This window comes from Salinigranum halophilum, from assembly GCF_007004735.1.
Classification (GTDB): domain Archaea; phylum Halobacteriota; class Halobacteria; order Halobacteriales; family Haloferacaceae; genus Salinigranum; species Salinigranum halophilum.
The window spans coordinates 572,845-629,281 of record NZ_SSNL01000006.1; the positions used below are offsets into that span (position 1 = coordinate 572,845).

At 63.7% G+C, this 56,437-nt stretch carries 51 protein-coding genes and 5 pseudogenes (2 of these 56 running past the window's edge); 12 read left to right on the top strand and 44 right to left on the bottom strand.

The annotated features are described in order from the left end of the window. From E6N53_RS17840 to E6N53_RS17915, 17 genes and pseudogenes are all read right to left on the bottom strand, one after another. Positions 1–1,015: the 5' end (the start) of a putative baseplate assembly protein gene (locus E6N53_RS17840; RefSeq protein ID WP_142860827.1), read on the bottom strand. 1,055 nt of this gene lie to the left of the window's left edge; only the first 1,015 of its 2,070 coding nucleotides appear in the window; the start codon lies at positions 1,013–1,015; its stop codon lies off the left edge, out of view. Further along, entirely contained in the window at positions 1,016–4,939 is a 3,924-nt protein-coding gene (locus tag E6N53_RS17845; protein ID WP_142860828.1) for a putative baseplate assembly protein, read from the bottom strand. A gap of 2 nt (positions 4,940–4,941) precedes the next feature. Next, complete coding sequence (locus E6N53_RS17850) at positions 4,942–5,343, bottom strand: GPW/gp25 family protein (RefSeq protein ID WP_142860829.1); 402 nt, start codon at positions 5,341–5,343, stop codon at positions 4,942–4,944. A 12-nt stretch (positions 5,344–5,355) separates the two neighbouring features. Beyond that, the gene (locus E6N53_RS17855; RefSeq protein WP_136591235.1) at positions 5,356–5,646 is read right to left on the bottom strand and encodes a PAAR domain-containing protein; all 291 of its coding nucleotides are present in this window, start codon (positions 5,644–5,646) and stop codon (positions 5,356–5,358) included. A gap of 9 nt (positions 5,647–5,655) precedes the next feature. Then, positions 5,656–6,306, bottom strand: a complete 651-nt coding sequence (locus E6N53_RS17860) for a phage baseplate assembly protein V (RefSeq protein ID WP_142860830.1) — start codon at positions 6,304–6,306, stop codon at positions 5,656–5,658. 2 nt (positions 6,307–6,308) lie between these two features. Further along, positions 6,309–7,361 (bottom strand): phage late control D family protein, encoded by a 1,053-nt coding sequence (locus tag E6N53_RS17865; RefSeq protein ID WP_142860831.1) that lies wholly within the window; start codon positions 7,359–7,361, stop codon positions 6,309–6,311. Further along, the gene (locus tag E6N53_RS17870) at positions 7,358–8,026 is read right to left on the bottom strand and encodes a CIS tube protein (protein ID WP_142860832.1); all 669 of its coding nucleotides are present in this window, start codon (positions 8,024–8,026) and stop codon (positions 7,358–7,360) included. The genes E6N53_RS17865 and E6N53_RS17870 overlap by 4 nt, the downstream gene beginning before the upstream one ends. A gap of 1 nt (position 8,027) precedes the next feature. Next, positions 8,028–9,332: a hypothetical protein gene (locus tag E6N53_RS17875; protein ID WP_142860833.1), complete on the bottom strand. Its 1,305-nt coding sequence runs from the start codon at positions 9,330–9,332 to the stop codon at positions 8,028–8,030. A gap of 140 nt (positions 9,333–9,472) precedes the next feature. Then, positions 9,473–11,908, bottom strand: a complete 2,436-nt coding sequence (locus tag E6N53_RS17880; RefSeq protein ID WP_142860834.1) for an eCIS core domain-containing protein — start codon at positions 11,906–11,908, stop codon at positions 9,473–9,475. After that, on the bottom strand, positions 11,905–14,040 hold the full coding sequence (locus tag E6N53_RS17885) for an ATP-binding protein (RefSeq protein ID WP_142860835.1): 2,136 nt from the start codon (positions 14,038–14,040) through the stop codon (positions 11,905–11,907). The genes E6N53_RS17880 and E6N53_RS17885 overlap by 4 nt, the downstream gene beginning before the upstream one ends. Positions 14,041–14,046: 6 nt before the next feature. Next, a complete protein-coding gene (locus E6N53_RS17890) occupies positions 14,047–14,490 on the bottom strand; it encodes a phage tail protein (protein ID WP_136601484.1) in 444 nt (147 codons plus the stop codon). Positions 14,491–14,504: 14 nt separating this feature from the next. Then, positions 14,505–14,657: pseudogene (locus E6N53_RS20835) on the bottom strand (DUF6760 family protein); the annotation flags it as partial. Continuing rightward, positions 14,654–15,127 (bottom strand): hypothetical protein, encoded by a 474-nt coding sequence (locus E6N53_RS17895; RefSeq protein WP_201741188.1) that lies wholly within the window; start codon positions 15,125–15,127, stop codon positions 14,654–14,656. The pseudogene E6N53_RS20835 and the gene E6N53_RS17895, both read right to left, overlap by 4 nt. Beyond that, complete coding sequence (locus tag E6N53_RS17900; RefSeq protein WP_136591227.1) at positions 15,124–15,564, bottom strand: phage tail protein; 441 nt, start codon at positions 15,562–15,564, stop codon at positions 15,124–15,126. Before E6N53_RS17900 ends, E6N53_RS17895 begins: the two co-directional genes overlap by 4 nt. An 18-nt stretch (positions 15,565–15,582) precedes the next feature. Then, entirely contained in the window at positions 15,583–18,204 is a 2,622-nt protein-coding gene (locus E6N53_RS17905) for a phage tail sheath C-terminal domain-containing protein (RefSeq protein WP_142860836.1), read from the bottom strand. A gap of 196 nt (positions 18,205–18,400) precedes the next feature. Beyond that, on the bottom strand, positions 18,401–19,267 hold the full coding sequence (locus E6N53_RS21155; protein ID WP_201741189.1) for a hypothetical protein: 867 nt from the start codon (positions 19,265–19,267) through the stop codon (positions 18,401–18,403). Further along, positions 19,264–19,905, bottom strand: coding sequence for a Pvc16 family protein (locus E6N53_RS17915; RefSeq protein WP_142860837.1), 642 nt, complete (start codon positions 19,903–19,905; stop codon positions 19,264–19,266). Before E6N53_RS17915 ends, E6N53_RS21155 begins: the two co-directional genes overlap by 4 nt. A gap of 135 nt (positions 19,906–20,040) precedes the next feature. On the opposite strand from E6N53_RS17915, the gene E6N53_RS17920 reads away from it, so the two are divergent. From E6N53_RS17920 to E6N53_RS17925, 3 genes and pseudogenes are all read left to right on the top strand, one after another. Continuing rightward, a complete protein-coding gene (locus tag E6N53_RS17920) occupies positions 20,041–20,934 on the top strand; it encodes a hypothetical protein (RefSeq protein WP_142860838.1) in 894 nt (297 codons plus the stop codon). A gap of 1,031 nt (positions 20,935–21,965) precedes the next feature. Beyond that, positions 21,966–22,832 (top strand): annotated as a pseudogene (locus tag E6N53_RS21715) (PKD domain-containing protein); the annotation flags it as partial. A gap of 3 nt (positions 22,833–22,835) precedes the next feature. After that, the gene (locus tag E6N53_RS17925; RefSeq protein WP_236642408.1) at positions 22,836–25,100 is read left to right on the top strand and encodes a PKD domain-containing protein; all 2,265 of its coding nucleotides are present in this window, start codon (positions 22,836–22,838) and stop codon (positions 25,098–25,100) included. Positions 25,101–25,433: 333 nt separating this feature from the next. Here E6N53_RS17925 and E6N53_RS17930 read toward each other — a convergent pair whose 3' ends face one another. Continuing rightward, positions 25,434–26,381 carry a DUF7351 domain-containing protein gene (locus E6N53_RS17930; RefSeq protein ID WP_136591222.1) on the bottom strand — a complete coding sequence of 316 codons (948 nt, stop codon included), beginning with the start codon at positions 26,379–26,381 and terminating at the stop codon, positions 25,434–25,436. Between the two features lie 168 nt (positions 26,382–26,549). Continuing rightward, complete coding sequence (locus E6N53_RS17935) at positions 26,550–27,446, bottom strand: Ig-like domain-containing protein (RefSeq protein ID WP_142860840.1); 897 nt, start codon at positions 27,444–27,446, stop codon at positions 26,550–26,552. Between the two features lie 360 nt (positions 27,447–27,806). Here E6N53_RS17935 and E6N53_RS17940 point away from each other — a divergent pair, with 360 nt between their 5' ends. Further along, positions 27,807–28,124 (top strand): hypothetical protein, encoded by a 318-nt coding sequence (locus E6N53_RS17940; RefSeq protein ID WP_142860841.1) that lies wholly within the window; start codon positions 27,807–27,809, stop codon positions 28,122–28,124. 22 nt (positions 28,125–28,146) lie between these two features. Here E6N53_RS17940 and E6N53_RS17945 read toward each other — a convergent pair whose 3' ends face one another. The 4 genes and pseudogenes from E6N53_RS17945 to E6N53_RS17960 all read right to left on the bottom strand — a co-directional run bounded on the left by E6N53_RS17945 (position 28,147) and on the right by E6N53_RS17960 (position 33,190). Continuing rightward, a complete protein-coding gene (locus E6N53_RS17945; protein WP_142860842.1) occupies positions 28,147–28,587 on the bottom strand; it encodes a DUF7970 domain-containing protein in 441 nt (146 codons plus the stop codon). After that, positions 28,584–29,459, bottom strand: coding sequence for a ParA family protein (locus tag E6N53_RS17950; protein ID WP_136591218.1), 876 nt, complete (start codon positions 29,457–29,459; stop codon positions 28,584–28,586). The genes E6N53_RS17945 and E6N53_RS17950 overlap by 4 nt, the downstream gene beginning before the upstream one ends. 393 nt (positions 29,460–29,852) lie before the next feature. Further along, positions 29,853–31,163: a site-specific integrase gene (locus E6N53_RS17955; protein ID WP_142860843.1), complete on the bottom strand. Its 1,311-nt coding sequence runs from the start codon at positions 31,161–31,163 to the stop codon at positions 29,853–29,855. Positions 31,164–31,585: 422 nt separating this feature from the next. Then, positions 31,586–33,190 (bottom strand): annotated as a pseudogene (locus tag E6N53_RS17960) (transposase). A gap of 198 nt (positions 33,191–33,388) precedes the next feature. On the opposite strand from E6N53_RS17960, the gene E6N53_RS17965 reads away from it, so the two are divergent. Continuing rightward, on the top strand, positions 33,389–33,766 hold the full coding sequence (locus tag E6N53_RS17965; RefSeq protein ID WP_142860844.1) for a cupin domain-containing protein: 378 nt from the start codon (positions 33,389–33,391) through the stop codon (positions 33,764–33,766). Between the two features lie 72 nt (positions 33,767–33,838). Here E6N53_RS17965 and E6N53_RS17970 read toward each other — a convergent pair whose 3' ends face one another. The 4 genes and pseudogenes from E6N53_RS17970 to E6N53_RS17985 all read right to left on the bottom strand — a co-directional run bounded on the left by E6N53_RS17970 (position 33,839) and on the right by E6N53_RS17985 (position 37,285). Continuing rightward, the gene (locus E6N53_RS17970) at positions 33,839–34,243 is read right to left on the bottom strand and encodes a DUF7124 domain-containing protein (protein ID WP_142860845.1); all 405 of its coding nucleotides are present in this window, start codon (positions 34,241–34,243) and stop codon (positions 33,839–33,841) included. Between the two features lie 3 nt (positions 34,244–34,246). Next, positions 34,247–35,956, bottom strand: a pseudogene (locus tag E6N53_RS21720) (nucleoside recognition domain-containing protein). Further along, complete coding sequence (locus E6N53_RS17980; RefSeq protein WP_142860846.1) at positions 35,949–36,134, bottom strand: 30S ribosomal protein S14; 186 nt, start codon at positions 36,132–36,134, stop codon at positions 35,949–35,951. The pseudogene E6N53_RS21720 and the gene E6N53_RS17980 overlap by 8 nt, the downstream one beginning before the upstream one ends. Positions 36,135–36,136: 2 nt before the next feature. Beyond that, positions 36,137–37,285: an NAD(P)/FAD-dependent oxidoreductase gene (locus tag E6N53_RS17985; protein WP_142860847.1), complete on the bottom strand. Its 1,149-nt coding sequence runs from the start codon at positions 37,283–37,285 to the stop codon at positions 36,137–36,139. Positions 37,286–37,349: 64 nt separating this feature from the next. Between E6N53_RS17985 and E6N53_RS17990 the strand changes: the two genes are divergently transcribed. Together E6N53_RS17990 and E6N53_RS20840 are read left to right on the top strand one after the other, a co-directional pair. Continuing rightward, complete coding sequence (locus tag E6N53_RS17990; RefSeq protein ID WP_142860848.1) at positions 37,350–38,624, top strand: GTP-binding protein; 1,275 nt, start codon at positions 37,350–37,352, stop codon at positions 38,622–38,624. A gap of 409 nt (positions 38,625–39,033) precedes the next feature. Beyond that, a complete protein-coding gene (locus E6N53_RS20840; RefSeq protein ID WP_161596605.1) occupies positions 39,034–39,186 on the top strand; it encodes a C2H2-type zinc finger protein in 153 nt (50 codons plus the stop codon). A gap of 45 nt (positions 39,187–39,231) precedes the next feature. Here the strand turns inward: E6N53_RS20840 and E6N53_RS18000 are convergent, their stop codons facing one another. The 6 genes from E6N53_RS18000 to E6N53_RS18025 form a co-directional block, all read right to left on the bottom strand. Continuing rightward, the gene (locus E6N53_RS18000; protein WP_142860849.1) at positions 39,232–39,615 is read right to left on the bottom strand and encodes a DUF7124 domain-containing protein; all 384 of its coding nucleotides are present in this window, start codon (positions 39,613–39,615) and stop codon (positions 39,232–39,234) included. Between the two features lies 1 nt (position 39,616). Further along, positions 39,617–40,876, bottom strand: coding sequence for an FAD/NAD(P)-binding protein (locus E6N53_RS18005; protein ID WP_142860850.1), 1,260 nt, complete (start codon positions 40,874–40,876; stop codon positions 39,617–39,619). Positions 40,877–40,905: 29 nt separating this feature from the next. Further along, a complete protein-coding gene (locus E6N53_RS18010) occupies positions 40,906–41,838 on the bottom strand; it encodes a metal ABC transporter permease (protein ID WP_142860917.1) in 933 nt (310 codons plus the stop codon). 116 nt (positions 41,839–41,954) lie between these two features. Then, entirely contained in the window at positions 41,955–42,728 is a 774-nt protein-coding gene (locus E6N53_RS18015) for a metal ABC transporter ATP-binding protein (protein ID WP_142860851.1), read from the bottom strand. Further along, the gene (locus tag E6N53_RS18020; RefSeq protein ID WP_142860852.1) at positions 42,725–42,946 is read right to left on the bottom strand and encodes a DUF7511 domain-containing protein; all 222 of its coding nucleotides are present in this window, start codon (positions 42,944–42,946) and stop codon (positions 42,725–42,727) included. The genes E6N53_RS18015 and E6N53_RS18020 overlap by 4 nt, the downstream gene beginning before the upstream one ends. Beyond that, on the bottom strand, positions 42,943–44,538 hold the full coding sequence (locus tag E6N53_RS18025) for a metal ABC transporter solute-binding protein, Zn/Mn family (protein WP_142860853.1): 1,596 nt from the start codon (positions 44,536–44,538) through the stop codon (positions 42,943–42,945). Before E6N53_RS18025 ends, E6N53_RS18020 begins: the two co-directional genes overlap by 4 nt. Positions 44,539–44,758: 220 nt before the next feature. Here E6N53_RS18025 and E6N53_RS21500 point away from each other — a divergent pair, with 220 nt between their 5' ends. Then, positions 44,759–44,893 carry a hypothetical protein gene (locus E6N53_RS21500; protein WP_269090103.1) on the top strand — a complete coding sequence of 45 codons (135 nt, stop codon included), beginning with the start codon at positions 44,759–44,761 and terminating at the stop codon, positions 44,891–44,893. A 45-nt stretch (positions 44,894–44,938) separates the two neighbouring features. Here the strand turns inward: E6N53_RS21500 and E6N53_RS18030 are convergent, their stop codons facing one another. Genes E6N53_RS18030 through E6N53_RS18045 form a run of 4 tightly spaced genes read right to left on the bottom strand, consistent with a single transcriptional unit; the run spans position 44,939 to position 48,771 of the window. Beyond that, a complete protein-coding gene (locus tag E6N53_RS18030) occupies positions 44,939–45,604 on the bottom strand; it encodes a cobalt-factor II C(20)-methyltransferase (RefSeq protein ID WP_142860854.1) in 666 nt (221 codons plus the stop codon). A 43-nt stretch (positions 45,605–45,647) separates the two neighbouring features. Continuing rightward, positions 45,648–46,232: a molybdenum cofactor synthesis domain-containing protein gene (locus E6N53_RS18035; protein WP_142860855.1), complete on the bottom strand. Its 585-nt coding sequence runs from the start codon at positions 46,230–46,232 to the stop codon at positions 45,648–45,650. Continuing rightward, the gene (locus E6N53_RS18040) at positions 46,229–47,554 is read right to left on the bottom strand and encodes a GTP-binding protein (protein ID WP_142860856.1); all 1,326 of its coding nucleotides are present in this window, start codon (positions 47,552–47,554) and stop codon (positions 46,229–46,231) included. Before E6N53_RS18040 ends, E6N53_RS18035 begins: the two co-directional genes overlap by 4 nt. Further along, a complete protein-coding gene (locus E6N53_RS18045; protein ID WP_142860857.1) occupies positions 47,554–48,771 on the bottom strand; it encodes a GTP-binding protein in 1,218 nt (405 codons plus the stop codon). Before E6N53_RS18045 ends, E6N53_RS18040 begins: the two co-directional genes overlap by 1 nt. Before the next feature lie 98 nt (positions 48,772–48,869). Between E6N53_RS18045 and E6N53_RS18050 the strand changes: the two genes are divergently transcribed. Then, positions 48,870–49,301 (top strand): CopG family ribbon-helix-helix protein, encoded by a 432-nt coding sequence (locus E6N53_RS18050; protein WP_142860858.1) that lies wholly within the window; start codon positions 48,870–48,872, stop codon positions 49,299–49,301. 61 nt (positions 49,302–49,362) lie between these two features. Here the strand turns inward: E6N53_RS18050 and E6N53_RS18055 are convergent. Next, a pseudogene (locus tag E6N53_RS18055) lies at positions 49,363–49,626 on the bottom strand (zinc ribbon domain-containing protein); the annotation flags it as partial. 642 nt (positions 49,627–50,268) lie between these two features. Further along, positions 50,269–50,658, bottom strand: coding sequence for a CopG family ribbon-helix-helix protein (locus E6N53_RS18060; protein WP_142860859.1), 390 nt, complete (start codon positions 50,656–50,658; stop codon positions 50,269–50,271). Positions 50,659–50,797: 139 nt separating this feature from the next. Here E6N53_RS18060 and E6N53_RS18065 point away from each other — a divergent pair, with 139 nt between their 5' ends. The 3 genes from E6N53_RS18065 to E6N53_RS18070 all read left to right on the top strand — a co-directional run bounded on the left by E6N53_RS18065 (position 50,798) and on the right by E6N53_RS18070 (position 51,939). Continuing rightward, positions 50,798–51,217, top strand: a complete 420-nt coding sequence (locus E6N53_RS18065; protein ID WP_269090104.1) for an energy-coupling factor ABC transporter permease — start codon at positions 50,798–50,800, stop codon at positions 51,215–51,217. Further along, positions 51,127–51,381 carry an energy-coupling factor ABC transporter permease gene (locus E6N53_RS21505; protein ID WP_269090105.1) on the top strand — a complete coding sequence of 85 codons (255 nt, stop codon included), beginning with the start codon at positions 51,127–51,129 and terminating at the stop codon, positions 51,379–51,381. The genes E6N53_RS18065 and E6N53_RS21505 overlap by 91 nt, the downstream gene beginning before the upstream one ends. Before the next feature lie 102 nt (positions 51,382–51,483). After that, the gene (locus tag E6N53_RS18070; RefSeq protein ID WP_201741190.1) at positions 51,484–51,939 is read left to right on the top strand and encodes a DoxX family protein; all 456 of its coding nucleotides are present in this window, start codon (positions 51,484–51,486) and stop codon (positions 51,937–51,939) included. Positions 51,940–51,973: 34 nt separating this feature from the next. Here the strand turns inward: E6N53_RS18070 and E6N53_RS18075 are convergent, their stop codons facing one another. The 5 genes from E6N53_RS18075 to E6N53_RS18095 all read right to left on the bottom strand — a co-directional run. Then, positions 51,974–53,278 carry a DUF7405 family protein gene (locus E6N53_RS18075; RefSeq protein ID WP_142860861.1) on the bottom strand — a complete coding sequence of 435 codons (1,305 nt, stop codon included), beginning with the start codon at positions 53,276–53,278 and terminating at the stop codon, positions 51,974–51,976. Positions 53,279–53,337: 59 nt separating this feature from the next. Then, positions 53,338–54,015, bottom strand: coding sequence for an SCO family protein (locus tag E6N53_RS18080; protein WP_142860862.1), 678 nt, complete (start codon positions 54,013–54,015; stop codon positions 53,338–53,340). Beyond that, positions 54,012–54,629: a hypothetical protein gene (locus tag E6N53_RS18085; protein WP_142860863.1), complete on the bottom strand. Its 618-nt coding sequence runs from the start codon at positions 54,627–54,629 to the stop codon at positions 54,012–54,014. Before E6N53_RS18085 ends, E6N53_RS18080 begins: the two co-directional genes overlap by 4 nt. Positions 54,630–54,633: 4 nt before the next feature. Beyond that, positions 54,634–55,926, bottom strand: a complete 1,293-nt coding sequence (locus E6N53_RS18090; protein WP_161596606.1) for an iron transporter — start codon at positions 55,924–55,926, stop codon at positions 54,634–54,636. 233 nt (positions 55,927–56,159) lie between these two features. After that, on the bottom strand, positions 56,160–56,437 hold the 3' portion of the coding sequence (locus E6N53_RS18095) for a winged helix-turn-helix transcriptional regulator (RefSeq protein WP_142860865.1). It continues 265 nt past the right edge of the window; only the last 278 of its 543 coding nucleotides appear in the window; the start codon falls outside the window, past its right edge — the gene reads right to left on this strand; the stop codon is at positions 56,160–56,162.

Genomic DNA, 56,437 nt, shown 5'->3' on the forward strand with positions numbered 1-56,437 from the left:
CCTCGAGGACGTTCACGCGCACGGCGTCGAACTGCGGGGGAACCTCGTACCGGGGTGTCGGCGGTGACGACGGCGACGCCTCACACGCCGGCACCGGCGGTTCCGGCTCCGGTTCGCGTCGAGCCAGTCGACACCGGAGCCAGAACGACTCCCGCTCCAGCCCCAGAATCGACCCCGCTCGGGCGGTCCAGGTGGGTCCGTCGTCGGCAGCGACGTCGGCCTGGGCCAGCAACGACACCGTCCCGCCCTCGTAGAACGCCGACGTCCCGTCGCGACGCACGGTGAACTCGGCCCACCGGTCGTCGTCGTACCACTGCTCGTACGGCCGGTCGTCCGTTCCGTCGGGGTCCGTGTAGAACTCCCACGCTACCCGGTGCGACGGGACGAACTCGACGGGTTCGTCGCCGTGCGTCGCCGGTGCCGGCAGGTTCGCCTCGTGGAAGTCGACCGCCAAGTCGAGTCGGTCGGCGTCGGCGAACGGGTCTGTGTCGAAGCCGAGGTACAGCGCGTCGCCCGCCGTCGGGTCGTCGCCGAACGGGAGGTAGAACATCCCCTCGGTGTCGTTCGCGTCGGTGTTGTCGGTCCGACCGTCGCGGTGCTGTGAGACGACTGCGTCGATGTCGGCCCGCGTGAGGGTGACCCCTGCCGTCGTCCGGAACGGCTCCTGCTCGCTCGGCCCCCGCGTCACGCCCGCACGTAGCGGCGTCCCCGCTTCGATTCGTTCTCCCGAGACGGTGGGTGGGGGGTCGAGTTCGAGTCGGACGGTCGCCGGTTGCGGCGGCGTCCGACGGATACCGACGAGTCGAAGATACTGTTCGACGTGTGCGTCGGTGATCCGGTCGAGCCGGTAGCTGTCCGTCTCGGCGACCCACGCGAGTAGTTCCAGGATGGTAATCCCCGGATCGTGGACGTTGTGGTCCGTCCACTCGTCGGAGTGGACCGGAATCCGCTTGCGGGCGTCCTCGACGAGCGCTTCGAACTCGCGGTCGTCGAGGTCAGGAAGCTCGAGTCCCATTCAGCTCCCCCCCGAGACGTCGTCGCGTCCGGTGTCGGCTCCGAGTGTGACCGTGACGTCGTGCGTGCCGCTGTGGACCAGGACGTCCGGTGAGACGCTCGGCGGCTCCTCGCCCTCCGTCGCCGTGGCCGTCGTTCCGTTCACGTCGTACTCGGCCGTGAGGCGCTCGACGTAGTCGACGCCGTCGACCCCTTCGAGGAGCGCGTACAGGTCCGAGAGCGTGGGCAACTCGCCGAAGGGCCATCCCGGTTCTTCGCGGTCGATGGGCCCACCCGAGAGCGGGTGGAGGAACGACGCGAGCGCGTCGGTCACCCGCTCTTCGAGCGTCGTGACGTTCTCGCTCCCGACGGCAGTCAGCGTCGTCTCGACGGACACCGCGACGTAGCTCGGCCCCCGAACCACGAGGCGGTCGGCGGCGACCAGCGTCGCGGGGGCCCGGTCGCTGACGGCCGCCTCGACCTGTTGTTTCAGTCCCGCCGAGGGAACCGGCTTCGCCCGTGGGGCGTTCGGGACGACGAGGAGTGTCACCCACCCGGGCTCGGGTTCTCCGTCGCGGTTCAGCTCCGGGAGACAGCTGACGCGTGCGAGCTTCCGGGCGGCGTCCAGCGCGACGCGCTCGAAGTCTGCCTCGGTGACCGCGCGTCCGCGGTCGCGGAGTTCGCGTGGTGCCCGCGTGAGCACCCTGTCGGTCGACTCCGCGTCGGCCCCACCGGTCCCCGGTGCCGGGTTGCTGACGCTGTCGACGAACGGGAGCGAACTCTTCAGCCCCGTGACTGTGCCGGGGTCGACGTTCCCGTCCGTCCCGCCGCCGGTCCGGTAGTCGGCCCGCACGTTGTTCTCCCCGCGTGGCGGGATACGCCCGGCCACGCCGTCGCCGAACGTGATCCGTCCCGTCACGCAGTCGACGGTGTAGTGTCGCTCGTCCTCGCCGGAGTCGAGGAAGTCCGACACGCGACGCCACGCCACCCAGAACGACTGGAGGCTCCCGTCCGGCGCGGTGACTTCCTCGGTCGCCGGCGTCTCGGCCCCGGCCAGCGACTGCCGACGACCTGCCGACAGTGTCGACGCCTCGTCGACCCAGACCGTCTCGTCGACGACGGGCGGCGACGTGACGACGAACGTCTGCGACTGCGAGCCGTCACTCGACCCGAGCGTCTCGTCGTCGACGCTCCGAACGTTGTCCAGCCACGTGGTGTTGGGTGCGAGCGTCTCGACTGTCGGCGGCCGGGCTGTCGGGTCGCCCGTCGGGGGCTCGGTCGGGAGCGTCCGCTCACAGGGGCCGACGTCGGCCGGCGGCGCGGGCACGGCCGGTACTCGTGGAATCGTCGGCAGCCGGAAGCCGGCATCGTCGGGCACGAGCGGTACCCAGGGGTCGTCGAATTCCATGTCGAATCCGCCGGTGACGATGTCGACTGGGCGCGCGGCGGAAATATCGACGGTCTCGACGGTGTTGGCGGCGACGCCGAGGACGTGTCCGGTTGCGACGTCGGCCGTGTCGGTGGTGGAGACGTCGACAGTCGCTTCGGAACCGACGTCGGTGCCGAACCAGCGCGTTCGCGTTCGGCCGGCGGCGACGACGCGACGCCGGGCGTCGGTGACTCCCGAGCCGTCGGAGCGGAGAGACGCCACTCCGCGGACGGCGTCGCCGGTGGGGAAGCCGCGAGCGCCCGTCGGCGTGACGTCGTCCACGGAGCTCAGCCAGGACCGGGCGTCGCCGACTTCGAACTGCTCGGGCCCGACGACCCCACTACCGGGGTCGATGAACGAGCCTGGGCGGGAGAACAGCCCCGGTTCGGGGAGAACCGGCAGGTCGAGCCCGTCGTCGATTCCGTCGAACCACCGTCCGAGGTCGACCTCACCCGTATCGGCCGACGCACCTCCCTCGGGGATGAACGGGGTGCCGGTCACCCGGGCCCGGATCCAGTGGCGTGCCGCCCCGAACCGGGGACAGGCGTCGGTTTCGCCCGGGAACACCAGTCTGACGATACCCTGCTCGGTCAGGCCCCCGGTCCCATCCTGGATGTCGAGTCGGGCCCACTCGTCGGTCGCCGGGTCCGCACAGTACTCCCACCGCAGCCGCGAGTGGAAGAACTCGGGGTAAGCGCGGTCGGTGATGTCGAAAAAGAGCGTGAGCGGGCCGCCACGAAGCCGTGCGTCGAAGCCGAGGTACAGCGTCTGGTCGTCGTCGGGGAGTCGTTCGAACGGCGTGACGCGCGTCGCGTCGGCGTTCGCCAGGTTGTCGCCGAACGTGAGGGCGTTCTCGGCGAACAGGTGCGTCGCCGGTGCGCTCGGGAGGGCTAGCTCGCCGTCCCCACCGTTGTCGCCGCCCGCCCCGTTCTCTGCGCCGTTTCCCGCGTCGTCCGGGGCCACATATGCGATGGCGAACGAGTCGAACGCTGGCGGGTCCACATCGTGTTTCGTCTCCCAGCTGCTCCACGACCCCGACGTCGTCGCCGTCCGTTTCCCGTACGTCCCGCCGACCACCCGGACGCGAATCCAGTGGTGTTCGTGTCCGGCGACGGTCGTCTTCGAGAGGTCGTCGGGGACGGTCAACACGGCCCTGCCCCTGTCTTGCCCGTTCGCGCCGCCGGTGAGTTTGCCCGTGTTGTCGGTGAGCGACGGGAGCTTCGCCCAGCCGTTCCCGTCGTAGTACTCCCAGGAGAGCTCCGGTTTCGTATCCGTCGACGTGACCGCCCCATCGAGCCCGGTGAACGACAGTGCCACCCGCGTACCCGACTTGGTAAACGCCTCGTCGGAGGCGACGTAGAAGGTATCCTGCGCCTGCGGGGCGGTCCCGAGCGGGTAGTAGCGGTCCTGATCCGTCCCCTCCGCCGTCACGATGGCGAACGGTAGCGGCACGTCGTTGTAGAGGAGTCGGTCGGGGGCGACCGTTCGTGTGGTGCTCCCGGAACCCGTGCCCCCGTCTCCGTCGTCGCCGGTTCGGTCGTCACCTCCGCCGGTCTCGTCCGCCTCCGAGTGCGGACCCGGCCCGACCTCCACCGACGGTCCGATGTCGACGTCGAGCAGGTCCGACGGCGACGCCTGAGTGGGCACCACCGCTCGAATCCAGCGGCTCTCGACGCCGTTCACTGTCGTCTCGGTGAGCGTCCCGTCGAGCGTGAGGTCGACAGTCACGACGTCGGCCTCCGTCCCCCGAGCGCGCGTCGACGAGTTCCGGAGCCGCGCGACCCGGAGCGAGGGGGTCCGGCCGGGGAACGTGTGCCACCCTTCCCGCTTCTTCCCGTCTTCTGTCTCCCGCTCCCCGTAGTACTGCCACCCGAGTTCGTGTCTGATAGCCGACGCCGACTCGTCGGTCTCGACCCGGACACGAATCGTCGATGCTCCGTCCCCACCGTCGGAGTTGACGGTGAGCTGACTCGCGTGACCGATGTAGAGACGGTGTGCCTGCACGTTCGTGCCGGCGAACAGCGTGGTTTCGGTCCCCGCTTCGAGGCCGTCGCCGTCCGGAGGGCTCCAGTGATCGTAGACGGCGTCGACGGCGGGGTCGACGCTGTAGACGGCCGTGAGGTTCGCCGGTGTGGCCTCGAACTGGTCGTCGGGAGCCACCTCGAACACCTGTTCGGACCGACTGTTCGTCGCCTTCGCAACCGCCTGGGTCCCCGCGGCGACGACGACGTTCCTCCCGGCACCGTCGGCGACCCGGAACGAGAGCGGCACCCGGGCGGGCTGGGGCGGTCGTCGGCCGAAACCCAGCCTGTCGAAGAACGCGGTCCGGTGTTTCGCCGGCACACGATCGAGGCGTTCGACCACGTCCTCGGCTAACTCTGCGAACAGGGCGACCAGGGTCGTTCCCGGGCCCGGTGACGTCGGGTCCCACTCGTCGGTGTACCCGGGAGCGATCCGCTGGACGTGACTGCGGAGTGCATCGCGCCGACGTCCGTCGACGTCGGGAGGGTCGGGCATCGTCACCCGCCCTCCAGGTAGAAGGGGTAGACGAGATTGAACTCGTTGTATGTCTCTCTGACGCGGTACGTCACCTCGATGAGGAGGCGGCCCACGTCGAGTTCTGCGGTCGAGACGTCGACCGACAGCACCTCGATTCGAGGTTCCCACTCGCGCAGCGCGTCGTGGACGCTCGTCTCGACCATCGTCAGCGTCGACTGGTCGACCGTCGTGAACGCGTAGTCGTGGATGCCACAGCCGAAATCCGGACGCATCACGCGCTCGCCCTTCGCAGTTGCGAGGATGAGCCGGATGGACGCTTCGATGTCCGCCACGCCCGTCGTGGATTCGACCTGTCCACTCCGGTCGGTCGTCACCGGGAACTGCCACCCGCGGCCGAGGAAGTCACCGGGTTCGTCGGTCATACATCTCCCCCCTCAGCCGATGATGACAGTCGGGCAGCCGGTGGCGATGCTGTTCGGCGGCCCGCTCTCGATGATGCTGTCACCCTGTCTGGCGGCCGGGAACCCGTTGATGAGGACGCTCGAACTCCCGGGCACGGCCGTCCCGCCGACGTGCGGGACGACGCCGGTGACGAGCGGACAGGGGTGGAAGTCGACCGTCGCCCGCCAGGCGGGCTGGCCGCCGATCATCACGTTCGGACTCCCCGGTCCCGACAGTGGTGTCCCGTGTGCGGTCTGGTCGAGTACGCGTGCGGCTGGTGGCATCGTGTATCTTTAATTAATTTTTACCAACGAACCCTTAATGGTTAGGATGCCGTTGGATTCGAGTTTCAGGCTGCCGTCGCCGGCGATTTCGACGGTGGGTGCTTCGATGCTGAGTTTCGCGCCCGCCTCGATGGAGAGGGAGTTCGTCGTGGTGTCGAACTCGATCCGGTTCTGTCCCGTCTTGTCCTCGATGGTGATCGTCTCCGAACCGCTCGAATCGTCGAGCGTGACCGTGTGGCCGCTACTGCTCGTGAGTTCGAGCTTCCCCGACTGGTCGGCGTCGTCGAAGACGAGTTCGTGACCGCTGCGGGAGCGCACCTGCCGGACGTCGTTGTTCCCGTCACTGTTCGTCTCCGGAGGGGAGTCCTGGCCGTTCCAGAGCGCGCCCAGCACGTACGGATGGCGGATGTCGCCGCCGGCGAAGCCGACCAGCACCTCGTCGTCGACCTCCGGCAGGAAGTACGTCCCCCGGTCGGGCCCTGCCATCGGGACCGCCATGCGGGCCCAGTAACTCTCGTCGTCGGCGCTCCGCCACGGGAACGACAGCTTCACCCGACCCATCCCCTCGGGGTCTTCGTTGTCCGTGACGATGCCGATGGCGACACCTGGAACCGATGCGCCTCGCCCGCCCGTCGTGTCTGTATCGTTCGATCGACTCATGCTCAGAGGACCCCCTCGAAGACGGTCGCGTCGCGCGCCTCGAACGACGTCGTGTAGCCGGAGTCGTCCATCCGGTGCGTCGTTCGCTCGACGTAGTACGGCCCGTCGAACGGCTGGCTCAGACCGTTGAGACGAACCACTTTCCCCTCCCGTATCTCCGGGAGGCCGATGGTCTCACACTGCCCGCCCACGCCCGCCGCCAGTTCGTTCGCGACCGCCGTCGCGATGCGGTCGGCCTCCGCCTGTGATTCGACGGCGATGCTCCGGCTGCTCGTCTCGCCCGTGCCGCCGGGGACGGTCGCCGTCGCGGTGATCTCGCTCTTGCCCGATGCGTCCCAGTCGCGCACTTCGACCTCGCCGACCCCCACGTCAGTGTCCTCGCGGTTCGGCCGGAACGACCGAAGAGACCGACCGTACGTGAGCGTCAGCACCGGCGTCGCCAGCGGGTCGGGGCCCCGGCAGTGGAACGTGCCGTTTCGGACGAACAGTTCGAGTCCGAACCGGCGGGCGATCCGTTCGTCGAGGAACGCGTAGTCGGTCTGCTCCTGCTGGACGCGCTTCGCGAACTGGATGTCGGCCGACGACGGAACGTCGACCGCCGTGCCCTCGAAGTCGTAGTCGGAGACGACGTCGGTCACGATGGAGCTGAGCGTCGTGTCGTCCCACGACTGTGACCGCTTGCTCTTGGTCATCGCGTACGAACTGTCCCGCCCGCTCACCTCGACGGTCGGCCCGCCCGACGCCGGGAAGTTCGGCTGGACGGATTCGACCGTCCCCGAGAACAGCCGCCGGAGTGTGGTGCCGTAGCCCATCCTGACGACGACGGACGTCCCCTTCGTCACCGGCCGGTCGACGAACGCCGGGAAGCCGCCCTGCTCGTGGTCGTACGGCTCGTTCAGCGCGAACGAGACGCGGTTCGTCCGGTCGAGCGCCGTCTCGACCGACAGCCCCGTGATCGTTCCATCGGCCTCGCGGACCGTCCGCCCGCCGAGTTCCAACTCGAAGCGGGGGTTGTAGAAGTGGTCGTAGTCGTCTTCGAGGTGTGTGAGGCTCATCGGGAGTCTGGCTCCAGTTTCGGGACGACGAGCTCTGTTCCAGGACGTAGCTCACGGGGGTTCGCGATGTCGTTCGCGTCCGCGATGGGTCGCCACCGCGTCGGGTCGCCGTACTCCGCGTCGGCGATGAGCGGGAGCGTATCGCTCGCCGTCACCTCCCAGACGGTGCGCCGGTCGGCCGACTGCTTCGGCGTCTCCTGTGCCTGCTCCTCGGGGGTGCGGTACCGCCGGAAACTCACGTCCGCTCGGGCGCGAATCGGCGTGCCGTCGCGACGGAACATAGTGAACCGCTTGTTCGCGCTCGTCAGGACGGCCTTGAACTCGAAGGTACCCCAGACGAACCGGCATTTCGGGGGCGCGTGGAGCTGTCCGTCGATGTCGAGCAGCCAGTCGAGACGGTTCGTCTTCTCCCGCACGTCGGTCGTCTCCGGGTCTTCGGTCGTGTCGAAGAACAGCTCCATCGACAGCGTCTCAGACTCGCCACTGACGAACTGGGTGAGCGGCGTCGTCACGCCCGCGACCGTCTGCTCGCCGTAGTTCATCCCCCGGTCGACGCTGTACTCCGACGGGTTGAACCGGAAGCGGATTTCGTCGCCCTGGTGCTCGCCCTCGAGGACGACGACCTTCGCCTTCGGCAGGTCCCGGTCCGTCGCGCGACCGGCCATCTCAGCGGCCCTCCCGGTCCCGCTCGATGCGCTCCTTCCGCCGGAGTTCCGCGTACAGCCGGTCAAGGACGCGGTCGTTCACGCTCCCGTCGTTGGCGATGACGGTCGGTGGTGTAGACATAGATTCGGCTCCCGACCGCGGCTCGGTTCTCCCTGCTGGCCTCCCATCGTGCAGGTCGCTCGGTTCGGCCGCGGACCGCTGTCCGGTCGCCTGTGGCTGTCGAACCGTGAGCCCTGGACGCCGGGGCGACTCCGCGGACCAAGCCCCTGCGGACTGCTCCCGCGCCGGCGATCCCTCGCCGGTCGACGCAGTTCGTCGACGGGGCTGCTGTTCGCCCTCGCCGGCGGGATCATGCTGGTGGACGACGGTCATCCGCGGCTGCCCTGCGGGCGACTCAGTCGTGTTGTCGACCGTTTCACGCGTTCCTGTATCGAACGCATCGCGCGTTCTCAGGCCAATCGTCTCGCCCGCGTCGCTCTCCGCGGTGCCGCGTCCGTAGGGGAACACGGCCCGGTCGACGACTGTCCCGACCGGCTCAGTGCCCCCGACACGGTCGGCTGTCGTCGTTGACGGCTCAGGGGCGGCGTCCCGCAGTCGGTCCCGGACTGTCGGTTCGTCGCTGCCGGTCGGCTCACTGTCGCCCGTGTCGCTCCCGGTCGTCTCGACCCCATCAGGGCTGCGGTCTGACCGATCGACGACCGTCCGGCTCGGCTGCCCGGAGTCGACGCCGCCGACTCCCGTTTCACCCGTCCACCCGGGCGCATCGACTGGCCCCGACGTCTCATCCGGTGCGTCGCGTTCGTTCAGCGGCCGGACGGTTCGGCTGAGTGTGGATGCCGTCGAAACGTCCCGGGAGACGCCGTCGAGACCCGCCCGCTCTGACGTCTCGGACGCCTCGTCCGCCGATTCCGGGCCTGTCGTTCGCAGCAGTTCCCAGACGGTCGGCTCCTCGGCAGTGTCGTCGCTGTCCCGCTCGACCGACTCCACTTCTTTGCTCTCGTCCCCGGGCCGGCGCACGACCGTGCCGGTCGCCGCCGACCGACCGAACCCGTCGTGTTGGCCGGCTTCGGCTCGCCGATCACGCAGCCCGTGGTCGACGAGCGACGCGAGAGTGAGATACGCGAGCTGCGGGCTCGTCCCTCCGACCCGCCGCTGGCTGACACCGCCAGCGAGAACGCCTCTGAACGGGCGCAACACGCCGACTGGCCGTGGCCCTGCGTCACCGCTCCCGACCTGGCCGAGGCCAGTGACGCCGATCTGCCGGCTGAATCGCGGAAGGTCGATGTCGGTGAGTGCGTCTGTCACGGCTGATTCCATCCTGAATACCGACGGTCGGCCCCGGCCTGTCGGGTGTTAACACATCTTTACGCCGACAGTTAACTGTTTTCCCGGTCGGTCTGCCGACGCCGGTCCGTCTCCGTGACACCCGAGCGAGGACAGCGGCGTCACTCCCAGGGGGCGGGCGCATCTGTCGCTGTCTCCCGGACGAACACCATGATTTTCCGATCGAATTCCCCCTGTGCCTGTGCGGCGAGACGACGTAGTTGGTCGGCCGCTTCGTCCGACAGCTGTGGCACCGTCAACTGCACTCGCCCGTGGTCACGCATGTCGAGCCATAGCTGGTCCAGTTTCCCCGTCGAGAAGGGGCCATCACGCCCCTCGAGCGTGACCTCGTGTTCGGTGCCGACGTCCATGCGTCGACCCGCTCCACCGTCTGTCGCCCGTCGCACCTCCTGCAGGTCCGGTGCGCCGAGGTTTTCGGCGACCAGTTCCTGATACTCCTTGCCGGCGTCTCTGGCTTTCTGTTCGCCGGTTTCGATGCGTCTGAGGAGGCGTCGCTGTGCCGTCGCCGCGTCGCCGCTCAGTGGCATCTCGAAATGTCGGAACTGCGAGTCGGGGAGCCGTGCAACCTTCTTGCCGTACCGCAACCGGGGGCGCGAGACCGTTCTCGAACTCGAGGAACTCGCCCTCTTGAATGTCCCCTCGTCGGGGTCGTACTCGTACCGGTCACCCCCGTACCCGGGGTTCCGATGGAGACGTGGGTCGCCGCCCCGGTTGCCGTGCCAGTGGTGCCCTTTCGGTAACGCCTCCTCGGCGATCGGCCAGCCGCGTTCTCTTGCCTGCCGCTCGCCGAGCGTGAGATCGCGCGGTGTCGGCTGTTCCTCGCTGTCCCCGTCCTCTGGGCTTTCGTCCTCGTCTCGGTCCCGTCGGTTCCGAAGTCGCTTCGCTGCTTGGTCGGGGTCATCGAACAGGTCGGGTACGCTGTTCGCCTTCGGGAACTTCTCGGCGAGCTTCCCGAAGACTTTCGCCGCCTTGAGACCGGCACCGACGCCGCTGCTCGCGAGGGAGACGAGGAGTTCGAGAATCAGCGGAGCCAGCACCTCTCCGAGTTGGCGCATGAAGTCGGCACCGGAACTGTTGAGGAGCTTCTCGACTCGCTTTCCGACGCCCTGCCCCACCTGACGGCCGGCTTGACGCATCGTCGGGGGTGTCGCCTCGGTCGCCACGTACTCGAACATCTCGATGGCCGTCGTCAGAAGTTCGTCGATGTTGACGACCATCTCGTAGATCCCCTTCAGCTCGTTCACGACGCCGTTCTTGATGCCGCTCAGATAGGCGTCCCAATGCTGGAACTGCCACTGGGTGACTGCCCTGAGATACTTCTCGTCGAGTTTGGCGAGTGTCTCCAACGACACCTCGGACTTCGCGCCGATCACAACCCCCGCGAAGAACCACAGGACGTTCGAGAGGGTCCGCATTTCCTGTACGATCATCTGGATGTCAGCGAGGAACTCACTCTGAACCCATCCCGTGTGGCCCCCTCCAGACCGGGCGTCACGACGAGTTCCCTCTGTGTCCCCGTCCGTTCCCGACTGCTGTCGCTCCGTTCGGTCCGTGTCGGCGGGTGTGGGCTCTGACGTTTCTGCGGCGACCCAGACCTGGAACGTCGAGGCGAACACGAGGTCGCCGAGGACGGGATTCCGCTCGTTCGGGACGATACGCCCGAACTGCTCCGCTTCGAAGTTTTCGATGACGATGTTCTTGCCGACTCTTTCTCCCCGGTGGGTTCCTTCGGGTGTCCCCTCTCCGACGTACGCGTCCACAACCGATCCCGTGTACTCGTACTGGAACGTCACACCGGACTGTGTCCGGAACTCGATTCGCTGTGACTCGGGGCGGACGATCATCGCGACGATGGAGTCGTCGGACGCCTGTTGCTGTCGGCCCTCCGACTGGAGCGCCCACCGCGTTGGCGTCGAAACGGTCGTCGTCGCCGAGCGGCCAGCAGACACGTCCCGCGCGAACGACGCCGCATCCGACTCGGCAGCGTCGACACCTGCCGAGTTCGCTTCCGACGACGTCTGCTGGAGCACGTGTGCGACCTCGTGGGCGAGGTGCTCGACACCCTGCTCACCATCGAAGGCACCCGGTCGCGCGATTATCCGAGTTCCCCGTGCAGCGGCAATCCCGTCTGCGCGGTCCAGCGCCCGCTGTGCGCTCGGCCCACGGTCGATACTGATCGGCGGCAGCGAGTCGACGCTCCGTTCCAGTCGTCGCCTGGCCAGCGGCGGCGCATGTTCGATCGCCGGCTCTCCAGAGTGCCTTGCAGTCGTGTCGGCACGTGTCGCCCCGTCGCTGTCGGAGACGTCCCGGTCGAAGCGGCTTCCGGACGTTTCTCCGGCCGCCAACTGCTGGGCAGCCTGGTTCCCGCGCTGGCGGTGGAGTTCGGTGACGGCCGTCGCTCGCCGGGCCGAGCCGTCCACGTCGTTCCCACGCGCGAAGTCGTGCGTCGTATCTCGCGTCGACTCGGGTCCGCTCGATTCGACGTCGTTCGTCTGACCCGCTCGGTCGTCTGTCCGCTGGTGACGGGGTCGGGTCATCCTCTCTCGATCACCTCCCGATACTCCCCGAACGCCTCCGGATTCACCAGCCGACCCGTCTTCTGGAGTTCCCGACGCAACGCCCGGACCACGTGTCGCATCTCCACCGTCGACTCCTCGTCGGCCGCGAGGAACGCCGCGGTCAGCGCGACGTTCTCGATGTTGCCACCGGTGAGGTCGAACGATGCGAGGAATCGGTAGTCGAGGTCACCGACGGGCGTCTCCGCCGGGAAGGCCGACCGCCAGATGGCGTACCGGGAGTCGAACTCCGGTCTGGGGAACTCGACGGTGAGGGTGATCCGCCGGCGGAAGGCGTCGTCGATGTTCTCGGCGAAGTTCGTCGTCAGGATGACCACGCCGTCGTGCTCCTCCATGCGCTGGAGCAGGTAGCTCACCTCGATGTTGGCGTAGCGGTCGTGTGAATCCGACACCTCGGAGCGCTCGCCGAACAGCGCGTCCGCCTCGTCGAAAAAGAGGATGGCGTCGCTGTGTTCGGCCTCGTCGAAGATACGTTTGAGGTGCTCTTCGGTCTCGCCGATATACTTGCTCACGACGCTGGCGAGGTCGATCTTGAACAGGTCGAGGCCTGCCCCGTTGGCGATGATGCCGGCGGCCATCGTCTTGCCCGTCCCCGAGGGACCGCTGAAGAGAACGTTCAGCCCAGTGCCGAGGCTGAACCGGTCGTCGAACCCCCAGTCCGTGTACACCGTGCCGCGGTGGGCGACGTGTGCGGCCACCTCGCGGAGTTGCCGGCGTTCGTCGGCCGGCAGGACGATGTCGTCCCAGGTGTCGGTCGGCTGGGTCCGCCGGGCGAGCGAGCCGAGCGTCTCCCGCGACTGGGCCCGACACCCCCGGTAGAGAGCGTCGGTGGTGACGCGACCGTCCCGCGCCGCGTCGGCGAGAGCGTCGTCGATCTGTCCCGCGGTCAGCGCGAACGTGGCGGCGAGGTCTGCCGTGTCGAGCGCCGACGGGAGGGCGTCGGCCCGGCGGTCCCACAGCTCCTTCCGGCGTGTGTACCCCGGGCGGGGGAGAGAGAGCGACCTGACGTCGTGGGTCTCGACGTCCTTCGGCGGTCGCCACTCCGTCTCGCCGCTGAGGAAGACGTGCTCCGAGAGCTCACACAGGTCGCGTGCGAGAGCGGTTGCGTCCCCGTCGTCGGGCGGGTCGAGGGTCGTCAGATGGAGGAGTCCGCCGCGGAGCCGCGCCTCCCTGACGACCCGGTCGACGGCGTCGTCGCCACAGTCACGGAGCCGCGCCCCGTCGACACGGACCAGCGGTCGGTCGAGTTCGGCACACAGCGCTTCGACGGCGGCGTCCCTCCCGACACCGTAGGGACCGGAGACGTACTGCACGACCGGCGTCGAGTCGGGCGACGGCGCGAGGCTGGCCACGTCTTGCCGAACCGCCTCGTCGAGCGGGAGCGCTGCGGCGGTCGTCTCCGGCATCACGACCTCGATGGAGTCGGCGACGGCCGGGTCCGGGTCGTCGCCCCCGAGCAGAAACGAGACGACGCGGTGGTCGACGGTCACCTGATGCGCCAACAGCGGCGCGCCGCGCTCCGGCGGTCGCAGCCGAACTAACCCGGCACGGACGAGCGGCGAGCCGTCCGCCAGGAGGTGTCTGGCGTCGAGGCGCTCCCACCGGGTCGAGCCTAGCACCCGGAGCACCAGCCCCACCGTCGGCCGTTTCCTCGTGAGGTCGTCCTGGAGGTAGGCGTACACCTTCTCGTAGTCGAGGTCGAACTCCGGCGCGACGGCCACCAGCAGAGCGTCGACGTGTCGTCTCGTCAGTCCGAACCGCTCCACGAGCGTCCGCAGCCGCAGGTCGGTGTCGGCCTCGGGCGTCGCCGCGACCCGTTCGTCGATCGTTCGGCGAAGCTCCGCCGCTCGGGCCGTCTCCTCGTCCTCCCCGGTCGTCGGGCACGTCCGACCCCGACTCGCGGCGAGGATCCGATCGACCTCCGCGTCGGAGACGTACAACCCGCCGCCGTCGGTGGTCCGGTCGGTCGCCCGCCACTGGCGGAGGTAGCGACGCAGGAGACAGTCGATGCGGGTCAGTTCGTCGAGGAGATGTGCCGTGGAGTCCGCGTACGGGTCCCGCCGGTCGCGCTCCGCGTCGGATGCCGTCGTCATATCATATCATACCCCGTCGACCGTGCTGACGCCCGTGTGCGTCAGTTCGAGCGTCTCGATGGCGACGTCCCCGCTCTCGGCTGCGAACGCTGGCCCGGCCCACCTGACCGGGTACGCCTCCCTGAACGCCCAGCCGCGCGCTGCTTCTCCCGTGGCGTCCTGCAGGAACACGAGGACGGTCTTGCGTTCGACGTCGCCGTCGGCGACCCGCTGGAGCCAGTTCCAGAGCGTGTCCGCGTCCGTCAGTCCACGGCGGAGGACGAGGTTCGGTGACGTCACCCCGGACCGGAGCGTGTGGGTGTGGTCGTTGACGCCCCCCTCGTCGTACGCTTCGGTTTCGACCTCGCGTTCCAGCCCGGATACCTCGGTGAACCCGCCCGCGACCAGCGAGTCGACCTCGACGACGAATCGGAAGTTCAGGTATGGTCGAGCCCCGTCACCGGCACTCATCGGCGGCCCCCGTCCTCGTTCATTCGTTCGTTGATGCGGCTGACCTCCTCACACCAGCGCCGCCGCTCCCAGTGGGGGAGCGACAGCACCTCCTCGTGTGCCCAGTTGAAGTGGTAGGCGACGAACGCCACCTCCTCGAACAGCTGGTCGGGCGGGGTTCGCGTCATCGGTCCTCCGGCGGCGACGCTCCCTCCGGTGGTTCCACCTCCATCTCCGGTGAGGCCCCTGTCGCGCCCGACGCGTGGCCGTTTCCCTCCCCACCGCCTGGAGTGCTGTCGCCGCTCACCTCGACGGTGAACGACTCGCCACACTCGGGACAGACCGCGTCGACCGCGTCCAATCCGCGTTCGTTCACCCGCTCGTAGAGGTCCTGGAGGTACGCGAGGTCCGAGACGAAGAGGTTCTCGATCACGCGCGGGGTGACGTCGTCGACCGTCCCGAGCTCTGTGACGACCCGGGAGAGGATGATGACCGTCATGTACGAGGGGTTCGACTCCACCCGCGGGTCCGTCGCGGGCTTGATTTCGTCGGCCGCGGTGGCGAGTCGCATCACCCCGTCGCGGTGGAGTTCCCCGTCGTCGTCGGCGTATCCCTGCGGAAGCGTGAACTCGAACTCCGTCTGCAGGACCCCGCTCATGCCGTGCGCTCCATCCCTTCGTGGACGATTTCGATCGATTCGATGGCGACCTCACTCCCGCTGGCGTCGAGGTCAGGGGCGTCGTACTGCCGGACCCAGGCGTTCTTGCATTCGAACCGTGGACCGGCGTTGCCCTCCTCGTCGAGGACCACGATGGCGATGGACCGACGCGCCTCGCTCAGTTTGCCTTGCTCGACGAGTTTGCGCCACTCGAACAGCGCGACGGAGTCGTCAGTCGTCCCCTTCTCGAGGGTGAGGTTCCCGAAGCTGTTGAGACTCCAGAGTTTCTGTGGTGTCGGCGGGTCGTTCCCCTCGCGGTACTCGATTACCTCCGTCGAGTTCTCGGGGATGTTGGCCGTGCTGAAGCCGGCGATGGCGATGCCGTCGATCTCGAGTAAGAACCGCTGGTTCCGGTACGGGCCGTGTCTGTCTGGCATACGTGTTTCCTCCGAATGTCACTCCGCGCTGGCCGTCTTCTGTGAGATGCGGAAGATGACGAACTCCGCGGGCTTCACCGGGGCGATCCCGATCTCACAGATCAGTCGGCCGTTGTCGATGTCGTTCTGGGTCATCGTCGACCGGTCGCACTTGACGTAGAACGCCTGCTCCGGCGTCGTCCCCATCAGCGCCCCGTCCTGCCAGACGCTCGTGAGGAAGTTGCGGATGGTCTGTCTGACCCGTGCCCACAGCTGTTCGTCGTTCGGCTCGAAGACGACCCACTGGGTCCCCTCGTCGATGGACTCCTCGACGAAGAGGAACAGTCGGCGGACGTTGACGTACTTCCACGCCGGATCGCTGGACGTGGTCCGAGCGCCCCAGACGCGAGTACCCCGCCCGCGGAACGTACGGATACAGTTGACGCCGCGGGGGTTGAGTGTCTCCTGGTCGCCCGTGGAGACGGTCTTCTGGAGCCCGCGGATGCCACGGACCTGCTCGTTGGCCGGTGCCTTGTGAACTCCCTGTTGCTGGTCGGAGCGGGCGTAGATGCCGGCGACGTGACCGCCCGGCGGGACGTCCTGGTCGCGGCCCGTCTCCGGGTGGCCGATGGTCAGCCACGGGTAGTAAAACGCCGCGAAGTCCGAGCGCTCGGTCGGCTGTAAGGCACCCGGCGGGTCCGGCGACGGTGGCGAGTTCAGGATGGCAAAGCGGTCGCCCATCCCCGTGCAGTGGGTGACGACTTTCCCCGAGAGCCCGCTGTCGTACTCGTGCTCGTCGGGGACACAGACCATCGTGATCTCGTCGACCTGCTCGAAGGCGGCGAACCCGGTGCGGTCGTCGGGATCGACGGCGTCGCCATCGTAGTCGCCGGCTTCGACAGCCTCGTCCGGGAAGTCGGCGTCGAGCCAGACGGTCCCGTTGGCCGGCCGCGGTCCGTCGTCCCGGCTGTTCTCGTCGACGACGTCGACCAGCGTCGAGTTCCCACTCAGGGTCGTCCCGTAGTGGTCGCTGGAGGCTGCCTTCGGCGAGAGGTTGTCATACAGTTCTTCGACGTCGGGGTCCGGTGCCTCGTCGAGCGCCCGGCCGGGGTCCGCCAGCACTGCCCGCGCGACCGCACGGTCGGCCGGGTCGCGCCAGTACCTGACCGCGACCTGGAACAGGTCGTTGGTAGACTGCTCGTACAGCGAAGCGTCTGAGACGGTGACGGCGACGCCCGCGCCCCAGTCCCCGGGGCCGACGGCCGCGAGTTCGATGAGCGACTCGACGACGTCGGCCTCGACGGTGATCGACACGCTGTCTGTCTGGGGGGTCCCACCCGACTGGTACGAGAAGTTCAGCGTCAGTGTCGCCGTGGTCTCGCCGGCGGCCTGTGCAGCCTGGACCGTCAGTTCGACCGACGACCCGCCGGGAATCGTCAGGCCGCCGTCGTCGATCTCGTCGGTCTCGTGCAAGCGGAACGCGTCACCGTCGCCGCTCCACGTACTGTCGGTCACCGTGACAGCGGCTTCCCCGCGATTGTGGAGCCTGAACGTCCGGGTGTTTCCCTCGACGAACGTCCCGAACGCCTGGGTATCGGCTGCGGTCGTGAGGGCCCCGTCGTTGCTCTGTGTGCCCGCCTCCTCGGCGAGTACCTCGTCCGTGACCACGCCGGTGACCGCCAGATCAACGGTCGTGGCGTTGCCGCTCTCGTCTTCGAGGGTCAGCGTGTCCGTCGATTCGCCCGCCGACCCGGGCGTCGCCGTGACGAGCACCTCGACCGCTTCGGTCGACTCGACCGTCTGGTCCGCGTACGCATCGGGCCGGGCTAGCTCGAAAGGGGAACTGCTGTCGCTCACGCTCGTTCCGGGGTCACCCAGCGTGACGGCGGTCGAACCCAGGTTCTGGAACGTGACGGTGTGAGCCGTGGTCGCACCGACGGGCACCGACCCGAAATCGAGCGTGCCGGTCGAGTAGCCGAACGTACCGTCGTTGTTCGCGCTCCCGAGCGGGTCTCCGAGCGCCTCACCGGCGAGGGTCACGCTGTCGGCGGTCGCTTCCCCAGCGACCGTCACCTCGAGGGTGGGGTTGTTGCCGCTGGAGGCGCCACTCTGGTGGGTGAACGTGACCGCGATTGGGTGGGGGTCGCCGGCTTCGACCGGGAGTCCCTCCGACGGCACCTCGGTGGCGACCTCGAAGTCGGCTCTCCGGTCACCGGTGATCGCGAGGTTCGTGATCGTCACCGTCTCGTCGCCCACCTCCGCGACCGGTTCGACGTCGACTTCTCTCGTCGGGGTCTGGTCGTCGGCGACGAGACCGAAATCGAGCGTGTCCCGTTCCGCGCGGAGGTGGCCGATGGTCGCGCCCAGTGCCGGGAGGTTCCCGGTCGCGGTCTCGACGGTCTCCGAGGTCACCCGGCCGACATAGCAGCGACTCCCACCGTTCTGGAAGAAGCCCTGGACGGCCTGTGCGAGGTATCTCCCCTCGACGACGCCTCCGAACAGCCGCTGGTAATCGGCGTAGCTCGTGACGAGCCGCGGGGCTGTCGGTCCGCGCTCTGTCTCTCCCAAGAACCCAGCCGTGCTCGTCCCGACGCCTTCGATCGGTTTCGCGCCGCGTTCGACCTCCTCGACGTACACGCCTGGCGCTTTGTACTGGGGCATCTACACACCCTCCGGGCTCTGTCGAGACAGTTGCATGCCACCAAGTACCAACGAGGCATCGTCTAATGAACCTTGTCCCGTGTTCACACCCTACACCTAGCGCGGTGTCCACACTCGCGGTCCCTCCCGACCTGTGACGAGCGAGGCCTACAGAACAGACGCGCAGACGGTAGACACGTCCCCTGAGCCGGACTCGTCAGTAGACGCCGAGGCGGTCGACCGCGAGACGCTCCCCGTCGACCTGGACCCACAGGGCGGTGCGCCGTCCGGCCACGACGGACAGTTCCGTGTCGGCTGTCGACCCGTCCGGGCGACGCACCACGAGTCGCGGGTTCGGCCGTGACTCGTCGGCGGGTGGTGCCCCGTCGTCCGGCGGGCCGTTCCCGGGAGGCCCGTTGCCCGGTGGCCCGTTCCCGGGAGGCCCGTTGCCCGGTGGCCCGTTCCCCGACCCGGTAGCCGGCGAGCCGTTCCCGGCGTCGTCGCCGGACGCTCCGTCGGTGGGCCCCCCAGTCGGGTCCGTGACCCGTTTCTCGTCGCCGTCGCGAACGACGTCCGACGCCGTGACGGGGACGAGAAGCGCGAACTCACCAGCAGCCGTCGTCCGGGCCGTCGGCGCGAACCCGTCGAGGGAGACAGCTGCGTCTGGCACGGCGCTGTCAGCCTCGTCCACGACGGTCCCCCGAATCGTCGTCGTCCCCGGCGAGAACTGGAAGGCAGGCGTCGGGGTGAGGTCGATCTCGACCGGGGTCGACCGGTCGGTGACCTCGACCGCCGAGGAGCCGTCGGGCGCCGCCCCCGAGTGAGACACCGTCACGCGCTCGTCGAAGTAGCGGTCGCCGCCGTCGACGACCACGTCGACCGGGTCGGCCCCGAGGTCGAGAAACAGGTGATAGCCACTCGGGTTCTCGACAGCCGTCACCGACTGGTCGGCGAGTGCCACCGTCTGGGAGCCGGACGGCCGACCGCCGGTGTACGCGTCGACGAGTTCGACCGCGAACGAGAGGCTGGTCGTCAGTTCGCCGACGCGCCGTGTCACGGCCCACGTCGTCCGGTCCCGACTCATGACGGGGTGTGCTCCTCGATGGTCAGTTCCTCGACACGCCTTTTCGGCCGTTCGACGGTGGAGTCGATGACGACCGGCGTGACGCGGTACGCCACGGACGGTTGCAACGCGTGGTCCCGGAACGTACTCCACAGGTTCGTGAGCTCGTCCATCGACTGCTGCTCGATGGTGATCCGGAGTTCGCTGTCGGCGAGCGACGCCGGGAGCGCCTCGCCGTGGAGGATCGCATTGTCGTAGAGCACCTGCATCGCCAGCCCGAGTAGCTCGTGCTGTTCGCTCGTCGTCGCCGTCGAGACGCCGCCCTGGCTCCCCTGACCGCTGCCGGTCGGGTGGACTGTCAGCAGATAATGCAGGTCGAGGACGAGCGGTGACCGCTCCTCAACCGCTGCGGTCAGGTTCGGTCGGTCGACGTCACGCAACTGGCTGTTCTCGGTAACGTGGTACAGCCAGAGGGTGAGCCGGACGCTGCTGGCGGCGTCGGCTGGCGAGACGAGCGCGACCTCGTTCTTTTTGAACTCGATCCGCTGTTTGATCTCCTCGTGCAGCAGGTCGACGAGCGTCTCCCCCACGTCGGCGATGCGAGCGTGGGGCGACTGGGCCGTCATCGTCGTCACCTCTCCTTTCAGTTCGTTGTCCACTACGCAAAAGCTTTGTTCCTGTCGTGGCAATATCTACGAGGATAACTAGCAAACAACGGTCGAGACTGTAGACGGAATATCACGCGACACTGGCGACTGTACGTCGCGTGCGTCACATGCGCGTCAGGGGGAGGGATGACGGAACACACACTCGAACGGTACGCTAACGATGTGCTCGCAGCGGTAGTCATCGGCTCTTTCGTCGCGTTCGTCAGTGCCAGCGCGCTCGGTGACGTCGCCCTTGGGTTCTCCGGCCTCCGGCGGTCCGTCTTCGTCAACGGCGTCGTCCTCGTCGTGCTCATCCCGACTGTGTGGGTGTTCGGTGCTCAGACGCTCGTGGCAGTCTCGAACCTTGCGAAGGCAGCGTTCGTGCCCGAGCAGGTAGCCACTTCGCCTCCAGCGGCCACCCCCGCACCATCGGATGCCGACAGCACCTCTCCAGACCAGCCACCAACGGCGGCCAACGGCGGCAGGCGTGAGACGCCACAGGCTGACACGGTCCGCGAGTCGCTCGCGGGCCACCCCCACGAGGCTGACCGAGCGCGACGTCGACGGATGATTCAGTCCGAGTGGCCGCCACTCGACGTGTTCCTGTCGTACGTCGTGCTCGCACCGCTCGTCGTGGTGTTGCTGGCCCCGTTCGCGGGGCTGGTCACCGACATGGTTGGACCGATGGTCGTGCCAGTAGCTGACGTCGCGGTCCCGCAGGGTTGGTTCGTCAGCGTGTTCGTCGTCGCGTTGATTGCGGTTGCCGTCGGCTGGCGACGAGCGAACAGGTCAGGAGTCGCTTGGCTCGTGCTTGGCGCGTTTCTGTTTGGAACCGCCGTCGCCAGCCGAATCGGTCTCGACTCGACAGCGGATGGGTCAGCGGCCAGCTTTCAACTCTCCATCGGAGGGCTCGGTGCTGTTCCCGATCAGTTCTTGATCCTGTATTTCGTGCTGGTACTGGTCGTCGTGATCTGGGCGTTCGGCGAGCGTGCTGCCACGGCCGTCGCACTCGTTCGTCGGCGGTCCACAGACGACCAGTGACCCCAGGAGCCAGCTATCGGGGACGTGCTGGTGGCGGCCGGAGGCCTCCTGTGGCTCAGCGATGACGTGTGACTCGATCTGTGCACGCCGAATCAGTCCCAGTGCGTGTGACAATATTACACACACATATCTCACCACATTAATTTACTTCCCTATCTCTGTAAAGTGTTTGCGAGTAAAACTTATTTTTTTGATAAGTAAGGCGCCTGCATGAGAGTTACCATCGGAGAGCGCTCGGGTGGTTCCGAGCGGACAGACTTCACGGGTTATCGAACCTGCACAGAAGCGGTTCACGGCTTGGCGAACAAAAATCCCTCGGCGCTACCGATGGACGAGCACCGTCTCACGCGTACAGGCCGACGAGCCGTATCCGCCACGACACCACCACTCAATCGTTCGGAAAGCGGGTACCCACGGGGGCTGTCGAGCGAAATGCCGCCCAGTCCCGAGGTCGACAGATAAGCGAGGCGAGTGTCTCGGGGGGACACGAGGCGATTCACACAGCCGCACTGGCACAGTGAACCGACTCCGGCAGGAGTCTCCGGTCCGACAAGACCGGATTCGGCGAGACGGGGGTTTACCACGGGGGTGGACGGGGAGACGTTCTGGATACGTTGAGAAACGATTATCATGCTTCCAGTTGAATTGTAAACGTCGTAAATTCAAATCCACGAGAGAACTGACAGGCTGTTGAACGCAGCTGAGGTGAGCTACCGAGCGTCCCGGGAAGCTACGGGGGGACTCCGACCACAGGGGGACAGGCCGGGGATTGCGGGGACCGCTCTCGCGTGAGCGACCGACCGCAACGTCGAATATCACCGAGCGGGGGAGAGTACACCGCCGCGGTGTGAGCGACACCGGAGGAGGCGCGAAGTCGCGAGTGTTCGCGGACGTCGGCCTCCTCCTGGTCGGGTGGACAGCGACGGGTTCGATGGGGAGTCGGGACACCCGTTCGACAGACGTCGTGGTCGAGTGTTCCCAGACTCACCGCGTAGACCGAGATAGACATGAACGGGGGCACACGGCGGAGTATGACAGGACGGTCGAGACCGTTGCGATGGATTCGCCAGTTGACCGTCGCGGACGTACTCGTTCTCGTCGTCGTCACATCGAGCGTGTTCGGGTTGCTCGCGGGCGTTGTCGGTGCAACCACGACCGTCATCAGCTTCGAAGAACTGGACGACGGAACGCAACTCACGACTCAGTACGAAGACCACGGTGTCGTCTTCGAGGTCCAGGCGGGCGCGTCTACGGCCGCTCTCATCAACAGATGCGGACCGGAAGACGTCGATTGTCGCTCCGCTCGGGACGGGCAAAACGTCGTTGTGACACCGGTCGACTTCGAGTTCACACGCGAGCCACTCGTTGCCTCATTCACCGTACCACAGCAGACGGTCGAGATATCTGTCCGGGAGGTCAGGGGACTCGAGGGGTCTCAGACGGCTACACTCGTCGCCCGGAACACAGCGAACGAGGTTGTTGCGGACAGGTCTGTCCAGTTCGACCCAAACACGGGGTGGCACCGTATCGGCGTCTCGACCGATTCGGCAGCTATCGCCGAAGTCACTCTGACACTCGCAGCCACCACAAGCCCCGAGAGAGCACATAACTTCTTCGTCGCCGACGACCTGCGCTTCCGCACCAACGACCCACCGAGCGCGACGTTCACAGTCACGCCGGAGACGCCGACAGTCGACGACCCAGTCTCGTTCGATGCGTCCGAATCGTTCGACCCCGACGGCGAAGTCGTCACCTACCGATGGGACTTCGGCGACGGCGGTCAGGCGGGGAGCCCCGGACAGGGCCGGACGACGACCCACGTGTATGATGAACCGGGTACGTACTCGGTTGCACTCGAGATCGTCGATGATGACGGGGCGACCGCCCAAGTCACGCAAGCGGTGACCGTCGCGGACGACCCCGTTGCTCGGTGCACCGTCTCAGACCGCACGGTAGCATCGGGCGAGAAGGTACTAATCAACGCGTCCAGATCCAACGCCGATCTGGTCGCGATCGACGTCGACGGTGACGGGACGTTCGAACGGACGAACGAGGAAGACTTCCGGGAGACTGTCAGCTACGCCGACCCCGGTGAGGTCGAACCGGTGGTCCGAGCAGAGATCGAATCGCGGACCCAGACCCGAACCTGTCCGACGATCACGGTGAACCAGCCACCACGAGCCGAGATCGATGTCTTCTCCGATAACCCAACCGTCGGCGAGTCAGTCAGGTTCGACGCCGCAGGCTCCGACGACCCCGACGGGGAACTCGTCGCGTTCCGTTGGTTCGTCGACGGCGACGAGGTCTCCGACGCTCCGACGTCCACGGCGCGAATGACGCACACCTTCACCGAGGGCGGCAGACACACGGTCGGTGTACTGGTCGTCGACGATCGCGACGCTGCCGATCGGGCAGAGCTGTCTCTCGAGGTCAACGAACCGCCAGCCGCTGCGATTAGCCTCTCCGGTGACCCGACAGTCAACGAGTCGGTGAGACTCGACGCCTCGGCCTCGTCCGATCCCGACGGGAGGATTGTCCGATACGCGTGGGACGTCACCGGCGATGACGCTCCCGACCGGAACACGTCGTCACCACGCATCAGACACGTGTTCAGCGGCACCGACCGGAGCACCATCTCCCTCCTCGTCGTCGACAACGACGGCGCAGTCGGTCGCGCACAGACGACCGTCCGACCCAACAATCCGCCCCAGGTCGGGTTTACGTACTCACCGTCGACCGTCGTGTTCGACTATCCGGCTTACGCAGAACCGATGGTCGACGAGTCGGTCAGACTCGACGCATCCGAGTCGTTTGATCCCGACGGTGAGGTCGTCGGGTTCCGCTGGGATTTCGACGGCGATGGCGTCATCGACGAGTCGACTACCACCCCCCATACGACACATACGTTCGAGGACGGGGGCACACATGGGGTCGTCGTTTACGCCGTCGACGACGACGGGGCAGTCACGCAGTCCCGGAACGCCGTCTACGTGTCCGAACCTCTGGTTCCCAGCAAGGGGGTGGACCTAGTCGTCGGAGCAACAGGCGGTCTCATCGGCGCGTTGGTCGTTCGCGAGACGCGATCGCGTCTATCCGACAACGGTAACGAACGCAACACGCCCCCGAACGCGACGATCATGTCTCTCCCGGAGTTACCCGCGCCGGGCAGACCGGTCCTCTTCGATGGGTCCTTGTCAGTCGATCCAGATACTGACGACCGAATCATCGATTACCGTTGGACGATGGGAGACGACCACTGGAACGGGCCCCGCTTCGTCCACGTGTTCACAGAGGGTGGGGAGTACGAAATTGAACTCACCGTCACGGATACGCACGGAGCGACGGACACGGACCGGGATACAGTTCGTGTCAGCGAAATTGGCGGTGACCTCACACTCGTCGAGGTCCATCCCGACGTCTCCGGAAGTGACACGAAGCGAATGTGCGAGTATCTGACGTTCGAAAATGCGGGCGATGGCGTCCTTGATTTGTGCGGCTGGGCAATCTACGACGCCGCAGGGGGAGACGATGGAAGATTCGAGGATACCAAGTTCTTCGAGTTCCCCGAAGGTCTCGACCTCGCCCCTGGGGAACGAGTGACCGTTCACACGGGTCCTGAATCCGGAGCGGCCGTCGAGAAGACGACGGCACGGCGCCACTGCTTCGCGAGCCGTGAGACCCCAACCTGGAACAGTGAGGCAGACACCGTCGTCGTCAGAGACGAGAGAGGCGGGCCCGTCACGGCGGAGCGGTACGAGCAGACCGATGCCGACACGTACGAGATCGAACCACTGGATGTAGAGGTGCTGCAGGACCTGTTCATCGACGTCGAACTCAGTAGGCGGGAGAACGATTCGCGGGTGCATCTCGGTCTACACACTGGATTTGTCCCGAAACTGGTTTCGGACTCCCGAAGGTTCGTCGCGGGTGCCGTATTGCTCCGTGGTCCACACGCGTTCATCGGCAGCTGGAGCGTCATCCTTAGCTTCGTGCTCTCATCGGGAGTGTCGTGGGCCATCGCGACGTGGTTCGGAGCTGTGCCGCGGTCAATCGAGATGACCGTTCCAGTGATACTCTTGGTATTAGCGGCAATCGTGACGGGGTTCGGTGGAGTCGGATTGGCCGTCTGGAAGGTGCTATCGACACTCTGGGGTCTGATCGCCTGATCGGCTCCCATCCGAGACAGGTGATTGCGACCGTCGCTACCGGCACCTCCTGTTCAGCGTTCACCATTTTAGTGATACGAACTCCGCAGACGAAAACCGTTCGCAGAGCTGTTTGAGGACGTTGATGACGGTACGATCAGACGTATCTGCGTTCTGCACGCGAGGAGAACGGGTGTCGGTCACGGTTGCTATCCGAAGGGCACGTGCTGGCTGACCACGGAGACCAGTTCGTGCAGGAACCACGAGCGTATCGCAGCATACAGTTTACCACGCCACGACGCTCGCGCGACGGGTGGCCCGCTGAAGAACTCCGGAGAGCGGCGTCGTCCGCGGTCACCGAGAGTCGACCGTGGTGATGGTCCCGCTGTCGTCGACCACCACTCGCAACTGCGCGCCGTCGTCGCCTTCGACGTCGACCCGGACCCTGAGCGGGTCCGTCGACGCGACGGTCACGGCGTCGGGTGCAGTGGTGAACGGCCACTCCCAGACGAACCTGTCGCAGTCGTCGGCGTGGTTCACGAGGAAGGCGACGATTCGTGGGTCCGTGGCGACCACCGTCCCGACGGTCGGGAACCGGACCCCGCCGCAGTCTTGGCACAACAGCGTGACGGTCGGCTGGGTTCGTTGGACGCCCGCTCGGGAAGCGGGAGACGGATGGACGGCCGCCTCGACCCGGCCAGCACACCAGTAACAGATACCGTCGCTCAGGAGCGAAATCTGGCCTCGCTCCCGTCGGTCGACGACGCGGAGCAGTTCCTCGTGGGACCGGTTCCGGACCGCGTGGGCCGGGAGGTCGATGCCGACGGGGCGGCTTCCGCAGTCGGGACACTGGAGGAAGAACAGCTGTTCGCTCGGATAGCACGCCTCCAGTGGGGTCTCACAGGCCCCGCAGAGCGAGTCGGTCTCGAACGGGTCGACCGTGACCTGGTCGTGGAGGACACCCGCGATGACGAACCGGAACGCGAGGACCCCGAGCCACGAGAGCCGGTAGGTGTCGCCCGACTTCTCGATGAAGTGGTCGACGAGTTGTCCCAGGTGGTAGTTGAACCGGCCGCTGTCTGCGACGTCGGCTCGAGCGCGGAGTTCGGCGTACGAGAGTCCCTCCGGCTCGTCTGTATCGAACGGCTTGTACGGCATCTGCCGAGGGTCCCGTTCGCCGCTGTCGCCCAGCGCTCTGAGGATTTCGACCCGAGTGTCGTTCGCCAGGCGGGAGAAGGCCGCCGCTGGAGTCGTCTCGTCTTCGTCCTCGTCGTCTGCGTCACGGTCGGACGCGGCGGTCATCGGGAGCACTCGGTCGACGTGGGGACGCGGGCCGGCTGGCGGCGTGCACAGGGGATTCGACAGGTCATCGGTGACACGTTCGACAGGGGTCCACTAAGCGCTGTTCCCCGGAGCGAAGGGGCTCGCCGAAGGACGGCATACGCACGCTCGGCCCGGAACGCAGGGGCGTCAGTGGTCGTGTCCTTCGCCCACGGCGTGTCGACAGAGCGTGCTCGAGGGGAGACCGACCGCGTCGTTCGGGTACAGCGTTCGGAGCAGCAGTTCGCCGCCGTTGGTGATCACCACGGCGAGCGCCCACCACGACGCGTCGACAGGCGTCGACAGTGACCAGTCGTGACTGATGGGCGCAGCGCCGTTCAGCGACGCCGTGAGCGTGTACGCTCCGGGCGTCCGAGTGACCGACGGCTGGACGGTGAGCGGTATCGAGGTCTGGTACTCACGGGCCAGCACGGGTTCGCCGTCAGGGCCTTCGACAGTCACGTCGACTCGGTGGCCGTCGGGCGTCTCCAGGTCCGCGTCCGGGGGCGTCTCGAAGTCGTAGAGCTGGAACCGCGCGGCTGGCGTCTCGGGCGAGCCGTCGGGGAACGAAACGACCGGCTCCCGGCACCGGTAGGCGTTAAACGGGATGCGTCGGTGGGTACCGGAGCCGACGAAGTGAGCGACGCTAGACGCGTACACCGTCATCCCGCCCGAGGAACCGTCGGTGGCGGCGTACTCCACGGACCCACGACACGACGACAGCAGGTAGTACCCGCGGTCGGTCCGAGCGACGACGGCGACCTGAACCGGGTCGACGGTCACGTCGACTGCGGGCTGGGTCTGTCCGGACCCGCCGACGAGTTCGTTGAAGACGTATCGTCGTTCGTGTCGCTCGACGAACGACCGTGCGGCGGCGCTGTGCTGGACGCCGGACGGGGTCGGAATCGGTCGTTGCTCGGTGACGGTGGAGACGTTCGGCGGCGGGGTCTGTCGCGTCGGCTCCCGGACGCGTGTCGAATCGGTACCACAGCCGCTGAGTCCGGAGATGCCACCGGCCAGTGCGGCGAGTAACGCTCGGCGCCTCATACAGGGTCGGGCTCGGCTCTCGGGGGCGGTCCGCGTCGCAGCCCCGTCCGAGAGCGTCTCTCGCACCGCGTCAGTGTGGACGCCATCGCCGGCGTCGTCGGGGACGAGACGGCTGCTGGCCCCTCACTCCTGAACGGGTCCACACGTACGCAGTCGGTGAGAGCGAGGAGGACTGACCCTCGCGGCAGTCGACGGATAGCGCGTCTGGAGGGCGGCATACGTCCACGACCTGTCCACGTGCTAATCAGTTTGTCCGTTCTGGAGGCTGGTCACGCTCTCGGAGGACGTGAGAGACACTGGTAAATAATTAACCAACACAGTTATCTGAACGGCCCGATTGTTGGTTAACAGGCCCGACAGATGCCCGACTCCCCACCCTCGCCCCCGCCGGGACTCTCTGACGACGTCGCCGACGCGCTCGCGGCCTGTTCGCCAGCGCTTCTCAGCGCCGTCGCGACGTACGCCGAGGAACTCGCTGCATACCGGGACGCCGCGGACGACACTACCGAGAACGGCGACCCCGACCGGGGGACCGACGACCGCCCGGACGACGTCCCCGCGAAGGCGACACTCACGGTCAAGAACATCAACGACAACCGCTACTACTACTGGCAGTGGCGCGAGGGCGAGACGGTGAAATCGAAGTACAAGGGTCCTGCGAACGGCGACAGACGGTAGCCGACGGCAGACCGCGTCTGGGTCACTCCTCGAAGGTCATACCGTACCCCCACGCTTCCAGCTGTGTCTCCACCTCGTCGAGATGGTCGAGTCCGACCATCACGAGCGCCTCACGGAGGTCCGTGAGGGAGACGCTGTCGTCGAAGCGGTTCTCCAGGTCGTGGAGCGCGTCACGCTCGGCGGTCTTGGTCTCGCTGTGGAGGAAGAGCGGGACACGGTCACGGCCGTCTTGGACCCCGTCACGGCGGAACTTGTACGGGATGCGGAACCGCGTCTCTCGAGACTGTGCGGCCGCCGGTTCGGTCTCGTCGCCCGCCGACGCGTCGTCGGTCGCGGGGGTGGACTCTTGCTCGAGCTCGTGAGAATCGGCAGACGCCGCTCCCGTGTCCGCCGACCCACCCGTCAGCGGGGAGTCGTCCTCCGCGAAGGGGTCTTCGCCGGCTCCCTCTTTCATGCCCGTCATGCGGAGATCACCTCGTGGTCGACGTCTCCGGGTTCCGGTGGGTTCGGCGCGTCGATACCGACCGCCCCTTCGAGTTGCCGCGCGATGCGGTCGAACTGCGCGAGGGTCTGGAGTTCGTAATCGCGACGCCGGCTCCGGTGGTCGCGGACGTACGTGAACGCCGAGCACTGCTGCATCCAGCAGCCTTCCATCAGCGACGCACGCTCGCCGATAATCTCCGGAATCGCGTACTCGATCTCGTCGATGATCGCCCGCTGGTCACGCGTGTCTTTGAAGCCGACGGGGACCGCGGCCAGGACGCCGACGTCGACGTCTAACTGCGCCTGGAGGCCCGCAACGAGCGATTCGAGCCCCTCGACGGCCGCGCGGCCTTTCGCGCTCGGTTCGAGCGGGATGACGAGCGACCGCGTCGCGTGAATCGCGTTGTACAGGTGTGGTCCCTCGGTGGCCGGTGGGTCGCAGATGAGGACGTCGTACTGCTCGGGGACGTTCGCCTCCTGGAGGACGCGAAGCAACTGTGCGTGCATCCCGAACGCCTCGCCCATCGCCTCTGCCTGGTCTTTCTCGCGCTGGAGGTACTCGGCGAGGTCCGAGAGCATGTTGTGTTCGGGGACGATGTCGACACCCTCGACGGTGCGGATCAACTCGTCGAAATCGCCTTTCGGGCGTCGGATGAGGTGCCGAACGAGGTTGTCGACCGGTTCGGTTCGCTGGTCGTCGACACCGAACAACCGCGAGAGGTCACCGTCCTGGGGGTCCAGCGGGACCACGAGTGGCTTCAAGCCGGCGCGTGCGTGTGCGACAGCGAGGTTCGCCGCCGTCGTGGTCTTGCCGACCCCGCCGGCCTCACTGTACGTCGAGTACGCGAGCATGTGTGGTCCATCGACGACCGGGGTTATGAACCTTCGTCAGACAACTCATGAGTGAACAAAGGACATGACAGCATCTACTGTGTTAGAGTTCAAACATTACTTGTAACACACAACGAGTTTTCATAATTGATTGCCACACACCACATACTCAATGAACACTAGTAGTGAACAATATTCATGAACACAACTAGTGAACAAGAATAGTGAATAATATCTCTGAACATACTTCTCGAATAGCTCTGCTGGGAACACGTACCGGCTGTACAACAGTGATGACCATCACACCACTCCACCAGACTCGGTGACAGTGACTGGTACAGGTTCACGACGATTTAGAACACGAGCGATGAACTGACCCAGAGACGGTGGGTCGAGAGGAGTACCGGCGGTGGACTAGTGGGAACGGTCAAGCCCTTCGAAGGCAGCCGCGAGTCGCTCGCGCATGTGTTCGCGGCGGAGGGCGCGGCGTCGTTCCGTGGTGAGATACTCCTGGAGGACGACCGACGCGCTCGCGCTTCCCTGTTCGGCGGCGATCTCGCCGATGTCGGCCAGGATGGCCTCCTGTGTCGCCGAATACGAGTCGTACCAGAACCGCCGCCCCATCTGTGGGACAGGCTTCTGCCCGGCGATTTCGTCCGGAAGCGCGGCTCGGTCGGCCAGGTCGTCGAACCGGTTCAGGAGGGTCTGTCGGGTGCGGTGTCCAGTGGTCGAGCGCTCAGAAGGGAACAGGTAGCCGTTCCACTCCTCGCGCTCACCGAGTTCGCCGAGTCGCTCCGCGGCAGCCTCTCGGCCGTACAGGATGGAGACCTCGCCGGGCCCGTTCTTCCGCGTCTCGAAGGAGACGTACGGGACCGCCTCCGCCGGCGGGTCGAGGACGAGCTGAGACCGATGGAGGGCGGCCACTTCACCGGAACGCAGCCCCCAGGCACAGAGCGCGACGACCAGCAACCGCTCGGCAGGCGTCTCGGCGGCCTTATAGAGCGCGTTGACGTGGCTCGAGTCGAGCGCGGGGTTCGCCGGACTCGACTCCGACGTGTTCGCCCGGCGACTCCACCGGTACTCGTCGTCGAGTCCGGCGACGGGATTGACCGAGGCTCGCTGGCGGCGGACCAGATGGGCGTACCAGGCGTCGACGGCCTCGTGAATCCGGCGCATCGTCCGCGGCGCTAACTCCGCGTCGAGGGTATCGAACGCGCTCCAGGCGGCGTCTGTGGCCTCGTACGCAGGGACGTCGCTCTCACGGGCGACCGGGGTCAGCAGGTCGTCGGTGTCGTTGGCGGCACGGTACGCACGGACGTACTTCGCGAGGCGGTAGCGGAGGGTGTCTCCGGAAGACTCGCTGAGGTTTCCACGCTCGCGTCGGCTATCCAGATACCCTTCGAGGAGGGAAATCGTCTGCTCGTGATCGAGACCCCACGCGTAGCCGGTGTCTGTCTCTTCGAGGCCGAGGTCGTCCGCCCAGAACTCGCCGAACGTCCGGCCGTGGTACTCACGGAGGGCGTAGACGAGGCCACGAAACCCGTGTGCGGAGAGCCACTCGTGTGATGGCCGCTCGGTCTCGGGGTCGAGACCATCGGCGTGCATCGCCGGCGCGACCACGTCCCAGTACGCGGCCGCGAGTTCGTCCAACTCGAGCATCGTCCACGCGACGTCTGCTCCCGGTCGTCGTCCGTCTTCGCGCGGCGAATCGGAGGGTGGGCTCATCGGCACCCCCTCGTTCGAGGACCGCTGATCGACGGGAGAAGCCGCCAGGCTGCGTGTTCGGGTGATTCGAAGCCGTCCATATTCCAGTGAACGCGTGGTTCACACAGATATCTTATAGGTTTTGTGATTACACAGACTACGTGGGTCTGTCTACTCGACGGTTGCAGCCGACAGTATGCGTAATTCCGTAATAAACTAAATGCTGCTATATCATTATTCGTAGCTATAGTTGCACAGTTTCGGAGGATAGGCTGGTTTTGGGTCGAATGTTCGTTGACTCGTGGTGCGGTTCACCAATCAAACGTCGATTGCGAACGCTCTCGGACGTAACTATTGGGTGAGCGTGAGAATTTTCGCTGATTCTGGCGCTAGCGAGCAGCGTCGCCACTCCAGAGAGGAGGACTCAGCGAGGGCACAGTCGGTTAATCGGGCGGAATGAACGCCGAGACGACGATCTCGACACACTCACCCGCGGTCAACACGGGCGCGTACTCCATCTCACCGTCGACGCCAGCTTTCAGCAAGAAGTCAGTGAGTCGCCAGACGTTGTAGAGCAACACGCGAACACGAAGTAGAACAGCCGTACACGGTAGTCCTTCGAGGACGTCTTTGCGAGGAAGTCGTGCTTGATGGACTTGTACTCGTTTTCGATCTGCCAGCGGCGGCTGTACCGCCGACAGAACGACTCGGCTTCCTCCGGCCCGACTCTGAGATTCGTCGCAAACACAGCTGTTCCATCGCCTTTCGTCGACGGGACGTACAGAAACTGCATCGAGTGTTCTCCCGGCTCAACGTGTACAGAGGCCGATTCGACGGCCACGTCTTCCGTATCACTCTCCATCGTCTCGATCACCTCCTTCTCCGTACTGGTGATTCGCTTCGGGATGCGGTAGTTCACACCGAGATTGGACAACGTCTGAAAGACGCGCATCGAGTCGAACTCGTGGTCGCAGAGTACTGTCTCGATTGGAACGTGCTCTTAGCTCGCCGAACCAACCGACGGACGACGCGATGGATCTGATTGGGCGGGTTGTCGTCCCGGGCTGAACTCTCTCGAACTGGTTCAACGGCCAGGATGAGTGGGACATTCAGCCCAACGATCGACAGTGTAGCGAATTTGAACGCTCGCTCTTCATGATTGAGTCCGCTGACCATCGCCATTCCCTCGACATCGCCATAGTACGGGACGGTCGTGATGTCGATAGCGGCTGTCACCGGCCGACGGAACGATGCTTCGGATTCGATGACCGAGAGCAGCCGATCGGCCACTGCATCGAATCCATCGATCAGCTCCCCTGGCGCAAACTGTTTGATCGTTCTAAGATGCGTATCGCCGTGTGGACTGCTGTCCGAGCCGTGTCGATACTGAAACCGAGCCGCTCCTTGCGGCGTCCCACAGTTGACCATTCCCATGAACGTCTGTAACTCGAAGAACTGCGTGTCTTCGTAGGTCGTGTTCGCGGCGCGACCGGAATCAAACTCATCGAAGCCGGGATCACGAGCGAGTCGAGTCGTCCGGTAGATTTGCTTGTCGGAGAATTCACAGCCAGCCGTCTCAGCATCAGTGGAGGGGTCCACTTCGTCGATGATCTCTGCTTTCGGCCGGACAGCGGGAGCTGAAAACTCGCGGTCGTGAGATTGTTTGATGACGAAGTGTGAAGCAATCTGGACGAACTCCCGAACGCCGTCGTCGAAGCGTTTCCGCCACGTTCGTGACAACACGGATGATCGGGGATGTGTTCCAAATCGAGTGGCTCGGCGAGTTCTTGATACCGAGCCAGCGCTCGATAGCTCTCACCAGTTGCCTCTCGGTAGATGAGGAGCCGAACCATCCCGAGAAAGGAGTGTGGAGCAGGATGCCACTCTGAATAGCTATCGTTGAGGTGTTCAGTCTGGATTGAACTATCTGCAACGCTCGATAGCAGGGAGTCACCTTCTCGCACCTGTCCAGTGATTTCGATTCCTGTGTTGTAGGCGTTGGTCATCCGGCAGGCACGGTCCGAGAGCGGATCCAGCAAGTCCGCCATTAATTCCCGATCGGATTGGCGCGGTAGAAGTGGTCGCGGAAACGTCTGTTCTGTGGCGCTACCCACGGGTGTTGATACTGCCCATATACACGACTATCTCGCCCTACTGGAAAGGAGAATATTACTGATGACAGTATTATTATCAATAGTAGCTAATCCAACGTAGAGTATTAATACTTTGAACTCGGGACTGCGTATATGAGCTATCGGAAGGTGAACTACGAGGACGTCGAACAAGTTTCAGATGCCAAGCATTTCCTGAGTGAACCGCTCGGCTGTCGACAGGTCGGCGTGACGTTCTCTCGGTGTCCACCAGGATGGAACAGCGAACCCCACGACCACGCCCAAGATGAACACGAGGAAGTATACGTACTGGTCAGTGGGGCTGCAGAAGTCCGAATTGATCAAGAATCGGTGCCTGTTGAAGAGGGAGATGCTGTCTGGATTGCACCTGAGGCAACGAGGCAGATCAGGAACGGTGAGGAGGAAAGTGCCTTCGTCCTGATCAGTGCCCCCGAATTCGATTCCTCCGGCAGTTCAGATGATGCCTGGGACATCACTGGGTTCAACGGATAGTTCCGGACGTAGGCTCTCTGAAACTCGGTAATATCCTCTTTTGAAGCCCGCTCCCACCGATGTCTCTCACCCTTAACTCCTGAATACACGAGCCAACCAGGAGGTCAATTGTTTCCGTGGCTTGGCCTCGTTGTTATCGAGCTCCCAGTCGGCAGCACTCGCAGCGTCCGCGAGAGCGAAATACTCCCAGTGATGCTGAGGAAGGTAATCTGGACGGTCAGGAGACTCTCCAACCAGAACGTGTCTCTCGGTCGTGATCCGGCTAGAGAGGTGCTGGAAGTTCGAGGCGGTCGGCGCTATCTGGAAGTCTCGACGAATGAGATGCTCGGCACTGAAGACGTGAGCGGCGCAGGAGTCGGTCGAGACGAGACCGACGTTCTGCGCCCATCTGCGTGCATCGACGATAACCGCCTGTGGCTCACGAATCTGCCGAAGCGCCGCAAGCTCGAACGCGAGCGTCATGGTGTCGGTGGTCATCGATTAGAAGAGGACCGCACCACCCCATCCGATGAGGAGCGAGAAACCGATGGCAGCTGCTGCCTGCCGGAGCAGCATCCGACCGGCGTACCTCGGGGAGAGTTCCTTCGCGACCGTAATCGCCGTCACCAAGCACGGAAGCAGCACCCCGGCCAGGTAGACGGCGGTCAGTACCTGTATGGGGGTCATTGCGGACAGCGTCGTACTGAGGCCATCCGACTGTAACAGGAGCAGACCGTCCTTGCGGATCGACCCCATCACGACGACAAGTGCTGTCTCACCGGGGAGGTTGAACAGTCCCATCACTGGTCCGAGAGCTTCACCCATCACATCCAAGACTCCAAAGTAGTCCAACAGTGATGCGACGAGGACGATCCCGGCGAAGACCGGGAGCGCCTTCAGGAAGAAACTCCGAATCACGGTTCTGGTCTCCCGCCACACGGACTGCCAGGTCGGCCACTGGAGGAACGCACGGTTTTTCGTGGCGAGTGACGCTGTTCGCGCACGCTCGGGTGCGATCAGGCGCGCGTAGATGAGTGTCGTGACCGTGAGGACCCCGACGTACGGGAGAACGAGCCATGGCATCTCGACGGCTGCGAACACAGCGAGCGTCGCTGGGAACTGGTACGAACAGGCCGAGCCGAACCCGATCGCCGAGACGGTCGTTCGGCGCGTACAGTCCGAACAGCCTCGAGTGCTGGTGACCGCCGGGACGTTACAACCGAATCCCATGACCACTCGAACGAGATCCCGACCGGTGAGACCCACGCGCCGAAGATGTGGGTGGAGTGACGCCGTGATTCGCGTAACGAGTCCGCTCTTCTTGTAGACGGCCATGAAGACCGCAAAGATGAGAATCGTCGGCCCAGCCCAGACGAACAGGAACGGCCCCATCGAGAGCAGGCCGTAGTCCCCACCCAACACTGCAGCGAGGGGTCCTGGAAGATCGTTGGCCCACTGGACTGCGGGTTCCAAGAGGGAACTCACTCGGGGAGAGAGTTAGGCAGCCACAGCGTTTGCGAAGTGAACTGCGACCGCGGCTGGCAACAGGAGCAAGACGATACTGACGAACGGGCCGAGAAGGGGATGTTCGATAATCGTCTCCGGCGGGTCGAGATGAATCCCTGTCTGTCGGTGAACCCGCCCCGGGAACTCGTCGGCGTCACGGAGCGCGTTGACGAGCTGCTTGTGGTCGGTTCTGTCGATTGCAGTGCCGCCGCCGTCAGTTGCGACGCGGGAGACGTTTCGCGCGTCCACTGGTGCGAGCGGAACTCCGAGATCGTCGGCGAGCGCGTTCAGTTCAGTGCGTGCTTCGGTCGGGTTCTCCACTTTGTCCCAGAACGTCACTGCGATGGCGCCGACCTTTCCCTGCACCAGCGGTAGCAGGTCTTCGAGATCGTCGTCGATGTTCGTCGCGCGAACGACGAGTAACACGGTCTCGGTCTCTTCGACGGCGCTGATCGCCGTTCGGGTGGTTTCGGTGTCCGTCCCGAGCAGGATGCCGGGTGTGTCGACGAAGACGAACTCGTCGGCCTCGTATCGCTCGACGTCGACGGTCGTTCCGCGGAAGTTCCCAGTCGTCGGCGTCGCCCCGGAGAGGCCAGCGACGAGTTCCGATTTCCCGACGCTCTCCTTGCCGACGACCACGACGGTTTCCTTCTCGCCGTTCTCGGTCGATGGGACGTTGTCAGTGAGGCTCCGTGCGTCAGTCATACTTTTTGAACCCTATCTTCGGAGCCAGTTCGCGGAACGATTGCCGGCAGAGCCAGATGTCGTACTTACCGACGAGACCCTGTTCGCGCCCCGTCATCCGGCAGACGCGTCGGTTGTCGTCTCTCGAATCGTTCGGTTGCTCGGTTCCACTGTCTTTCTGCGGAGTCTCTCGTGCCATGATTAGCAGTCGCACATGTCGGGTTCGCAGCAGGACAGGTCCTCGAGGAACATGCGCTTCTCACGATACTCGTCGAGGGGGGTTCGGTCGACGTCGAGTCTCGCGGCGATTTCGTCGGCGACGACGGCGAAGCGCTGTCTGAATTTGTAGATGAAGCAGAACTGCTGGCCGTTGTGTGCGACCTGTGGACCGGCGAGAAACAGGCCGGGAGTGATAGTCGACTCGTCACGCTCGGTCAACTGGGGCTGGCCGTTCTCGGATTCGAAGTGTTCGTCGATGAGACCGAGTCCGCGCTCGAATCCAGTCGCGAGCACTGGCCGATTCCGTGTCGAAAACGACGCTCCGTCGGTACCGAGTACTTCGAACATCCCCTCCTCGATGTCGACGCGCTGGACGCGGATTCCGTCTTCGAGGGCGATCGGTGCGTCGTCTTCGAGGACCCCCTGTAGCCGCTGGCTCGTATATGGTGAGAGTACTTCGCTCGGATCTGGCCCCCGGAACTGCCACGGGCCTTCCTCGTCGACGACGACTACTTCGTGGCCCAAGTCGGCGAGTGCGAGTGCCGCGTCGATACCGCTCTCGTACCCGCCGACGACGACGATGGGGTCCCCGACACACTCGTCGGCAAACGCACTCCAGGACTCGACTCGGGAGTTGTGGACGCAGTGGCTCGCGCCGGGGAACGGATCGTCGTTCGGTTGCCCGAACTGCCCCGCTGCCCAGATGACGAACCGACTCTGGATGACGCCGGTCGACGTGTGGAGTATGAATCCGTCGTCGTGTCGTTGAACTGACTCCACTTCCACACCGGTTCGGACGGGTAAGTCGTGAAACTCGACGACTCCCTGGAGGTACTCGGCGTACTCTGCGCCGGTCGGGTGTTCACGGTCGAGCGCAAATGCGGGTGAGGTGTCAGTGGTGACGGCGTTCAGGTCCCGACAGCCGAAGCTGTTGCTGGGAAACGATGGCGTGATGAACCGCATCTCTGCTGGCCACTGTCGGAACGACGCTCCGACTTCGTCTCGCTCGAGGATGGCGTAGGAGCCGAGACCCAGATCCGCGAGGACGGCCCCAAGACCGACGCCTGCGGCACCTGCCCCGACGATTGCGACGTCGAGCGACTCGTGTTTACGGGCTTCTTCGGATGTCACTGTTAACAATACTGGGTAGTAGATAGCTAATTATAAATAATACACGCTCTAGTCTTAATAACAGATGAGTCGAGAGACGATTCCCGTCACCCTGCTGAGCGGCAACCTCGGCGCGGGCAAAACGACCGTGCTGAACAACCTCCTGAACACACGAACGGACCTGGACGTCGCGGTCCTCGTCAACGACATGGGCGAGGTGAACGTCGACGCCGAGCGCGTCGCCGAACACTCGGACATCTCGGAGGACGACGAGGATTTGATCGAACTGTCGAACGGCTGCATCTGTTGTGAGCTACGCGGCGACCTCCTAGACGCGCTCGCGAAGCTCGCACAAGCCCGCGAGGTCGACTACCTGGTCATCGAATCGACGGGCGTCGCCGAACCGTTGCCCGTCGCCCAGACGCTCACTATGGGATTCGACCAGGGTGACCTCGACCCCACGGAATTCTACGAGGAGACCGGTATCGAGGTGATGGACTACTACGACCTCGACACGACGGTCACCGTCGTCGACGCCCACCAGTTCTGGACGACGTTCGATTCGAAGGAATCGCTGATGGACGGAGACACCGAGAAGGACCTTGGAAGCCTCTTGGTCGAACAGATCGAGTTCTGTGACGTCCTGTTGCTGAACAAGTGTGACCTGGTCGACGAGGAGACGCTCGACGAGATCGAAGAGATGATCGAGGTGCTGCAACCACGCGCGGAGATCATTCGGACCGAACACGGCGCGGTCGATCCCGAGGCAATCGTCGATACCGGACGGTTCGATTTCGAAGCAGCGAGTCAGTCCGCCGGCTGGCTGCAAGAACTTCAGGAACCGCACGAGTCTGCGGAGGAGGAACACGGTGTCACTTCGTTCGTGTTCGAGTCCCGCCGACCGTTCCATCCCGAACGATTCGCCGAGCTGCTGGACGAGTTCCCGACCAACGTCGTCCGGTCGAAGGGCCACTTCTGGCTCGCGGGGCGTGAGGATATGGCGCTGGGGATCGATGCTGCTGGCCACTCTATCCGAATCGCACCTGCAGGCGGATGGATTGCGGCTCTTCCGGTCGAGGAGCGCGAGGCCTACTTCGAGGCCAATCCCCAGCTCGAGGAGGTGTGGGACGAGGAGTGGGGTGACAGAGTGACCCGACTCGTCGTTATCGGCACCGACATGGATCACGATGCGCTCCGAACGGATCTCGATTCGGCCACCCTCACCGACGAAGAGATGGACGCCGACTGGGATGCCTTCGAGGATCGCTTCCCGGTGTTCGAATCTGAGGATGGAGCGGCGAAGAGCGACGACACCGAAGCGGGCGAGAACAGTGCCGAAGAGGTCGGTCTCGCCGACTGACGATATCCTCACCACGCTCGCTCTTTCAGACGGTCGTCGACAAGAACGCGCCGCATCACGCTCGGGAAGACGCCATCGACGGACTCGCGGTGGCGGGAGCAACCACACAACTTCGCCTCATCGTAGTCACGAGTGGTCTCTCCGGGCGACATCGCCGCCAGGCACTGAACGCTCTCGGTCAGTGCCGAGCGACGAACGAACTCGAGACGCTGGTCGACGACAGGAGTCTCGCACAGTCCCTCCGTGAACAGGCAATAGAGCTGACCTAGCTATAATTGGGACGGGTATCTTCACGCCCCAGCCGGTCAGTCTTAGTTAGCTGGAGAGTCGATTTACTAGTCCGTATCAATCTCTCTGACTCTATTTTTAATAACTCTTTTACTCAATAAGCGCCTCAGTTGTTAATGCAATGGCCTACACCTGTTCCAGCTGCGATGCACAGTTCCAGAGCGCTGCCGGCGTAACCCAGCACGTCGCGCTTCACCACAACACGTGTGCCGAGTGCGACGAGCAGTTCGACGACACCGATTCGCTGCGCGACCACATTCACCAGAATCACTGAGTGGATAGACTCGGTACGACATCACTCGACGTCCGAATTTTCTCGCTACGGCCAGTCGTCGTCAGTCGAAAAGAACGTCACAAGCTGCCAATCGGCAGCCATTGCGGCGTCCGTCACCGACCGGTACGTCCAGTCAGGCACCCCCTTCACTACCTCGCTGATCTCGTCTGTCCCGACGAACACGTATCGTTCGGTCTTGAAGTGGTTTCGCACGCTCACCAGTGCCTCTTCGATCGTCCGTGGTCCCGATAAGAAATCCTGCGGATACTCCGCCTCCCGTACCCGCCATCGTTCGATGTAGGATGGTTCCGAAGAGACAATACCGACGTGTTTTGCCCACGTGGTGGCGTCTTCGAGCGCTGCTTTCGGCCGTGCTAATTCGTCGATGGCGGTCAGCGAAATCGCAAGCGTGAGGTCGTTCGACGGCATTCTACGATTTCCCCCTGAAAGCCGGTGGTGCTTTCTCTGAACCACCCCCGGCTCGTGATGCGAGGAGCCGTTCTGCAACCCGACGAGCGCCGACGATATTCCGAGCGAACGGACCGACGCTAGGTTCTGCGAGCGCGCCTGAAACGTACACCGATGAATCCATGCCGTCGGTTCCTCGCCACGCGAGTGTTCGGTCGTCAAGAACGGGAAACCCGCCTGCCCCACGTTCGAGTGACAACGATTCAGCGACGGATTCCACAAAGGGGTGCTCCGGGACTGGATCGAGTCCGGTCGCGAGGACGACCTGCGCGTTCTTTTCGGTCGTGTCGTCGTCGAACCGCACGAGTAATCCGTCGTCTGTCGCGTGTGCAGACGTGATCTCACCACGTCGGATTTCGAGGTCGTCACAGTCGCGGGCCTCGTCCAGCCGCCGCTCAACGTACGGGGGGATCGTCGCGTCGTTGCGGGCGGCTCGAATTCGGTCGAGACGGGCCTTCGACCCCGGCGGAAGCGTGTGAATCTCTTGTTTGATGTGTCGCCAGTTAATCCAGTACGGGTCAGCTTCGGTCAGTTCGATCTCGAGGTCATGACGCGAGAGGAGTGTCACGTCCGTGTGTTCCGAGAGGTTGCAGGCGAGTTGCCCAGCGGTGATGCCGCCCCCAACGACGAACGTCGGTCCCGCAAATTTCGCTGCTGTCGTGGGGTCGAACTCCTCGTCCCAGACGTGAACGAGCGGAGCATCATCGGGGAGTGACCTCCCCCACGTCGGGACCGTCCGCGAGCCACCGAGTCCGACGGCCAGAACGACGTGGCGAGCTTCGAGCGACCCAGCATCCGTCTGTACTTCGAGTCGGTCACCTGCCGCAGTACTGGTAACTCCCGTCGCCCTTGACTGGAGGTGACACTCGTCGATACCACGTCGGTCAATGACGTATCGAGCGTGATCGAGAAAGAGTTCCAGCGTCGGTCGATTCGGATAGTTCTCCGTCGAGACGAGTTCGTCCTCCCGACCCGCCCCCTCCGCGAACGATTCCAGCGAGAACGGCTCTGTGCCGATGTGGTGGACGAACGTCGACCGGAGCGTTCGCATCCCGCACTGACGAGCCTTCGTCTCGAGCGACGCGAGTAACTGCTCGCGAGGTTCGACGAGACATAGGTCCCGGTGACTGTACTCTCCCTCGACGAGGAGATAGTTCGCCAGGCAGGTTCCGTGAATACCGCCACCGATGATTACGTATTCGTAGGACTGTGGCCCGCTCATCGTGTGATCGGTGTCCAGTCCGTCGACGATCACTCCCGCTCGCCTCCGTCGGCTTCGAGTCCTTCTCGGGTCTGTCCGGGCCGTTGGCTTCGGAGCCGTCGAACGGTTGGGAGACGATGCGCCAGCCCCTGGGAGCCGACGGCGACGGCGTACACAGCAATCGCCGCAACGACGATCGAGCCCCCGGCCGCGATCCCGTAGACGTACGATAGTGTCACACCGGCTATCGCCGCGAATTCGGCTGCGATGATCGCCAGCAAGATGGACTGTTTAAAACTCCTGGCGACCTGCGTCGCGGCGGCGACCGGAACGACGAGCATCGCAGCGACTAGGATTACGCCCATGATCTGCATCGCGCTGACGACGACCAGTGCGGTGAGCACGACCATGAGGCGTTTGTACAGGCGAACGTTCAGTCGGGCCGCCTGTGCGGCGGTGGCGTCGAACGTGACGTACAGCAGCGGCCGGTACGTCAGCGTGACGAGGCCGCCGACGATGAGACTCATCAGGACGAGGATACCGACGTTCGCCGTCGAGACGGTCGCGAGACTCCCGAAGAGGTAGGCGTCGATACCGACGGAGATGCCGCCGTCGGTCGCGGTGATGAGGATACTCCCGACGGCGAACCCGCCCGTAAGCACCATCGCTAGCGACGTGTCGGTGTACGCGCCGGCGTGTTCGACGAGTAACTCGACGAGCAGCGCCGTGACGACTGCGACGATGAACGCGGTGAGCAGCGGGGACAGCGAGAGTTGGAGGGCCGAATTGAGGAACAATCCGACGGCGACACCGGCGAAGGCAGTGTGTGCGAGGGTGTCACTGAGCATCGACATCTCCCGATGGACGAGGAAGGTTCCGACCAGCGGGCCAATGATGGCGATACAGACCGCGGCGAGGTACGCCCGCTGCATGAACGGGTAGGCAAGCATCGGCGCCCCGAGAACCTCCGCCAGGAGGTCCATGGTGGGGCCAACCACGGTGTCGAGGAACCACTCGATAGGGCCCGTGACGCCGAACCACAGGGCAGGCAGTTCGGCGAGTACCGTTCCGGCGAGGCGTTGGTGTGTGAGAAACACGGTTAGTGGTCGTGGTGGAGGACGTTCTGGTCAGTCCCGTACGCTTGTGCGAGGGCGTCCGTTTCGACGAATTCGTCCGGAGTGCCGTCGAAGTACAGCTGGCGATTGACACACGCGATGTCCGTCGCGTAGGTAGTGACGACGCCGATGTCGTGTTCGATGAGGATGACGGTCAGGCCGGTCGCGTTCAGGTCGTGCAGGAGGCTGTAGAACTCCTCTCTGGATTCGGCATCGACGCCGACCGTCGGTTCGTCGAGCGCGAGCAGGTCGGCCTCCGAGGCGAGCGCGCGGGCGATGAAGACTCGTTGTCGTTGGCCACCGGACAGTCGGCCGATTCGCCGTGACGCGAGATCAGTGATTCCGACCTGCTCCAGCGCTCCCTCGACCGCTCGCCGATCCGTTGCCGAGAATCGGCCGAAGAGCCGCCGCGGGTACCGCCCCATCTCGACAACTTCTCGAACCGTGACCGGCATATCGCGCGCCGCCTTCGTCGCGTCCTGTGCGACGTATCCGATTCGCTCACCGGCCTCGAACTCGTGGGCGGGTTCGCCGAACAGCGAAACCGTTCCACTGTCGGGCCGTCGGAGACCGAGCATCAGGTCGAGCAGCGTGCTCTTGCCGCTTCCGTTTGGACCCACCAGTCCGAGGAAGGCCCCGGGTTCGACGTCGATCGACACCGACTCGAGAACCGGGATCTCTCCGTAGCCGAACGTGACGTCGTCGACGCTGATCACCGTATCCGTCGACCGATCTCTTCTAGTGGTTGCTGTCGTCATCGGTAGTCGTCGAGGTCGACGAACGAATCCCCGTACGCCGTAATCCAGGTCGTCGTCCGAAACGGAACGGCCACGTCCGGCGGATAGATCGTACAGACGGGTCTCTCGGCCGGGCCGACGACCAGTGCCATCAATCCCGAGCGAGGTGTATCGGACGGACCGGGCGCGGCGTTCCCGTCCCACTCCGGTTCCGTGTCGTCAGACGTGGTGTCGCTCATGCTGCGTCGAGGGCCTGCTTCAGCGTCTCGAGATTGATGTTTTCCATGATTTCGACGTAACCCCACCCCTCGCCGGCCCACTCTTGGGTCTGTCCTGGAATCGGCGTCAGCGGCAGGACTTCGGTGGCGTCGGTTTCTTCGACGAGCTGGTTCGCCGCGGTCTGGGATTCGAGCGGATCCGCACAGACGTACTGGAGGTCGTGCTCGGCAATGATCTCCTGGGCCCGCTCAATGTCCTTCGGGGTCGGCTGGTCGTCCGGTGACAGTCCCGTCAACGTCTGGACCTCGAAGCCATAGCGCTGGCCGAGGTACTGGAAGGCGTTGTGACCAGCGACGAACACGACGTCTTTCGAGGCGCTCTCCAGCGTGGACTGGAACGACTCGTCGAGTTCGTCGAGACGGTTACGGTACGACTCGGCGTTCTCGGCGTAGACACTGGCATTGTCGCTATCGACGTCGACGAACCCGCTCCTGATATTGCCGACAGCCTGCTTTGCCCGCATCGGGTCCAACCAGAAGTGCGGGTCCGCCCCGCCGGAGTGGTCGTGGTTGTGTCCCTCGTCACCTTCGTGATCGCTTTCTCCCTCGTGCTCGTCTTCGTGTTCCTCCCCACTCTCGTGGTCGTGTTCACCTTCGTGCTCGCCATCGCCCTCGTGTCCGTGTTCGCCGGCAGTCTCGGTCACTTCGGGTTCGATGGCCGACCCACTGCCGTTGGTGAGCGTCGCGTCGAACTCCGCGGGAGCGTGCTGGGCGAAGAGGACGTAGTGGCCCTCCGTTTCGATATCGAGGGAGAACGTCGTCTCGCCAGAGTCCGCGAACTGGAGGTGATAGAGTGACTCACTGGACGGCGTGAGTGTCTCTCCGCCTTCTACCGGTGTGTGCGTGTCGTGGTCGCCGTAGAGGGTGGTTGCGGTCTCCTCGACGTGGCGAATGCCGTGGTCGCCGCCCTCTTCGGTTGCGGCAACGGCGAGCTGCATCTTCGGATCGGGGCCCTCGTGGAACGTGTACGTGTAGGTGCCAGCTTCGAGGTGGTAAAGACCAGCCCACTCCCACGGGGCCGATTCGCCGTGGTGCTCCTCGTGGTCTCCCTCTTCGTGTTCGTCGTGGCCGTGTTCTCCTTCGCCTTCGTGGCCTTCCTCGTGGTCTTCTTTGTGACCGTGATCGTGGTCGTGTCCGCCTTCGATGAGGTCGATACCAGCACCGGCAACGACGATGTCGACATTGGCGTCGTCGTCATGGAGACTCGTCACGAGGTCGTCAGCCCACGGCTGGAACCCCTCCATCCCGTAGAGAAAGAGATCCGATTCGAGGACCGTTCCCTGAATCTGCGGCCCTGGTTCCCACCCGTGGCCGTGTTGGCCGATCGGGACGAGCGTCTCTGCGGTCGCGGTGTCGCCTGCAACCTGGCTGGCCAAGTCTCCGAATACGAAGAACGAAGACTGGGCTTCCGGCCCGGCGTTCTCTGTCGGTGTCGAGTCGTCGTTCTCCGTCGCGCCGGAGTCGTCGTTGCTCGACGTACAGCCCGGGAGCGCGCCGATGGTTGCCGTACCGAGTCCAGCTGCGATGAGTCGTCGTCGGGTGTATCGAGGCATCTGTTGTTAACATAGCTCGACTATATAATAAGAGCTATGATTTTAGATAGAAGAATTAATAATAATCCCCTAGACGAGATGAAGTCTTACTGACTGGTGCCGGGGTAACTAATAGGAGTCGTAGAATTGCTAATCGTTGCTACCCCAGCTTCCGTATTACATAAGCCCGAGAAGCGTGCTAACAGGCATTTAGTAGCTGTGGCACCCAGATACGGTTGCAATGTGCCACTGCTTCAGCGACCTGACCGAGATGAGTGACGAAGAGCGAGCGGAGGTTCTCGAAGAACACTCGGCGGAAGATTTCCGAGCGCAATACACCATCGAAGAACTAGAAACCCTCGGCGTCACCGCCTGAGGCTACCTCACGGGTCCCACTTGGACGACCGACAGCGTCCGCCCATCACGCAGACCCGGCCGCCTCCCGTTTCTCAGCGTACGCGAGCGTGTAGTAGTCCCGATCAGTCACCTCACCGGGGTCGTTCGTAACGAGAGCCTCATCCGTATCCATGAACAGTCGCCGACCGAACGTCACCTCGTACCCTGCCCCAGTCATCTTTTCGTATGTCGTCGGTGCGTCAGTCACCTTGAACAGGATTAACCGGTTCGGACCGATAGGTGCTGCCCCGTCAGTCGCCTCGCGGAGCGTCAGTTCCGCACCGGCGTCGATGTCGACCCCGAGGACCGAGGCGAACGCTGTCACACTGCTGACACCGGGAACGACTTCGATGTCGACGGTGGGATGCTGCTCACGAAGCGTCCGACGCAGGTGTCCGAACGTCGAGTAGATACATGGGTCGCCGAGCGTGACGAACGCCGCGTCGGCCTCTCGGGCTTTCGGCGCGACTTCTGCGGCCGCCGTCTTCCACGCTGCCTGCAGTTCTTCGGGATCGGTCGTCATCGGGAACTCGAGGTCACTCAGCTTCGATTCGGCAACGTACTCGGCTGCGACGCGCCGTGACAGTCGTCCTGGTGAGTAGACGACGTCGACCGATTCGAGTCGTCGCTTGCCGCGAACCGTGAGCAGGTCGGTCGCACCCGGTCCCAGCCCGATTCCGTAGAGTGTCATCGGTTATGTTCCTCCCCCCGAGTCTAAGACTTCGGTTCCGGATTTACTCATCAGTCTCACCAGCCGTGTGTCGGGTTGCAAGCCCGGCGAGATGCGGGGCTTCCTCTGCGATAATCTCCGCCGTAGCGAGCTCGACGGCGTTCACACTCCCCGGTAGCACGAACACTGGTACGTCACGGGCGATGCCCGCTGTCGCACGGGTCGAGACGATACGTGTTCGTACCTCCTCCCACGAGAGCCATCTGAACGCCTCGCCGAAGCCCGGCAGTTCGCGGTCAAAGAGCTCGCTCACCGCGTCCGGAGTGACGTCGTCGACGGTGACGCCCGTCCCGCCCGTGGTGACGACGAGGTCGACGTCCGGCCGATCTAAGCACTCGCTCACTGTGGTCTTGATTCGGACGTAGTCGTCCGGAACCATCCGGCGTGACGTGACGACGTGATCCGCTTCGATGAGGATACTCGCAATGGCGTCGCCACTGGGATCGGGTGGCGTCTTTTCGACGCCAGCTCCGCGAGACGAGGATACGGTTACGATGGCCACGCCCAGCGGGTCGAGACAGTCGTGACCGTCGGTATCCGTCGTCCGTCGGTCCTCTACTGGAGGAAGTTCGCGGTCATTCTGGATCACGATAGGTCACCTACCACGAGACGTTGTTCCATCGGGGGCTGCGACCGCTCTATCGTCCCTGGGAACGGATTCTCGAACGCCTCCCAGTCGTCTTCCATCCTTGTCTCCGAAACGAGGCAAGCGTCGAGAGCGTCGGAGATGGCGAATTCGTCCATCCCAGCGCCGATGAAGACGAGTTTTACTTCGCGGTCACCCCACTGTTCGTCCCAGTGGAGGTCTGACCGCGATTCGCGATAGGACTCGCGCTGGAACTCGGGAAGCGTGACCGCCCACCGGCCGTTGACCTCGACGTGGGTCTGTGTACCCGCCTGGCTCAAGTCGAGGGCGTAGCGCTCGCGGCCAGCGACCCACAGGTGTCCCTTCGCTCTGACGACGGAATCGGGGAACGAGCGGAGCCACTCGCTGAAGCGTTCGGGATGGAACGGCCGGTGGCGCTCGTAGACGAACGAGTTGACACCGAACTCCTCTGGTGGGTGACGGTGGTCGTGCGCTCCGTCGTGGCTGTGGTCGTGGTCGTCGCCACGTCCGTGTTCGTGACTGTGGTCGTCCACCTCCGTCTGGCTCTCGTGGTGCTCGTCTGGATCAACGTCTGTGCCGTCTCCGTGATCGGGCGAGAGCACCTGTTTCCACCGGGCGGAGTTACTCGCCTCGGCTTGATCGAACCGACCCGTTCCGAGAACTCGTTCCGGGTCGACGGTGCTTTCGGTCGTTCGGACGATGTCGACCCCGGGATGGAGTGTTCGGACGACGCGTTCGACCGCTTCGCGCTCTGTCTCGGAGACGAGATCGCACTTGTTGAGGACGAGGACGTCGCAGAACTCGACCTGCTCGGCGAGGAGGTCCGACAGCGGTCGGGCGTCGTCTGTCGGCTTGAGTGGGTGGCCATCGACGAACGTCTGATGGAACTGTGCGGCGTCGACCACCGTGACGGTCGTATCGAGATCGTACAGTGCTGACGCACGTGCGGGCGAGACGAACCGCTGGGCGATGGGGACCGGGTCACTGATACCCGAGGCCTCGATGACCAGATAGTCGAACTCCTCGTCGAAGGCGAGGCGTCTCAGTTCCTGGTCGAGTTCGTTCTGCAGCCCACAGCAGATACAGCCGTTCGACAGTTCCGTGACACCGCCGTCTTCCATCGAGAGTTCGGAGCCGTTCTCGATGAGCTCGGCATCGACGTTCACCTCGCCCACGTCGTTGACGAGCACGGCGATGTCGTACTGTGCGCCGCCGACGGTCAGGAGGTGATTGAGCAGGGTCGTCTTGCCCGCCCCGAGCCCACCGCTCAGGATCGTGACCGGGGGTTGCTCGTCGACGGCCATCAGTCGTCAGCCAGTGCGAGTTCGCGCTGATCTTCGAAACTGAACGGGTCCGGATACTCGTTCCAGTCCTCCGCCATCTCTGCGTCCGAGAGGACACAGTCTTCCAGTCGCTCGACCAGTGTTTCCTGATCGAATTCGCGACCGATGAACACGAGCTGGACCCCGCGATCGCCCCACTGGTCGTCCCAGTCCTCTTTGATACCAGGACGGGCAGCGAAGTAGCGCTCCTGTTCAGCCTTCGGGAGCGTTGCAATCCATCTCCCCTTCGGACCGGCCCGGACCGACTGGCCTGCTTTGTCGAGCCCCATCGCGATGTCTTCGCGACCGGCGGACCAAAAAAAGCCCTTCGCGCGAACGATACCGTCGGGGAGATCGGCAAAGAGACGAGCGATCCGCTCGGGATGGAACGGCCGGTCGGCATCAAAAACGAAGGACGTGACCCCATGTTCATCGGCGGCTGACTCGTGGTGATGTCCTTCTTGCAATTCACGCATCCATCCAGCAGACTGACTCGCCGCGTCGAAGTCGAATCGACCCGTGTTCAGGATCTCTTCGGGATCGGCGGCGCCGTGTTCGGTCCGGATGATCTTCGCTCGCGGCTGGAGCGTCTTCAGGACGGCCTCCATTTTCTCGAGTTCGTCGTCCGGGACGAGGTCACACTTGTTCAGCAGCAGAACGTCACAGAATTCGATCTGGTCCATGAGCGCTTCTTCTGGGACACGATTGCCCTGCGGCTCCATTTCGTCGTCAGTGAGCACCTGTCCGGAGTCGAAACCCTGCCAGAAGCTGTGTGCGTCGACGACGCTGACCATCGTGTCGAGTTCGTACACTCCCGTGGGGTCGAACTCCGCGTCCTCGAACCCGCGGGCGAACGTCTGGGCGACCGGAATCGGTTCGCTGATTCCAGACGATTCCACGAGGAGGTAGTCGAAGTCTCGCTCTTCGGCCAATCGCCCCACCTCGTCGAGCATGTCGCCACGAAGACGGCAGCAGATACACCCGTTCGACAGCTCGATGATCTCCTCGTCGTTCTGTGTGACCTCCGACTCGCGTTCGACGAGGTCAGCGTCGACATTCACCTCCCCCATGTCATTGACGACGACGGCGGCGTTCAGTTCTCGCTCGCTACTGAGAATGTGGTTGAGCGTCGTCGTCTTGCCGGCACCGAGGCTTCCACTGAGAATTGTTACCGGGATCGGGTCGTTGTTGAACGGCATACGTAAGTTATGAATCTGCTTCACTAAAATACTAATTATTACGGTATAGACTCGAGTATCATAACAGAATATAATAACTTAGAGTAAGTTGTTAGTATATGAGCGTCGTTAGCATCTCGATGCCCGAGGCGTTACTCGAACGCATCGACGAGTTCGCCGACGAACACGGGTACAGTGGGCGGAGCGAGGTCGTACGTGAAGGCACACGAACGCTGATTGAAGAGTTCCAGGGGCGAACTATCGACGGGCAGAAACAGATGTGTACAGTCACCGTGGTCTTCGAGTACTGCCAACCCGCCGTCCAACAGCGTCTCACGGGAGTACACCACGAATACGATGCTATCGTCTCCGCGACTACTCATGCACACGTCCAGGACCAGTACTGTATGGAGCTGTACGTCTTGGAAGGGACTACGGAGGTCCTATCGGGATTCGTTAACACTGTCCGGGCAGTGCCGGATGTTCGGGCAGTAGATTACTCGATTACGCCAATTAGTGACGGCCGATGCCAGCTATCTCATTCGGAATAGTATATCCAGATTGACATCTCTTCCGCGTTCACGCGGGGGAATCCCGACCACAGTTGGGATATTAAGATTTGCAACCCGCCTGTTCGCTCGGTGCGAAACGTCCCGAGGTTTGATTGAACAAGCAAACTGCTGGCCGTGCCAAACGACCGTTACTCATATCCCCTGTCGGAGGATTCTGAGTTATCTTTCTGCGAATATTTACTGCTCCATTCACGTCTGCATTCAGCATCGTTCCACACGACTCACAGATGAACAAGCCACGCTCCACACGATTCGCGTCACGCTTCCGACCACAACACGAACACATCTTACTCGTATCTCGCTCGTGCGGTCAACGTTAGTATATTAAGAATAACGACTGGACGTGGGATATCCGGGCGTGTCATCGAACGTGGTTAGTAAAGGGAGTTGTCGGATTCATCCTGACCCTTCAGGGTCAGGTATTCTCCTTGCTCTTTATTAGTAACACTATTCAAACGATTATTGTTGCTTGTCGCCGGTCAGTACGGCCTCGAAGCACTGTGGGCAGAGACCGACGAATCCTGGAAGGCGTTGCACCTCCCGGTACGGATCTCCGCACTCCTCACAAAACATAGCCGTCCCCTTTGAGAGCCGGTTCTGTCCACTCATATCACAGTTGCTCCTAGCCATTTGGCAGATGACTCAGCGAGATTCACGTCACGGGATGGTAGCCTCCGCCATCGTGTTGCAACACTTGTTACAGCGAGAGCGACTGGCTTCGTACACCAGAACAGACCAATACTGGCAGGCCATACAATGGGACTCGATCGGATCAACGACTCCTCGTGTGCGCGGCAGTATAATAAATATATCCCTCAAATTAATACTAAATATTACTAGAAATATAGATTTTAATACGCTGGTGCAGGAGGGAATATTGATGGTCTTGGCGGATGCGAGGCACCATCTGCGAACCTGATAGGTGGGTTACGATGCGAGCAGTTCGCTACGTTTGAGCGAGGAGCATCAGTTTGACTCGACTCACCGCGTCGAAATCGCGCAAGCGGTACGTGAGATCGCGGACACGCGGTGCCGGGCCGTTGCAGAAGAGCGTCTCGAGACACCACTCTCCCTCGTGAATATGATTCGTGGTCGTGATGACGTCCTGAAATCGATGTTGTACGTTGTGGATGTCTTCGATGACCGCTTCGTGTTCGTAATCGAAAGCGATGATGACGACGACGTCACCTTCGATATCCTCCAGTCTGGTGTGTGCCTCGATGTACTCCTGCATCGCTTCGCGGACGCCACGCGAACGCGAATCTAGGCCCTCTGCCTGCCACGTTTCGTCGAATTCAGAGAGAAGGTCGTCGGGGATGTTGAAGCTCGTGCGCATCGAGTATTAATCAAATCTGAATTCATATGAGTTTCTAGTAACTGTAGTGGCTAGATTATGATTAGTTTCGGACTTCATATATCGTGACCGACGGACCCCGAAACCGATGCACACACCAGATGGACTCTTACACCCGTGGATGGCAGGTGCCTTCGTCCTACTCGCCGGCGCGGTATTGGCCGTCGCCGCAATGCGGGCACGTGACTCACTAACCGAGTATCGGATTCAGCTGTTCGCTGTCGTCGCTGCAGCCGTGTTCGCCACACAGATGCTCAACTGGCCGATTCCCGGTGGGACGAGTGCTCACTTCGCCGGCGGTGCGTTCGCCGCGATCGTACTCGGCCCTCACTTGGGGGCATTCGCCGTCGCTCTCGTTGTTGCCGTTCAGGCACTCGTCTTCGGTGACGGCGGCGCGCTCGCACTCGGAGCCAACCAACACTCACAGATCGCAACGAACTGCTGGCAATCGTGGCTAGCGGGTGGGTCGGGATCACCGCTGCTGCAGCATCTGCTGGGCTCCACCTCGGATTCTCACCGGGCTTCGTCGGTGAGTTCTTGACGGTTGTCGCGGTCATGACTGTTGGTCACTTCCTCCTCGGCATCGGTGAAGGTGTACTCACCCTCGCAGGAGTGCGACTCCTCAATCGCGCCGGCGTCGAATCCGAACAGCTTCAGCCGGAGCGAGTCGTGATCGTGTTCGACGCACGAACCAGAAAACGGTAGTTCTGATGACCCCTCGCACAGCATGAAATGACTCAGCCAGATTCCTCTCAACGCCGCAAAACGATCGGACGTCGTCTCAAGGGCGCCCTCGAGTCGTTCGACATGATTGACCGGATGATTGCGAGCTACATGGATCGGCTCGGCGTCCCCGTGCTCCGGGTCGCTCTCGGAATTGTTTTCATCTGGTTCGGAGGGCTGAAGATTGTCGGCGGAAGCCCTGCGGCAGACCTCGTCGCCAACACGGTGTATGTGCTACAGCCGAGCGTGTTCGTTCCGATACTGGGCGTCTGGGAGGTCCTCATCGGTACGTGTCTTCTTTACCGCCCGCTGATCAGACTTGGAATTCTCTTGCTGTTCCTGCAGATGCCCGGAACGTTTCTTCCAATCGTCCTCCTCCCTGAAGTCGTGTTCGCCACGTTCCCGCACCAACTCACCGTCGAGGGTCAGTACATTATCAAGAACCTCGTGATCATCGGTGCGGCTCTCGTCGTTGGCGGAACGGTCCGCGATGCGGAGACAGATGAGGTGATGAGAACCCCCGTACATTCCCCTGAGTGATTGATCGGCAGGGACACCAACGCTTGGTCAGCAGTTACTCATTGGGGCGTGGTGCAGGCACGGATCGATACCGTCGCGGAGGAACCAGAAAGTATCCGCGCCGACGGAAAAAGATGTATTCCAGAATACCGTTGTTGACGCGCTGACGGATCGTCGGAGCGACTTCGGTCAGGTCCGTCCCGTTCATCGCTCGACGGACGTCTTCGAACTCCGTGATTCGCCGCTGGAGCGTAGGGAAGTGGAGGCTTGCGACCGCCTGGTCCGATTCTATGTCGTCGGTCGATTCGAAGTGTCGACGGAGGAGTTTCACGTTTCCATCGGCGTCCCGATTCGCACGAGCCGCCTTCTGAGCGTGGCCTACACGACCGTACGTTTTTGCATCTTCTTCGATGTTATCAACGAACTGGTCGATACCACTGTCGGAACCGAGGTTGGAGCCGATTCCTTCGACCAAGTCGTTCTTCGTGTGACCAGGGCTAAACATCTCCGTCACTCGCTCGTCGTAGGATTGTTCTTCGTACCAGTCATCAAGTCGCTGACGGAGGTTCGAGATAGTCTTCGTGGTCCCACCAGCGAACGGGCCGTCTTCGATGGTAACGTAATCCTCGGTCGCTTGATTCCCACGGAAGCCCGTCTTGAAGCCCATGAACAGCGGGGACGCTTCTGGGACCGGCTTTGAATCGGGAATCCCCGCCGCGTCCTGATTGTCGGCTGGGAGCCCTGCACCGACGAACCCCGTTCGTCGAGAGTCGATCGTTGCGACGTCGGTAAGCCGTGCGTCGACAGCTTCACCGTTCGCTTGGTCGCGTTCACCCTGGAGTGCTTGCTCGGCTTCGAGGACGACGTCGGCTCGGTCACTCGCAAGGTGAACGACCGCATCCTGTGTATCGGATGCGGGAGACTCAAACGGCGACAACGACCGCGGTTGCGGTAGATCCACGTTCCCGGGGAGCGACTCCTCGAACCGATCGAAGTACGACGGCGAGTAAGCGACCGAGTGTAGGAGTCCATTATGACTCCACTCGTACGCTTGGTCCAGCACCGTGAGTGCTCGTTCGAGTGTCACCTGCGTCTCTGCCGACGGCGGACCGTCGTCGTCGAAATCGACGTACAAGAGCACCTGGTGATTTGGGAGTTGCGAGTTGCCGTGCTCATCCTGACGAATGTACTCCCGCCAGGCATGCTGGCGCGGAGGTTTCGCGTCCGGATTGCCGGTCGGGACCGGTTCGGAACCGATGCGGTCCAAGCACGCACTCAGCGCACTCGCACCGCCGGTTGCCACGGCAGCCTTTAGCACCTGCCGGCGTTGCAGATTACGGTCCGAATACAGAGGCACCATCGAGTGGATTAATACTAGTGATCGATAGCAAGGCAAGTTGTGGTTCAGCTCTCGAACGGCTACGACGAGCCTCGTCGGCGTAGCGTTCTTAGATCAGCCTGAATGCGTGCTGCTTGTGGGTTCTGACCCCGATACACGCGTTCGACGTACCCCTCAGCGTTCGTGAGAAGGATCACCATCGAGTGGACGAACTCGTATGCCGAGTGAGTCGACGCCGTCCGCTGGTAGGTGATCCCGAACGTGTCGGTGATGACCTCTCTCGTTCGCTTAGCAGACGAGGGACGGAGGAAGTGCCAGTTACCCGTCGTGAGATTGACGTTCATCCGCTCGGCGTACGCCCGAAGCGTGGATTCGGTGTCCCGTTCCGGGTCGAACGTGACCGGCAAGAACGTCACCTGGTCACCGTACCCGTTCTCAGCTGCGTCCACCTGTACCGCTCTGAGGTTCGCGACGAGCGCAGGGCAGACGTCCAGACAGCTCGTGAAAAAGAACGTGACGAGCGTCGGATGGCCGAACGCTGTCGTTGTGACTTGGCGACCGGCGAGCGGAGCCGGGAGCGAGACGCTGGGCAGGGGGTCGCCATATCCAGGATACGGGAGATCGATATCCGGATCGTACCCCTCTGGTGGGTCGAGCGAGACGTTCTCGGGTCGGCTGGTGAACACCCCGCCGAGGCAGCCGGCAGACGAGCCCACCCCTCCGACGCCGACCGCTTGCAGATACGTTCGTCGGTTCATCGCAAACCTCGCAGGTGGAAGAACACGGAGACGCCCGTGGATGTGACCGCGAAGAACGCCGCGATTCCGGCGAGCAGTTGCGTCGTTCTAAGAGACTGGCGAAGTGATGCCACCTCGTCCCGGAGTGCTGTGACCTCTCCGCCGGGCGCGGTCGTCGGAAGCAGCTGAACCTCGCGAGTCGTGGTGAAGCTCGTCGGTTCTCCGTCGGCCGTCGTCGTCACCGTAAGTTCGTACGTCCCGTTCGTCAGAAACGTGTGGGCGAACGTGAAATGCGGGTCGTCAGCTGGGATCTGGGTCGTCATGTGCGTGTGACTCCCGTCCGGTCCAACGATATCGACGGTAACCGGCTGGTCCGTGAGATCACCACTGTGTCCGTCCGAGACGGTCTCAGTCGGTCCGATCGCGGCGACGAATGTCGTCTCGACACCGGCGACCGGCCGCTCCGGGTTGGAATTGATCCCGAGTCGATACTGGTCCTTCTCAACGGTGTCCTGCCACTGGTGTGCACTGGCCGTTCCAGAAATCGCCGCGAGCGCGATCAGCGCGATGACGAACGCGAGGCAGACGACCCGCCCGGATTCCCGCGACGTCACGTCGGCAGATTCGTCGAACATCGACTCAAGGGACAGTGAACGTCATCGTGTCCATGTTCAGGAACGCCGTCTCGTACCCCTCGTGCCGGGCGACCTGCGGCGGGGTCGTCACGGTGAGTTCAATCTCGTCGCCGGAGTGGAGGTGGTCGACCATCCCGCCGTAGTGAAAGCCGAACTCGGGGTCCAGCGCGGGCTGCAATCGGCCGTCGAAGAGCGTCCGCTTCTCGCCGTGTCCCGTCGAGGTGATCGTCATGTCGAGTCCCATCCCCGGGACCACGAGGCGGTTGTACGGCGTCTGGGCCGAGACGGCGATGTACGTTCCGACGCCCTCGATCTGATGGCTGTGGGCCGACTCGTCCGTCTGCGTCTCGTTCGTCTCGTCGTGGTGGTCCCCACCGTTTTCGCTTGCACCATCGTGCTGGCCGGCACCGGCGAACCGTCCGTGTGAAATCGACTGAACGACGAATCGGCTGTCGCCACTCATCGCCTCCCCGATGTTCTCTCCGGGGAGTGGGTCCGGTGCGCTCCCACTCGGCATCATCCCCATAGCTGTTCCCGCGTCGCCCTCCATACTCATCTCCGCGTCGTCCTCCATCCCCATCCCCATCTCAGTCCCAGTCTCGGTCTCCTCGCCCATCTGCATCCCCATGCCCATACTCATTCCCATGGGTTCGATGGCGTCGAGTTCGCCGGCGCGCTCGTCGAGGATCTCGTACGAGATGTCGTTCCTGGCAGACTCACTGAATTCGAATTCGATGGTCGCCTGAGCGGGCTCTTCGAAGCGTCCCTCGAACTCGCCGAACCGATCGATCTGCGTGCCGCCCACGCTTACGTTTACATCGTACGTTCCATCGCCGTCGAGCGGGAAGTTCGCGCCGTAGTGAAAGCCCATCTGTTGTGAGAGCATCGGATAGATCGCCTCCTGCGTGACGAGCGATCCGTCTTTCACGATCTCAACCGACAGCCCAGTCGCCGGGACGACGGTCCCCGTCTCTCGATGGAACGGTGTCGCCATCAGATGGATCATGTCGTCACGCTGAATGTCGATGCGCCGTGCGACGAACGCATCCTCTTCCTGTTCGATAACCCAGAACCGGTGTGGATAGCTGTACATGAGGCTGATGGACAGGTCGCCCGCCATCCCCATTCCGACCATCTCCATGCCCTCCTGATGCGTCGGGACGTAGACCGCGTTCGGTCGGTCTTCGAGAACCGGAGGCTCGTTACCGACCCTCGTCTCGAACACGGAACCGAGACATCCAGCTGAGGCACCCATCGCCACCGCTCCTGCGAGTCCGAGGGCCGATCGTCGTCTCATACGTGTGGTTACGGAGTACGAGGGTTGTCGCTTCTGGTCCATTCGACGAATGTACCCCTGCGCTGGGTCTCGAACCACGCCAGCTGGAACGTCGTCACTTCGGTCAGAGAGTGTGAACCGCCTCGGGGTCAAGCCCCGTGGCATTCGCCTCGACAGCCGGTAAACCGTCTCGACACGGCAACCGTGTTCGGCTGAACGTGGGTTCGAGACCCGACACCACGGAGGCCGTTCGCTCACTCGAAGCCGTCGTCGACGTCGCGATGGTCGGCCGAGAGGAGGCTGTCGACCAGCCGCGTGAAGCGGTCCACGAGCCGACCGGGAAGCGATGGTTCGACCAGTCGGAGCATCCGCACCGTCTCCTCGGGGTGGGCGACCACGAGCGTGACGCGATTCCGTGCGTCGCGCTCTTTCACCACGAGTTCCTGTTCGACGAGATGGTCGAGGTGCCACTCGAGCGTGCTCCGGGCGATGTCCAACTCGTCGGCGACCGCACCGGGCGGACTCGGGCCGT

What these genes read in the sequence shown, in the direction of transcription:
- E6N53_RS17920 (WP_142860838.1), top strand. Translation starts at nt 20,041, where the DNA reads ATGACGGAACACACACTCGAACGGTACGCTAACGATGTGCTCGCAGCG.
- E6N53_RS17890 (WP_136601484.1), bottom strand. Translation starts at nt 14,490, where the DNA reads ATGAGTGCCGGTGACGGGGCTCGACCATACCTGAACTTCCGATTCGTC.
- E6N53_RS17850 (WP_142860829.1), bottom strand. Translation starts at nt 5,343, where the DNA reads ATGACCGACGAACCCGGTGACTTCCTCGGCCGCGGGTGGCAGTTCCCG.
- E6N53_RS20840 (WP_161596605.1), top strand. Translation starts at nt 39,034, where the DNA reads ATGGCCTACACCTGTTCCAGCTGCGATGCACAGTTCCAGAGCGCTGCC.
- E6N53_RS17865 (WP_142860831.1), bottom strand. Translation starts at nt 7,361, where the DNA reads ATGAGCCTCACACACCTCGAAGACGACTACGACCACTTCTACAACCCC.
- E6N53_RS18060 (WP_142860859.1), bottom strand. Translation starts at nt 50,658, where the DNA reads ATGCGCACGAGCTTCAACATCCCCGACGACCTTCTCTCTGAATTCGAC.
- E6N53_RS21155 (WP_201741189.1), bottom strand. Translation starts at nt 19,267, where the DNA reads ATGAGTCGGGACCGGACGACGTGGGCCGTGACACGGCGCGTCGGCGAA.
- E6N53_RS17895 (WP_201741188.1), bottom strand. Translation starts at nt 15,127, where the DNA reads ATGAGCGGGGTCCTGCAGACGGAGTTCGAGTTCACGCTTCCGCAGGGA.
- E6N53_RS17905 (WP_142860836.1), bottom strand. Translation starts at nt 18,204, where the DNA reads ATGCCCCAGTACAAAGCGCCAGGCGTGTACGTCGAGGAGGTCGAACGC.
- E6N53_RS18010 (WP_142860917.1), bottom strand. Translation starts at nt 41,838, where the DNA reads ATGGACCTCCTGGCGGAGGTTCTCGGGGCGCCGATGCTTGCCTACCCG.
- E6N53_RS17970 (WP_142860845.1), bottom strand. Translation starts at nt 34,243, where the DNA reads ATGACCACCGACACCATGACGCTCGCGTTCGAGCTTGCGGCGCTTCGG.
- E6N53_RS18065 (WP_269090104.1), top strand. Translation starts at nt 50,798, where the DNA reads ATGGCAGGTGCCTTCGTCCTACTCGCCGGCGCGGTATTGGCCGTCGCC.
- E6N53_RS17860 (WP_142860830.1), bottom strand. Translation starts at nt 6,306, where the DNA reads ATGAGTCGATCGAACGATACAGACACGACGGGCGGGCGAGGCGCATCG.
- E6N53_RS18040 (WP_142860856.1), bottom strand. Translation starts at nt 47,554, where the DNA reads ATGGCCGTCGACGAGCAACCCCCGGTCACGATCCTGAGCGGTGGGCTC.
- E6N53_RS18045 (WP_142860857.1), bottom strand. Translation starts at nt 48,771, where the DNA reads ATGCCGTTCAACAACGACCCGATCCCGGTAACAATTCTCAGTGGAAGC.
- E6N53_RS18075 (WP_142860861.1), bottom strand. Translation starts at nt 53,278, where the DNA reads ATGGTGCCTCTGTATTCGGACCGTAATCTGCAACGCCGGCAGGTGCTA.
- E6N53_RS17885 (WP_142860835.1), bottom strand. Translation starts at nt 14,040, where the DNA reads ATGACGACGGCATCCGACGCGGAGCGCGACCGGCGGGACCCGTACGCG.
- E6N53_RS21500 (WP_269090103.1), top strand. Translation starts at nt 44,759, where the DNA reads ATGTGCCACTGCTTCAGCGACCTGACCGAGATGAGTGACGAAGAGCGA.
- E6N53_RS17965 (WP_142860844.1), top strand. Translation starts at nt 33,389, where the DNA reads ATGAGCTATCGGAAGGTGAACTACGAGGACGTCGAACAAGTTTCAGAT.
- E6N53_RS18005 (WP_142860850.1), bottom strand. Translation starts at nt 40,876, where the DNA reads ATGAGCGGGCCACAGTCCTACGAATACGTAATCATCGGTGGCGGTATT.
- E6N53_RS17940 (WP_142860841.1), top strand. Translation starts at nt 27,807, where the DNA reads ATGCCCGACTCCCCACCCTCGCCCCCGCCGGGACTCTCTGACGACGTC.
- E6N53_RS18090 (WP_161596606.1), bottom strand. Translation starts at nt 55,926, where the DNA reads ATGAGACGACGATCGGCCCTCGGACTCGCAGGAGCGGTGGCGATGGGT.
- E6N53_RS17955 (WP_142860843.1), bottom strand. Translation starts at nt 31,163, where the DNA reads ATGAGCCCACCCTCCGATTCGCCGCGCGAAGACGGACGACGACCGGGA.
- E6N53_RS17845 (WP_142860828.1), bottom strand. Translation starts at nt 4,939, where the DNA reads ATGCCCGACCCTCCCGACGTCGACGGACGTCGGCGCGATGCACTCCGC.
- E6N53_RS17870 (WP_142860832.1), bottom strand. Translation starts at nt 8,026, where the DNA reads ATGGCCGGTCGCGCGACGGACCGGGACCTGCCGAAGGCGAAGGTCGTC.
- E6N53_RS18015 (WP_142860851.1), bottom strand. Translation starts at nt 42,728, where the DNA reads ATGACGACAGCAACCACTAGAAGAGATCGGTCGACGGATACGGTGATC.
- E6N53_RS18050 (WP_142860858.1), top strand. Translation starts at nt 48,870, where the DNA reads ATGAGCGTCGTTAGCATCTCGATGCCCGAGGCGTTACTCGAACGCATC.
- E6N53_RS17855 (WP_136591235.1), bottom strand. Translation starts at nt 5,646, where the DNA reads ATGCCACCAGCCGCACGCGTACTCGACCAGACCGCACACGGGACACCA.
- E6N53_RS17935 (WP_142860840.1), bottom strand. Translation starts at nt 27,446, where the DNA reads ATGAGGCGCCGAGCGTTACTCGCCGCACTGGCCGGTGGCATCTCCGGA.
- E6N53_RS18070 (WP_201741190.1), top strand. Translation starts at nt 51,484, where the DNA reads ATGATTGACCGGATGATTGCGAGCTACATGGATCGGCTCGGCGTCCCC.
- E6N53_RS18085 (WP_142860863.1), bottom strand. Translation starts at nt 54,629, where the DNA reads ATGTTCGACGAATCTGCCGACGTGACGTCGCGGGAATCCGGGCGGGTC.
- E6N53_RS17930 (WP_136591222.1), bottom strand. Translation starts at nt 26,381, where the DNA reads ATGACCGCCGCGTCCGACCGTGACGCAGACGACGAGGACGAAGACGAG.
- E6N53_RS18025 (WP_142860853.1), bottom strand. Translation starts at nt 44,538, where the DNA reads ATGCCTCGATACACCCGACGACGACTCATCGCAGCTGGACTCGGTACG.
- E6N53_RS17900 (WP_136591227.1), bottom strand. Translation starts at nt 15,564, where the DNA reads ATGCCAGACAGACACGGCCCGTACCGGAACCAGCGGTTCTTACTCGAG.
- E6N53_RS17950 (WP_136591218.1), bottom strand. Translation starts at nt 29,459, where the DNA reads ATGCTCGCGTACTCGACGTACAGTGAGGCCGGCGGGGTCGGCAAGACC.
- E6N53_RS18000 (WP_142860849.1), bottom strand. Translation starts at nt 39,615, where the DNA reads ATGCCGTCGAACGACCTCACGCTTGCGATTTCGCTGACCGCCATCGAC.
- E6N53_RS17880 (WP_142860834.1), bottom strand. Translation starts at nt 11,908, where the DNA reads ATGACCCGACCCCGTCACCAGCGGACAGACGACCGAGCGGGTCAGACG.
- E6N53_RS17945 (WP_142860842.1), bottom strand. Translation starts at nt 28,587, where the DNA reads ATGACGGGCATGAAAGAGGGAGCCGGCGAAGACCCCTTCGCGGAGGAC.
- E6N53_RS18030 (WP_142860854.1), bottom strand. Translation starts at nt 45,604, where the DNA reads ATGACACTCTACGGAATCGGGCTGGGACCGGGTGCGACCGACCTGCTC.
- E6N53_RS18080 (WP_142860862.1), bottom strand. Translation starts at nt 54,015, where the DNA reads ATGAACCGACGAACGTATCTGCAAGCGGTCGGCGTCGGAGGGGTGGGC.
- E6N53_RS18020 (WP_142860852.1), bottom strand. Translation starts at nt 42,946, where the DNA reads ATGAGCGACACCACGTCTGACGACACGGAACCGGAGTGGGACGGGAAC.
- E6N53_RS17990 (WP_142860848.1), top strand. Translation starts at nt 37,350, where the DNA reads ATGAGTCGAGAGACGATTCCCGTCACCCTGCTGAGCGGCAACCTCGGC.
- E6N53_RS17980 (WP_142860846.1), bottom strand. Translation starts at nt 36,134, where the DNA reads ATGGCACGAGAGACTCCGCAGAAAGACAGTGGAACCGAGCAACCGAAC.